Genomic DNA, 57671 nt, shown 5'->3' with positions numbered 1-57671 from the left:
TGGCGCATGACACCGTCCGCGGCCAGTACGTGGCGGGCGTGGTCGAGGGCACGGCCCGCACCGGCTATCTCGACGAGGTCGGCCAGCCGTCCAAGACCGAGACCTTCGTGGCCATGAAGGTGGCCATCGACAACTGGCGCTGGGCCGGCGTTCCGTTCTTCCTGCGCACCGGCAAGAACCTGCCCGACCGTCGCACCCAGATCGTCGTGCAGTTCAAGCCCGTGCCGCACAACATCTTCGGCCAGGTGACCCAGGGCGAGATGCAGGCCAACCGCCTGGTCATCGACCTGCAGCCGGAAGAAGACATCTCGCTGTCGGTGATGACCAAGCGTCCGGGCCTGTCGGAAGAGGGCATGCGCCTGCAGTCGCTGCCGCTGTCGCTGAACATGGCCGCGCCGGGCGCCCGTCGCCGGATCGCCTACGAGAAGCTGCTGCTGGACGCGTTCCGCGGCGACCGCACCCTGTTCGTCCGTCGCGACGAGGTCGAGGCCGCGTGGCGGTTCGTCGACGGCGTGGCCAAGGCCTGGGCCGACGCCGGCATCGAGCCGGCGACCTACGCCGCGGGCACCTGGGGGCCGGCAAGCGCCGCCTCGCTGATCGCGCCGCAAGGCCGCGGTTGGAAGTCGTAAGAGAGGGATGCGCAACATGCCCAAGCTCGAAGTCTTCTCGACCCGCGAAGCCCTCTACGACGCGGCCGCCTCGACCATCGCCGGCGCCCTGACCACGGCCGTGGCCGCCCACGGCAAGGCCGGGTTCGCCGCCACCGGCGGCACCACGCCCGCGCCGGTCTATGACCGCCTGTCGTCCCTGACCGTTCCCTGGGACAAGGTCACGGTCACCCTCAGCGACGATCGCTTCGTGCCGGTCGATCACCCGGGCAGCAACGAGGCCCTGGTGCGTCGCCACCTGCTGACGGGCGATGCGGCCAAGGCCGCCTTCGCGCCGCTCTATTTCGATGGCGTCGAGCACGAAGCCTCGGCCGCCAAGGCCGAAGCGGGCGTCGCCGACGCCCTGCCGTTCGGCGTGGTGCTGCTGGGCGTCGGCGCCGACGGCCATTTCGCCTCGCTTTTCCCGGGCAATCCGGCCCTGGCCGCGGGCCTGGATCCCGACACCGACCGCCTGGTCGTCGCCGTTCCCAAGGGCGAGCCGGCCCCCGACCTGCCGCGGATCAGCCTGACCTTCCAGGCGTTGATTCAGGCGTCGCTGATCGTGTTGCTGGTCACGGGCGAGGCCAAGCGTGAGCTCCTGGAAGGCCAGGTCGATCCCGACCTGCCGATCGCCAGGATCCTGAAGCAGGACCGCGCCCCGGTCCGCATCCTCTGGGCGGAGTAAGTTCTGATGGCCCTCAATCCCGTCATCGCGCAGATCACCCAGCGGATCATCGAGCGCAGCCGTCCGACCCGCGAGGCCTATCTGGCCCAGATGGAGGCCGCCGCCCTGGCCCAGCCGGGCCGCGCCAAGCTCTCGTGCGCCAACTGGGCCCACGCCTTCGCCGCCTCGCCGGCGGCCGACAAGGTGCGGGCGCTGGATCCGAACGCGCCCAACCTCGGCATCGTCTCGGCCTATAACGACATGCTGTCGGCCCACCAGCCGCTGGAAGAGTATCCGGCGCTGATCAAGGAAGCCGCCCGCGAGGCCGGCGCCACGGCCCAGTTCGCCGGCGGCGTGCCGGCCATGTGCGACGGCGTCACCCAAGGCCGTCCGGGCATGGAGCTGTCGCTGTTCTCGCGCGACGTCATCGCCATGGCCACCGCCGTCGCCCTGACCCACGACGCCTTCGACGCGGCCATGTACCTGGGCGTCTGCGACAAGATCGTTCCGGGCCTGGTCATCGGCGCCCTGACCTTCAGCCACCTGCCGGCGGTGTTCGTGCCGGCCGGCCCGATGACCTCGGGCCTGCCGAACTCCGAGAAGGCCCGCATCCGCGCGCTCTACGCCGAGGGCAAGGTCGGCCGCGACGAACTGCTGGCCGCCGAGAGCGCCAGCTATCACGGCCCGGGCACCTGCACCTTCTACGGCACGGCCAACACCAACCAGATGCTGATGGAGCTGATGGGCCTGCACCTGCCGGGCTCGGCCTTCGTGCATCCCAACACCCCGCTACGCAGCGCGCTGGTCAAGGAATCGGCCCGCCGCGTCGCCGCCGTCACCCACAAGGGCAACGAGTGGATCCCGGTCGGCCGGGTCATCGACGAGAAGGCCGTGGTCAACGGCGTCGTGGGCCTGATGGCCACCGGCGGCTCGACCAACCTGGCTTTGCACATCGTGGCCATGGCCAAGGCGGCCGGCATCATCCTGACGCTGGAAGACCTGGACGACATCTCCAAGGCCGTGCCGCTGCTGGCCAAGGTCTATCCGAACGGCTCGGCCGACGTGAACCACTTCCAGGCCGCCGGCGGCATGGCCTTCGTGGTGCGCGAACTGCTGAAGGCCGGCATGGCCCACGAGGACGTGCTGACCATCGCCGGCCCCGGCCTGTCGAACTACCACCAGGAGCCCTACCTGGAGGACGGCGAACTGAAGTGGCGCGAAGGCCCGGAAAACTCGCTCGACGAGGCCATCCTGCGCCCGGTCGAAAACCCCTTCAGCAAGGAAGGCGGCCTCAAGCTGCTGGCCGGCAACCTGGGCCGCGGCGTGATCAAGATCTCGGCCGTGAAGCCCGAGCACCACGTGATCACCGCGCCCGCCGCCGTGTTCCAGGAGCAGGAAGACTTCATCGCCGCCTTCAAGCGCGGCGAGCTCGACCGCGACGTGGTGGTGGTGGTTCGCTTCCAGGGCCCGTCGGCCAACGGCATGCCCGAACTGCACAACCTGTCGCCGTCGATCTCGGTGCTGCTCGACCGCGGCCACAAGGTGGCCCTGGTCACCGACGGCCGCATGTCGGGCGCCTCGGGCAAGACCCCGGCCGCCATCCACGTGACGCCCGAAGCCGCCAAGGGCGGGCCGCTGGCCTATGTCCAGGATGGCGACGTGATCACCATGAACGCCGACACCGGCGAACTCTTCATCCATGTGGACGAGGCGGAACTCCTCGCCCGCACGCCTGCACCAGTCCCGGCGTCCAAGCCGGGCTTCGGGCGCGAACTGTTCAGCTGGATGCGACACGGGGTCGGCGCCGCCGACGCCGGCGCGTCCGTGCTGTTTGCTTAAAGGGAACGGGAAACCCATGAACGGCGCCAACGCACACGGCCTGGGCCTCGTCGGAGACATCGGCGGCACCAATGCGCGCTTCGCCCTGGTCGACTTCGACGGTCCGGATCCCCGGCTGATCGAGCCCACCGCCTACAAGGGCGAGGACTACGACACGGCCGAGGACGCTATCGAGGACTATCTGGCCAAGGTGGGGGTCAAGCATCCCGACCAGGCCGTGGTCGCGGTGGCGGGCCCGATCGAGCACGGCGCCGTTCACTTCACCAACATCGACTGGCGCCTGTCGGAAGACAGCCTGCGCCGCGCGGGCGGTTTCCGTAACGCCCGCCTGATCAACGACTTCACGGCCCAGGCCCTGGCCGCGCCGCGTCTGTCGCCCAAGGACCTGCGCCAGATCGGCCCGCTGCCGACCTCGGGCGAGGGCGACCTGGCGATCATCGGCCCGGGCACCGGCTTCGGCGCCGCCGGCATGGTGCGCCGCCACGGCTGCGACACGCCGCTGACCACCGAAGGCGGCCACATCTCGTTCGCCCCGGTCGACGAGATCGAGATCGAGATTCTGCGCGGCCTGCAGGCCAAGTACGGCCGCGTGTCGGTCGAGCGCATCCTGGCCGGTCCCGGCATGGAGGACCTGCACGTCCTGCTGGCCAAGATCGAAGGCCGTCCGGTCGAGGAACTGGCCGCCAAGGCCATCACCGAGGGCGCCGTGGCCGGCCGTGAATGCTGCAAGACCACGGTCGAGCGCTTCTGCGCCATTCTCGGCTCGACGGCGGGCGACCTGGCCCTGGCGCTGGGCGCGCGCGGCGGCGTGTTCATCGCCGGCGGCATCGCGCCCCGGATCATCGACCTGCTGGAAGCCAGCGCCTTCCGCGAGCGTTTCGAGGCCAAGGGACGGCTGTCGGACTACGTGAAGGACATCCCGACCCACGTGATCCTGCACCCGCACACCGCGCTGATCGGCGCGGCCGTGGCGATGACCCCGGACGGCCAGGCCTCGATTTCGTAGGCGCTTTTCTTTCCGAGCATCCCCGCCTTCGCGGGGAATTTTCGGGAGAGGAGGAGCGAGGTTTTCGTTACGGAAGCCTCCAGCAGGTCCCCCGTTTTCAGCAGCCCCGTTCAAAAAGGGGTCGCCTTGACAAGGTTGTCATGGCTTGTTGTCTCGCTTGAAGGCTGAATCAACGCCGCGCGAGGCCATTTCTTGAACGCCAAGGTTACGATCCACGACGTCGCCCGCATGTCGGGCGTATCGATCAAGACCGTGTCGCGGGTGCTCAACCGCGAGCCCAACGTCAAGGCCGACACCCGTGATCGGGTGCAGGAGGCGGTGGCGGCGCTGAACTACCGGCCCAACATCTCGGCCCGCAGCCTGGCGGGCTCCAAGGCCTATCTGATCGGGGTGTTCTTCGACAACCCGAGCCCCGCCTACGTCACCGACGTGCAGCTGGGCGCCATCGGCCGCTGCCGCACGGAAGGCTATCACCTGATCGTCGAGCCGCTCGATTCCGAGGGCGACGTCGAGGAGCAGGTGGCGCCGATGCTGGCCACCCTGCGCATGGACGGCGTGATCCTGACCCCGCCGGTCTGCGACGATGTCCGGGTCCTGGCGGTGCTGGACGCCGAGGGCGTGCCCTATGTGCGCCTGTCGCCCGATCGCGATCTCGACCGCTCGGCCTATGTGCGCATGGACGACATGGCGGCCGCCTACGAGATGACCGCCCACCTGATCAAGCTGGGCCACAAGGACATCGCCTTCATCAAGGGTCACCCCGACCACGGCGCGGCCCACCTGCGCTACGACGGCTATGCGAAAGCCATGGCCGACCACGGCCTGGCGGTGCGCGAGGATCGCGTGGCCCAGGGCTGGTTCTCGTTCCGCTCCGGCTTCGAGGCGGCCGAGACCCTGCTGGCGGGCGAGGATCGTCCCACCGCCATCTTCGCCTCCAACGACGACATGGCCCTGGGCGTCATGGCCGTGGCCAACCGCCTGCGCCTGAACGTGCCCGAGACCCTGTCGGTGGCCGGCTTCGACGACACGCCCGGCGCCAAGGTCGTCTGGCCGCAGCTGACCACCGTGCGCCAGCCGATCCAGGCCATGGCGGCGGCGGCGGCCGACCTGCTGCTCAGCGGCGACCTGAAGGGCGAGGACGGCGCGGTTCCCTCGCGCCTGCTGGATTTCGAGCTGGTGGTGCGCGAGTCGACGGGACCGGCCAGCAACTGAGCAATCGGCCGCATAGGTTGCGCGTTTTGTGGATCCGTACGGCCAAGCTCAATCTTAAGTGAATGGCTCAGCTTGTCATGAGCTCGTCGAACTTGCGTGCTTGATCCTGGCGGGTGGCAAGCGATAGCGAGCGTTCGACTATGGCCGTTGAATCCAACTTCAAGGCGATCGAGGGGCTGCGAGGGTATCTGGCGCTGTGGGTGGCCATTGGCCACGCCTTCCAGATGGCCGGGTATTTCGACCTTCCCGGACCGTTCAAGATCGTCATGAAGGGCGCTGTCGCCGTCGAGATCTTCATGATCGTCAGCGGCTTCGTGATCACCCATCTGCTGACCACGAAGGAAGAGAGCTACGGCCGCTACGTCGTGCGGCGGTTCTTCCGCCTCTATCCGTGCTTCGTGCTGTGCTGCCTGATCGGCTACCTGATCATCCCGCTGATGAGCGATTTCGTCCAATCGCGCGACTGGAGCGGGCCGGCCTGGACGCCCTATGTCGACAGCATCGTCCAGCTGGAGGACCAGCAGCGCGACAACTTCTGGGCTCACCTTGGCCTGCACGCGGTCATGCTGCACGGCCTGGTTCCCGGCGAGGTGCTGCCGCGCGCGCCGATGACCTTCCTGCCGGCCGCCTGGAGCATCTCGCTCGAATGGCAGTTCTACCTCGTGGCCCCTCTGGTGCTGGCGATGATTCGTACGCCGGCGCGGGCCGCCGTGCTGATCGTCGTCTGCATGGGCCTGTTCGCGTCCTACCGGCTGGGCGTGTTCGGCTCGTTCGAGGTGGCGTCCCACCTGGCGGGCAACATCGGCCCGTTCGCGGTGGGCATCGCCTCGCGGCTGGCCTTGCCCCACCTTCGCAAGGTCAGCGCCAACGCCCTGACGCCCGCCATGTTCGCCGGCGCCGCGGCCCTGGTCCTCCTCTACAAGGAGGCGCTCACCCTGCTGCTTTGGCTTCCGTTCTACTGCTTCCTCGTCTGGGGGCAGGGCAGGGGGCTGTCGGGCAAGGCGTTCGACCTGCTGTTCTCCAGCAAGGCCGTGGTCTGGGCGGGCACGATCTCGTTCTCGGTCTATCTGCTGCATCGTCCCGTCCAGGTCCTGGCGGTGACGCTCGTCGAGCGGCTGGCCGGCGTCCTGTCGCAACCCGAGACCCTGGCGGTTCAGTTCGTGGCGACCGCGCTGACCCTGCCGCTGGGCTGGCTGACCTATCGCTTCGTCGAGAAGCCAGGCATGGCCCTGGGACGCCGGGTCGTGGCCCTTGCACCCTTCAAGGCGGCCCCGGCGACGGCCTGAGCCGCTTTCGTCGATAAATCATACAAATAAAGAAAGCGAATTTTGTTACGCGGTTGACAGCGTTGTCCATTGACAGCGCTGTCGCGTTACTCCTAGGTTGCATCTGCCGACCCCCGAGAAGGGCCGGAGAACAAGGGAGGATGCGCAAGGCATCCCGAAAAACTGGCGAACTTGCTCACGTCGACACCGTCGGCGGAGATCGGCTCTCTGCGGCCGTAACCTAGGGGAATGCTCATGATTTCGAAGACTTACGCGACCCGGAACGCGCTGATGGCGGCGGCGTCCTCGGTCGTTCTGCTGGGCGCGGGCCAGGCCATGGCCCAGACCGCCGCGACCGATGCGGCGGCTCCGGCCTCGGCCCAGGAACCATCCTCGGTTGAGGAGGTGATCGTCACCGGCTTCCGCGCCTCGCTGCAGAGCTCGCTGTCGGCCAAGAAGAACTCGAACCTGATCATCGAGTCGGTCACCGCCGAGGACATGGGCAAGTTCCCCGACCAGAACATCGCCGAGTCGCTGCAGCGCCTGCCCGGCGTGCAGATCGACCGCGAGAACGGCCAGGGCACCCGGGTTCGCATCCGCGGTCTCGACCAGAACGTCACGGTGCTGAACAACGACATCTTCGTCTCGGGCATGGAGCTGTTCCGCCTGGGCGAGGGCAAGATCAACCAGACCAACTCGCTAGAAGGCATTCCGTCCGAACTGATCGGCGGGGTCGACGTCTACAAGTCGCCCGACGCCTCGCTGCTGGAAGGCGGCCTGGGCGGCATCATCAACCTGAAGACCCGCAACGCCCGCAGCCTGCGCGACGACATCACGATCGCCGGCGACCTGCGCGGCAACAAGGCCGGCGAGACCGACTGGAACCCGACCGGCTCGCTGGTGCTGGGCTACAAGTTCAGCGACCGCTTCGCCGTGCTGGGCACCGTGTCCTACGACAAGACCGAGCTGCACACCGACGTCCTGGGCGGCGAGAACCGCGGCGGCTGGGCGTTCAACGACCGGCCGGTGGTCGGCGGCGGAACCCTCGACGTGTGGTCGCCCGAGTATCGCTACGCCACCTACCGCGACCAGGAGCGCAAGCGCCTCGGCGCCTCGCTGAACCTCGACTTCGCCCTGACCGACTCGCTGCAGCTGACCGGCGACTGGTTCCACTCGGACCTGAAGATCAAGACCAGCGAGGCCTCGATCAAGTTCCCGTTCGCCAACGAGAACGCCACCTACGCCGCCGGCGCCAGCGTCGACAGCAACGGCGTGCTGCAGAGCGGCACGGTCACGGCCAACTCGGCCGAGGGCACCTCGTACCTGCAAGACTCCCAGGCCAAGACCGACAACTTCCAGGTCGCCCTGAACTGGGACAACGGCGGGCGCGTGACCGGCAGCGTGCGCGCGGCCTATTCGACCGCCGACTACGAGAGCGCCAGCGCCAACAACGACGTGCGCTACACCCAGTACACCGTGCGTAACGGCACGGCCGCGGGCCTGACGCCCAACGCCACCGCCCCGGCCACCTTCACCTACAGCTACGCCAACGGCGACAATCCGAAGTTCACCCCGGCCAATGCGGCGCAGTTCACCACGCCCTCCAGCGTGTTCGCCAAGTCGCACTGGGTGTTTGGCGAAGACACCCAGATCGACAACACCTCGATCCGCGGCGACCTGAAGTGGCGGCCCGAGTTCGGCGAAACCGGCGACCTGGTGATCAGCGCCGGCGTCCGCTACGCCGAGCGCAAGATCGACTCCGAGTTCTGGCAGCTGCTGGCCGACTATTCGGGCAAGGGCGAGCTGAACGGCCGCACCTACGGCCAGGACTGGACCCCGTACGGCTACTTCCAGGACGGGGCCATCGGCTTCAAGTCGTGCGGCCTGCCGGCCGGTACGCCGGGTCGTCCGAACTGCGGCCAGACCGCCACCGACGACGGCCGCTTCGGCGCTTCGCCGGCCCTGATCACGCCCTACCAGACGGCGGCGTCGAACCCCGAGCGGTTCGAGACCCTGACGGTCGGCGGCATCACGGCGCTGTTCCAGAACCGCAGCCAGATGGAAAACCCGGTGGCCTGGCTGTCGAACCTCTATTCCTCGACGCCGTTCAAGAAGTTCGCCGACCCGATCCAATCGTTCCGCATCAAGGAGCGCACCACCACCGGCTACGGCATGGTCGACCTGGGCGGCTCGGGCGATCGCTATCACGTCAATGCCGGCGTCCGCGTCGTGCGCACCGAGCTGACCATCGACTCCAGCGGCACGCCGACCTCGCCCTGGTACTGGGGTACCGACAGCTGGAACGGCGTCATCGGCAATCCGGACGCCATCAAGACCACCCGCGAATATACCGACGTCCTGCCCAGCGCGAGCGCGGTGTTCGACGTCAACGACAGCGACAAGGTGCGCGTGTCGGCGGCCCGGGTCGTGTCGCGTCAGGACCTGTTCCAGCTGGGCCAGGGCTCGGCCTTCAACTTCACCCGCAGCTCGACCCCGGGTCCGAACCTCAACCGCTTCCTCTACACCAACGGCAGCGGCGGCAACCCGGACCTCGACCCGTATCGCGCCTCGCAGTTCGACATCGCCTACGAGCGCTACTTCGGGCGTAGCGGCATCATCTCGGGCGCGTTCTTCTACAAGAGCGTGGACTCGTTCATCCAGACCGACACCGTGCCGCGCACCGTGGCTGACGGCTCGGTCGAGGGGGCGACCCTGGGTGTCTACACCGCGCCGGTGAACGGCGACGGCGGCAGCATCAAGGGCGTCGAACTGGCGGCGCAGTACGCCTTCGACAACGGGTTCGGCTTCAACGCCAACTACACCTTCTCCGACTCCGAGACCTCCAAGTCGAACGACTACGACGACAACCTGCCGATCCCGGGCGTGGCCAAGCACGCCTTCAACCTGCAGGGCTTCTATGAAGGACACGGCTTCGAGGCCCGCGTCTCCTACGCCTGGCGCGACAAGAGCTACCAGGGCGACTTCTCGTTCGGCTCGGGCGCGGACCGCCACAGCCTGGGCACGTGGGAGCGGGCCTATGGCCAGCTCGACGCCCAGGTCGGCTACCAGGTGACCCCGGCGATCAAGGTCGTCCTGGAGGGCATCAACCTGACCGAGGAGCCCACCGGCCGCTACCTGCAGTGGGAGAACCTGCCGTTCCGCTACGCCACGGCTGATCGCCGGATCGTGCTGGGCGCGCGGTTCAAGCTGGGGATGTAAGTCCTCTCATGCCGGCGACGGAGATCTTGCGAGCCCGTCGCCGGCTCTTTTCCTGACACGCGCTCCGCCAGAGGGCGCGAACGGGGAGGAAACGCCATGGATCGCGCCATTGGTTCGATCGCCATCCTGGGCGGCGGCACCGCCGGCTGGATGGCCGCCGCCGTGCTGGCCCAGGTGCTGCGCGGGACGAAGACGACCATCACCCTGGTCGAGAGCGCCGAGATCCCCACCGTCGGGGTGGGCGAGGCGACCATTCCGCCGATCCTCGACTTCCTGCGGCTGCTCGAGATCGATCAGGGCCAGTTCATGGCCGCCACCGAGGGCAGCTTCAAGCTGGGCATCCGCTTCGACGACTGGCGGGTCGTGGGCGAGCGTTACTGGCACCCGTTCGGAACCTTCGGGCCGTCGGTCGACCGCCGGCCCTTCCATCACATCTGGCACAGGCTGCGGGCGGCGGGCGATGATCCCCGCGTCGAAGCCTATAGCCTGGCCACGGCGCTGGGCGACGCGGGCCGCATGGCCTTCGCCGACGGGCAGGGGCCCCTGGGCGGCATGCGCCACGCCCTGCACTTCGACGCCGGACTGGTGGCGAAATTCCTGCGGACCTATTCCGAGCAGCGCGGCGTGCGCCGGCTGGAGCGGCGCGTCGAGGGCGCGACCCTCAAGGACGATGGCTTCGTCGAGGCCCTGGTGCTGGACGGCGGAGAACGGCTGGCGGCCGATCTCTTCATCGACTGCTCGGGTTTCCGGGGCGTGCTGATCGAGGGCGCGCTGAAGACCGGCTACGAGGACTGGAGCGACTTCCTGCCCTGCGACCGGGCGGTGGCGGGTCTGACCGCGCGCGACGCCAACCCGCCGCCCTTCACCCAGGCCGCGGCGCGGCCGGCCGGCTGGCGCTGGCGGATCCCGCTGCGGCATCGCACCGGTAACGGCTACGTCTATTCCAGCGCCCATGTCGGCGACGACGAGGCCCTGGCTGACCTGGAGCGCGAAGCCGGCAAACTTCTGACCGAACCACGCATCCTGAAGTTCACCGGCGGTCGCCGCAGGGCGTTCTGGAACCGCAACGTCGTGGCGCTGGGCCTCGCCTCGGGCTTCATCGAGCCTCTGGAGTCGACCAGCATCCATTTCGTGAGCAGCGGCCTGATGAAGCTGCTCGACCACTTCCCGGACAAGGGGTTCGATGCGGCCAACATCGCCGACTACAACAAGGCCCTGATCGCCGAGTACGAGGCGGCGCGCGACTTCATCGTGCTGCATTACCAGCCCACGCGGCGCGACGAGCCGTTCTGGCGCGAGCGGGCGCACGCGGCCCTGCCGCCGGGCCTCGCCGACCGGCTGGCGCTCTATCGCGGCACGGGGCGCATCCCGCACCGGCCGACCGAGCTCTTCACCGAGCTTTCCTGGTTCTACGTGCTGGAGGGCATGGGCGTACGGCCGGCCGCCCATGATCCGCTGGTCGAACTCTGCGATCTTTCGCAGGTGCGCGAGGGCCTTTCCGGCTGGCGGCGGCGCGTCGCCGAGATCGTGCAGGCCGCGCCCTCGCACGACGCGGCGCTCGACATGATCGCCGGCCGGGCGCGTCCGGCGGCTTGAGCGGGCAGGCGGGCGAGGGAAACGAAACGATACAAAAAGAAGATAGACAGCGCTGTCAGGAAATGGTGTCTGATCCATGTGACCGCTATCGCCACGCGCCTCGAAGGGCGGCGGGCGTGACCGTCGCGAAACGAAACAAGGGAAGGAAACCGCTTGGCCGACCAGCGCGCGATCGCGCCGCGGCCTTCGTCATCCGTCGTCTCTCATCCCGCTCCAGCGTCGGCGCATTGCGTCGGCGGGATGCCGTCTTCCGGCTGTCGGTTCCCCCCTCCGGCCGCGTGGACGCGTTGCTGGAGGCCCCTCCTGCAAGGGGTTGCTCCCACTGCGGCGCGGCGGGCTCGCCGCGCCGATCTTTTCGGATTTTCTCGCTTTCAAGGGCCCCGTCATGAAGCTTCGCCGTCCGCTCCTCCGCGCCTCGTCGCTGGCCTTGACCCTGGGCCTGGCCCTGCCGGCGCTGGCGGGCGAGCCGAGCCTGATCGCGACGACCCCGCAGACCACGGCCCATCCCGAGCTGTGGCCCGCGGCCAAGAGCCCGGCCAGCATCACCGACGCCAAGACCGAGGCCTTCATCACCCAGCTGATGAGCAAGATGAGCGTCGAGGAGAAGGTTGGTCAGACGATCCAGGGCGACATCGCCTCGATGACCCCGGCGGACCTGGCGACCTATCCGCTGGGCTCGATCCTGGCCGGCGGCAACTCGGCGCCTGACGGCAACGACCGCGCCACGCCCAAGGCCTGGACCGACCTGGTCGACGCCTATCGCAAGGAGGCCTTGGCCAAGCGTCCGGGGCGCACGCCGATCCCGCTGATGTTCGGCATCGACGCCGTGCACGGTCACAACAACATCGTCGGCGCGACCATCTTTCCCCACAATGTCGGCCTGGGCGCGATGCGCGACCCGGCGCTGATCGAGCGCATCGGCCAGGCCACCGGCGAAGAGGTGGCGGTGGTCGGCGGCGACTGGACCTTCGGCCCGACGGTGGCCGTGCCGCGCGACGACCGCTGGGGCCGCGCCTATGAAGGCTATGGCGAGGATCCGGAGATCGTCGCCAGCTATTCGGGGCCAATGACGCTGGGCCTGCAGGGCAAGCTTTCGCCCGGCAAGCCGATCGCGCCGGGCCGCATCGCCGGCAGCGCCAAGCACTTCCTGGCCGACGGCGGCACCCAGGACGGCCGTGACCAGGGCAATGCGGTGATCTCCGAGCAGGAGCTGGTCGCGATCCACGCCCAGGGCTATCCGCCCAGCATCGACGCCGGCATCCTGACGGTGATGGCCTCGTTCTCCAGCTGGAACGGCCAGAAGATCACCGGCAACAAGACCCTGATAACCGACGTCCTTAAGGGGCGGATGGGCTTCGAGGGATTCGTGGTCAGCGACTGGAACGCCCACGGCCAGCTTCAGGGCTGCTCGAACGTGTCGTGCCCGCAGGCGATGAACGCGGGCCTCGACATGTACATGGCCCCCGACAGCTGGAAGGGCCTCTATGAGAACACCGTCAAGCAGGTGAAGTCGGGCGAAATCCCGATGGCGCGCCTGGACGACGCGGTGCGCCGCATCCTGCGGGTCAAGGTCAAGTCGGGCCTGTTCGACCGGGTGGCGCCGCAGGTGCAGGGCAAGTTCGACCGCCTGGGCTCGGCCGATCACCGCGCCGTCGCCCGCGAGGCCGTGGCGAAATCTCTGGTGCTGCTGAAGAACGACGGCGTGCTGCCGATCAAGGCCGGCGCCAAGGTGCTGGTCGCCGGCGACGCCGACGACATCGGCAAGGCCTCGGGCGGCTGGACCCTGACCTGGCAGGGCACGGGCAACAAGAACAGCGACTTCCCCAACGGCCAGTCGATCTGGGGCGGCCTGAAGGAGGCGGTCGAGGCCGCCGGCGGCAAGGCGACCCTGGCCAAGGACGGCAAGTTCACGGGCCAGAAGCCGGACGTGGCCATCGTTGTGTTCGGCGAGGATCCTTATGCCGAGTTCCAGGGCGACGTGGCCAACCTGGCCTACCAGCCGAACGGCAAGACCGACCTGGAGCTCCTCAAGAAACTGAAGGCGCAGGGGATCCCGGTCGTGGCGGTGTTCCTGTCGGGCCGCCCGCTGTGGGTGAACCCCGAGATCAACGCTTCGGACGCCTTCGTCGCGGCCTGGCTGCCGGGCTCGGAAGGCGGCGGCGTGGCCGACGTGCTGGTGGCCGGCAAGGACGGCAAGTCCAGGCGCGACTTCACCGGCAAGCTGTCGTTCAGCTGGCCCAAGCGCGCCGACCAGGGTCCGCTGAACCGCGGCCAGCCCGGCTATGACCCGCAGTTCGCCTATGGCTACGGCCTGTCCTACGCCAAGCCGGCAGAGGTGGCGCAGTTGTCGGAGAGCGCCGGCGACCTCGGAACCGCCGCCAGCGTCGACCGCTATTTCGTCGCCGGCCGGGTGCCCGCCCCGTGGATGCTGAGCTTCTCGGGCGCGGGCGCGGTCAAGACGATCGACGCCGGAGCCCAGGAAAACGGCCGCCAGGCCACCTGGACGGGCGAGGGCGAAGGCCTGCTGGCGGTGCAGGGGCCGCCCGTCGACCTCTCGCGCCAGACCACCGGCGACATGGCCGTGCTCGTGCGGTGGCGAGTCGACAAGGCTCCGGTTGCGCCGGTTTATCTGACTGTCGGTTGTGGCGAATCCTGCGGTGGGAGGCTAGACGTAACGTCAACGTTGTCAGGTTCGAAAATCGGCGAATGGCGATCCGCCAAGATCAAACTTTCCTGTTTCCAGGCGGCGGGCGCCCAAATGGCGCACGTTTCGTCTCCCTTCGGCCTGAGCACCTCGGGGCCGCTGGCGATTTCGCTCACCGAAATCCAGCTGGCGTCCAACGAGGGCGACGCTTTCTGTCCCAAATAATCCCCCAAACTGACAAAGGAGCGGCCGCATGATCCGCGCGCGTCGTTCCCGCATCGTCGCCACCATCGGCCCGGCCTCGAGCTCGCCGGAAATGATCGTCAAGCTGGCCACGGCCGGCGCCGACGTCTTCCGCCTGAACTTCAGCCACGGCGCCCACGAAACCCACGCCGCCGTCTACGCCGCCATTCGCGCGGCCGAGGCGGTGGTCGGGCGTCCGCTGGGCATCCTGGCCGACCTGCAAGGGCCCAAGCTGCGCGTCGGCAAGTTCGCCGACGGTCCGGTTCAGCTGAAGCCCGGCCAGGCCTTCCGGTTCGATTCCGATCCGACCCCGGGCGACGAAACGCGGGTTCATCTCCCCCATCCCGAAATCCTGACCGCGATGAAGCCGGGCGCGACCCTGCTGCTCGACGACGGCAAGCTGCGGATGACCGTGACCGAAGCCGGCCCCGGCTACGCCAACACGACGGTCGTCAACGGCGGCAAGCTGTCCGAGCGCAAGGGCGTGGCCGTGCCGGACGTCATCATCCCGATGTCGCCCCTGACGCCGAAGGACCGCGAGGACCTGGCGTTCGCGCTGCGCCTGGGCGTCGACTGGATCGCCCTGTCGTTCGTGCAGGCGCCGGAAGACATGGCCGAACTGCGTCGCATCGTCGAAGGCCGCGCCGCGGTGCTGGCCAAGATCGAAAAGCCCCAGGCCCTGCAGACCTTGGGTCCGATCCTGGACCTCTGCGACGGCGTAATGGTGGCCCGCGGCGACCTCGGCGTCGAAATGGCGCCCGAAGAGGTGCCGGTGGCGCAGAAGGAAATCCTGCGCGCCGCTCGCGAGCGCGGCATTCCGGTGATCGTCGCCACCCAGATGCTGGAGTCGATGACCAGCTCGCCGACCCCGACGCGCGCCGAGGCCTCCGACGTGGCCAACGCCGTGTACGAGGGCGCCGACGCGGTGATGCTGTCGGCCGAAAGCGCCGCCGGCGACTATCCGGAAGAGGCCGTCTCGATGATGAACCGCATCATCGAGCGCGTCGAACGCGACCCGCGTTGGCCCGAACTGATGCAGGCCGAGCAGCCGCATGTCGACGAAGACGCCGACGTGCTGGTGGTCGCCGCCGCCGGCGCGGCCAAGTCGGGTTCGACCAAGTGCCTGGTAGCCTTCACCACCACGGGCGCCACGGCCCGCCGCCTAGCCCGCGAACGGCCCCTGCAGCCGGTGCTGGCCCTGTCGCCGAAGATCGAGGCCGTGCGTCGCATGGCCCTGGTCTGGGGCGTCGAGCCGCGCGTCAGCGCCCAGCCCGACAGCCTGGAGGTCGTCACCACCGACGCCGCCGCCCGGGCCCTGGAACTGGACCTGGCCAAGCCCGGCGAGCGCATCCTGATCGTCGCCGGCACGCCCTTCGGCGCCCCCGGCGCGGCCAACCTGCTGCGCCTGGCGCACGCGCCGTTCCCGGTGCGCAAGCGGTAGAAACCTCCAACCTCTCCCATGGGGAGAGGGAGGGGCCCGCGTGCGCAGGACGTGGGAGGGTGAGGGGGGAAGCCGCTGGCCGGCTTCCCCCCTTTTCTTTTGCCTGGAATGAAGAGGGGAGGGATGGGACCGCCAACGGTGTAACCCCTCACCCTCCCATGCTGCGCATAGGCCCCTCCCTCTCCCTCTGGGAGAGGTGGTCCATGGTCGCGGCCGCAGCTAACTGCCGAACGGTTCCGGCAGCAGCCGTTCATAACCCTTCCTCACCGCGCCGTAGCATTCGCAGGCGATGGCCTCGAGGCCCGCTCGGTCGAGGATGTCGACCACGCCGCGGCGATAGCGGATCAGGCCCTTGGCTTGCAGTGCGCCGGCCACGGCGGTGACCGTGGTGCGCTGGACGCCCAGCATGTCGGCCAGGAACTCCTGGGTCAGGCTTATGGTGTCGACGTCTATGCGGTCGCGGAACCCCAGCAGCCAGCGGCAGAAGCGGGCTTCGACCGCGTGCAGGGCGTTGCAGGCCACCGACTGGATGGCGTGGCCGAACAGCGCGTCATTGTGGCGCTCGATCAGGTCGCGCAGGATCGCGCTGCGCTCGACCCCTTCACGCAGGGCCGAGGCGCTGATGCGCGAAACCCCGCCCGGCGCCTGGACGATGGCGCGCGACAGCGACTGGCGCGGCGAGATAGCGGCCATCAGGCCAAGGCCGCCTTCGCGCCCGATGGTGGCCGACTCGATGGCCGCGCCGTTCTCCATCAGCGTCATCAGCGAGATGACGCAGTCGTGCGGGAAGTAGACCGTGTCGATCGGGTCGCCGGGATCGTACAGCAGCTTCCCCTTCTCCAGGTCCTGATGGGACAGCTGGGCGGCGATGTAGCCGAAATCCTCGGGGGGCAGAGAAGCGAGCAGACGGTTCTTCAAGGGATGTAGAGGCCCTGTCATGGCGAATCGAACGCCGGCTTGCGGCAAGGGTTGCAAGCTATAGGCAGGACTGGGGTGCGGCGCTGTCAGGTAGCCGACGCAATGCAGGCGTCGTCGGGAGTAAATCGAGGTGGGGCTATATTGTGGCCGTATGGGGCGCAATAGCTCCGACTATCTCGTCTATGTCGGGTTCCCGACAAAGAGTGTTGGGCGAGGCTGAAACTACAGAGAAATCAACGAGCCGTCGCCGCCTGCCGCAAAGGAAAGGGCCGCACCGTCGATGGCGCGGCCCTGATCGCCCGATCAGTCCGTGAACGGACTCAGGCGATGCCGATGTGGGCGCGATCGCCGAGGTCGGGCCTGCGGTCGGTGAGATTGGCCTTGGCGATTTCCCAGGCGAAGCGGATCGCGCCTGCCTTGGAGATCCACAGTTCGGCGTCGCGGGCGTCGAGGCGCAGCAGCGTCAGGTGCGGGTCGTCCTGGCCGTCGGGATACCAGGCGGCCACGATCGGCGACCACCAGCGTTGGATGCGGGCGGTGTCGTGGTCGCGGCTGAGGCGGCCGCCGATGCAGGCCTGGAAGTCGCCGTCCTTGGCCTGGACGACGAACATCGCATCGGCGCCGTCGGCCGCGACGGCCTGGGCCAGATCGGTGTCGTCGCGGGTGAAGAACCAGATCTGGCCGCTTTCCGGTTCGGCGAAGGCGGTCATCGGCTGATAGTGCTGGTGGCTGTGGACGAGGCCCAGCATGCCGAAGCGGGCGCTCTCGACCTCTTTCCAGAGGCGCTTTTCCACATCGGCCTTGTCGTGGGGATCGGTGCTCATGGCGTTCTCCTGCCTTCGGGGATGAGGGCAGGAGAACCTGTCGCGGGGAGGGCGGTTCCTAGGGTGGAGCTCCGCCTCGTGCTCCTAGAAACCCATCAGCCGCGCGTAGCGGTCGCGGTGGAACGACGCCCCGCCAAGCAGGGCCTCGGCCACGCGGGCGCGCTTCATGTAGAGGCCGGAGTCGTGTTCGTCGGTCATGCCGATGCCGCCGTGCATCTGGACCATCTCGTTGGAGGCCAGGTGCAGCACTTCGCTGGCCTTGGCCTTGGCGAGGGACGACAGGGCGCGGGCGTCGGCGCCGGCGTCCAGGGCCTCCAGCGCGGCCTCGACGCAGGAGCGGGTGGTCTCCAGGTCGGTGAACCACTTGGCGGCGCGGTGCTGCAGCGCCTGGAACGTGCCGATCACCTGGCCGAACTGGGTGCGGGTCTTCAGGTAGTCGAGCGTGATCTCGAAGGCGGCGCTGGCCGTGCCCAGCATCTCGGCCGCCAGGCCCGCATAGGCGCGATCGAGCACGGGCTCCAGGACCGCCCAACCCTTATCGACCTCGCCCAGGACCGCCTCGGATCCGACCTCGACGCCGTCGAAGGCGATCTGGGCCGCGCCCCGGCTGTCGGCCAGCGACAGGTGGGTGCGAACGACGCCAGGCGCGTCGCCGGGCACGAGGAACAGGGTGACGCCGTCGCTCTGACCGCTCTGGCCCGACGTACGGGCGGCGACGATCAGCAGGTCGGCGGCCTCGCCGTCGAGGACGAAGGTCTTGGTTCCGTTCAGGGTCCAGCCGTCGCCGCTTTGGGTGGCCGTCAGGGCGATCCGCGTCGGATTGTGGTGGGCGCTCTCGTCGATCGCCAGGGTGGCGACCGCCTCGCCGGTGGCGATCTTCGGCAGCCAGGCGGCCTTCTGGGCGTCGGAGCCGCCCAGTTCCAGGGCCGAGGCGGCGATCAGGGCCGTGGACAGGAGCGGGGAGGCCGCCAGGGTCTTGCCGGTCTCCTCCAGGATCAGGCCAAGGCCCAGATAGCCGAAGCCCGAGCCGTCATAGGCCTCCGGCACGACGACGCCCGCCCAGCCCATCTGGCCCATCTCGCTCCAGGCGGCCGGATCGAAGGTCTGCCCGGAGCGCTCGTTGCGCAGTTTGCGCAGGGCCGAGACCGGGGCGCTTTCCTGCGACCAGGTCTTGGCGGCGTCGCGCAGCATCGTCTGTTCTTCGGTCAGGACGGCCATGTCAGGCGCTCTCCATGTCTTGATGGCGGACGGCCCAGTCGAGGGCCTGTTCGAGACGGTCGTTGCCCCAGAAGAGCTCGCCGTCGGCGGTGACGAAGGAAGGGGCGCCGAACAGCCCGCGCTCGCGGGCCTGGCGCACGTGGTCTTTCAGCTGGTCCTTGACCGCCGCCGAGGCGGCCTTGGCCAGGACGTGCTCGGGCCCCGCGCCGACGCCGGCGATCAGCGTGGCCAGAACCTCGGCGCTGGAAATGTCGAGGTCGTCGACGAAATTGGCCTGGTAGACGGCGCGGCTGAAGGCCGGCGTCCAGCCGTCCTCCAGCCCGCAGATCGCCACGCGCGCGGCCAGCAGGCTGTTGCGCGGGAACTGGCTGGGATGGTGCAGCGGCAGGCCCTCGCGGTCGCAGACCCGCTGCAGGTCGCGCCACATGTAGTCGCCCTTGACCGGGAAGGCGTTGAACGGGCTGTCGGTCAGGCCCTGCTGCTCGTTGAACAGCGGCCCGACCAGGAACGGGCGCCAAAGCACCGCCACCCCGGCCTGGGCGGCCAGGTGCTCCACCCGCATGGCGGCGGGGTAGGAGTAGGTGGAGGCGAACTCGTACCAGAACTCGATCATGACTGGATCCCGATCACGGTTGCGTGGCGCATTTCTACACTTCTCCCATGGGGAGAAGGAGGGGCCCGCGCCGCAGGCGTGGGAGGATGAGGGGGGAGGACGGCATGAGGCGTAACCCCTCACCCTCCCATCGCTTCGCGACGGGCCCCTCCCTCTCCCTCTGGGAGAGGTGGACCATTATTGGTGATCGAGCAGGCCAAGCACGCGCTTGGCCACGACGTTCAGATTGACCTCGCTGGTGCCGCCTTCGATCGAATTGCCCTTGGCGCGGAGCATGGCGCGCAGGGCGGCGATCTCGTCTGGGGCGAAGCCTTCGCCTTCCCAGCCAAGACCTTGGAGACCGAGCGCCTCGACCAGAAGCTCGGTGCGCTCCTGGTTCATCTTGGCGGCGGCGTACTTGATGATCGAGACGGCGGCGCTCGGCCCCGAGCCGGTCTTGGATTCCGCCTCGGCGCGGCGGACGGTCAGCAGGAAGGCGTGGGCGTCCATCTTGTGGGCGGCGATGCGGGCGCGCAGGTCGCCGTCGGCGATGCGGCCTTCGCTGTCGACGCCGACATGGGCCTTGGCGGTTTCGGCCACGTCGAGCCCGGCGTTGCCGCCAAAGCCCGAGGCCGAGATGTTCTGGCGCTCGTACTGCAGGAGGCGCTTGGCGATCTCCCAGCCGCCGTTGACCTTGCCGACCAGCTGTTCCTTGGGAACCTTCACATTGTCGAAGAAGGTCTCGCAGAACGGCGAGGAGCCGCTGATCAGTTTGATCGGCCGGGCCTCGACGCCGGGCGAGGTCATGTCGAACAGCACGAACGAGATGCCCTCGTGCTTCTTTGAGGTGTCGGTGCGCACCAGGCAGAAGATCCAGTCGGCCTGGTCGGCATAGCTGGTCCACACCTTCTGGCCGTTGATCAGCCAGTGGTCGCCCTTGTCTTCGCACTTGGTCTGCAAGCTGGCGAGGTCGGAGCCCGCGCCCGGCTCGCTGTAGCCCTGGCACCAGCGGGTCTCGCCGCGAACGATGCCGGGCAGGAAGCGCTGCTTCTGCTCCTCGGTTGCGTATTCCAGAAGGACCGGGCCCAGCATCCAGACGCCGAAGCTCATCAGGGCGGGGCGGGCCTTGATGCGGCGCAGTTCCTGCTCGAGCACCTTGTTCTGGGCCTTGGAGAGGCCGCCGCCGCCGTATTGGGCAGGCCACATCGGGGCGGTCCAGCCCTTGTCGGCCATGCGGTCGAGCCAGAGCTTGGCGTCGGGGTTCTTCCATTCCGCCTTGCGGCCGCCCCAGGGGGCTTCCTTCTCGTCCGTCATCGGCGTGCGCATCGACGGCGGGCAGTTGGCATCCAGCCAGGCGCGCGTCTCGGCGCGGAAGGTGTCGAGTTCGGTGGCGCCGAAGTCGGCCATGGCGGGCTCTCCCTGGATCGTGCCGGGCGCTTGGCGGCCCGCTTCGGCGCCCAGACTACGCCACGGAACGCGGGGAGCAAGTCGATTCAAACAATCGTTCGCATCGCCGTGCGCGACGAGAACGTCCCGGACGCGTTATAGAAGCGCCGATGACGTTTCCCGGTCCGGGATTCGCCGTTCAGGGGTCTTGATGTCCGCGCCAGAACTGAGACCCGCCGCGCTGGCGGTCGCACCGACTCTCGCGGCCATCCTGGCCGCCTCGGCCGGCGTGCTGTTGCTGGCGTCCGGCGCGACCCCGTCGGAGCCGACGCGCTTCGCCATCCTGCTGGCCTTCGCCCCGTCGGCGCTGATCGAGATCAGCCACTTCGTCTCGTCGATCATTGGCCTGGTTCTGGTGCTGCTGGCCTTCGGCCTGCGCGCGCGTCTCGACGCGGCCTGGTGGGCCAGCCTCGTCATGCTGGCCGCCGGCGCGGTGCTGGCCATCTTCAAGGGTCTGAACTGGGAAGAGACGGCGACCCTGACCGCGTTCTTCGTGGCCATCCTGCCGTTCCACGAGGCCTTCCCGCGTAAGGCGGCCCTGTCGCGCATGGAGATCACGCCCGGCTGGCTGCTGTCGGCGGCGGCCGCCATCGGCGGGGCGGCGTTCCTGGGCTGGTGGATGTTCAACCACGTCGAGTACGCCGACCGCTCGTGGATGCGGATCATGGGCGACCGCGAGGCCGCGCGCGCCATCCGCTCGTCGATCGCCGCGGCGGTGGTCCTGATGGGCATCGGCGTGTGGCGGCTGATCGCCACCCCGGCCACGCCGCCGGTCGTCGACGACACCGACCCCGATTTCGACCGCGTGCGCGCCATCCTGGCCAAGGCCGAAGCCGCCGAACCGGCCTCGAACCTGGCCCTGCTGGGCGACAAGCGTTTCCTGTTCTCGGCCTCGGGCGAGAGCTTCCTGATGTTCGGCGTGCGTCGCCGCTCGTGGATCGCGCTGGGGCCGCCGATCGGTCGTCACGACGAGCGCATGGAGCTGTTCTGGCGCTTCCGCGAACTGGCCGACGCCCATGCCGCGCGGGCCGGCTTCTACGCCCTGGGCCCGGAAGACCTGCCCGACACCGTCGACCTGGGTCTGGCGATCCAGAAGACCGGCGAAAGCGCCATCGTGCCGCTGGAGAGCTTCTCCCTGGCCGGTCGCCGCCGCGAGGTCCTGCGTCGCAACTGGCGCAAGGCGGGCGAGGGCGGGGCGGCCTTCGAGGTTTTGCCGGCCGGCGCGGCCATGACCGTGATGGCCGAGCTGCGGGTGATCTCCGACGCCTGGCTGGCCCACCACGCCGGCGGGGAGAAGAGCTTCTCGATGGGCGGGTTCGACCCGCGCTACGTCGCCGAGTTCCCCGTCGCCCTGGTGCGTTCGGAAGGCCGCATCGTCGCGTTCGCCACCCTGTGGACCACGGCTCACAAGGCGTCGTTCTCGATGGACCTGATGCGCTACTCCGACGAGGCGCCCAAGAACATCATGGACTACCTGTTCGTCGAGCTCCTGCAGTGGGGCAAGGCGGAGGGCTACACGGCGTTCGAGTTCGGCATGGCCCCGCTGGCGGGCCTGGACGACCGTCCGCTGGCCCCGATCATGTCGCGCGTCGGCCGCCTGCTCTACGAGCGGGGCGAGGGCATCTACAATTTCCAGGGCGTGCGGCGCTACAAGGACAAGTACGACCCCGTCTGGCAGCCGCGCTACATTGCCGCGCCTCGCCGCTGGGCCATCCCTTTCCTGCTCGCCGACATCGGTCTCCTGTCGTCAGGCGGCATGTCCGGCCTGACGAAACGGCCGCGGCCTAATAGCGCGGGTCGCCCGTCTTAAGGCCCAGCAGATTGAGCGCGTGAGCGGCCAGAAGCAGGGTCGCCACCGCGCTCGCCATCATCAGCGGACGCCACGGCGCCATGCGCGGACCCTTTGCGGGGTTGGAAGGGCGCGCGCCCAGCCAGCCGAACAGCACGGTGAGGGCGATAGTCGTCGCGCCCGCGATCAGGGTCGGGATCATGTCCATGGGGCGCAGATGGCCTGCGACAATCGGCCTGGCAATAGGTTAATCCGCATTAACACATGGGAACCAAATCATCTGTACATACCTTGGTAACTGTGTCTGTTAACCTGTCCACAGGAACGCTAAATCTAGCGTTTCTCGTCGCGTTTACACGCTAGGAATCGGTGACTAGCGTGGGTCCCCAGGTGCGGGGAGAGCGATTCGCATGACTGCTGCAGCGCCATGGAGCGTAAAGGGAATCGACCCGAAGGCACGGGAGGTCGCAAAGGACCTGGCCCGTCGCTCGGGCATGACCCTTGGCGAGTGGTTGAACCGGATGATCATCGAGGGTGATTCCGCCGGTTTCGACGCGCCTCCCGCCGATCCTGTTAACGATACTGGCCGTTCGAACGGCCGCTCTGTTTACCTTGAGGCCGATCGCGCCGAGGCGCCGCCGCGCATCGAGGCGCCCGAGCATCCCGCCGACGAGGTGGGCCGCATGGCGTCGGCGCTCGACCGCCTGACCCAGCGCATTGAGGCCGCCGAGGCCCGCTCGGCCCAGGCCATCACCGGCATCGACCAGTCCGTGCGCGGCGCGCTGCAGCGCCTGTCGCATTCCGAACGCGAGCAGATCGCCGTCGCCGCCCGCTTCGAAGGCCTGGCCGACGAGATCAAGACCGAGCAGACCCGCAACGCCGAGCGCCTGCGCCGCATCGAGAACGAAGCCGCCGGCCCCCGCTCGGCCGAGGCCCTGCGCGCGCTGGAGAACGCCGTCGGCCGCGTGGCCAACCATCTTTACGAAGGCGAGGGCCGCACCCGCGAGACCCTGGCCGCTCTGGAAGCCAAGGTCGCCGCCCGCGACGCCGCGCCCGCCGCCGGTCTGGTCGACGAGGTTGTCGCCCGCCTGCAGGAGCGTCTGGAAGCCGCCGAGGCCCGCACCGCCGAGGCGCTGCAGCAGCTGGGCGGCTCGTTCCAGGCCCTGGACACCCGCCTGTCGGCCGTCGAGGGCGAGGGCGGCAGCGCCCAGAAGCGTCTCGAGGAACTGGCCGGCAGCCTGTCGGCCAAGATGGAGGCCGCCCGCGTCGAGATGGCCTCCAAGCTGCGCGAGACGGCCGACGGCCGCTTCGACCGCATGGAGCGCAAGCTGGGCGAGATGACCGCCCACATCCAGGCCGCCGAGCAGCGTTCGGCCCAGGCGATCGAGCGCATGGGCCGCGAGGTCGTGGGCCTGGCCGACGCCTTCAACCGCCGTATCCAGACCTCCGAAGCCCGCCAGGCCAACGCCATCGAGCAGGTCGGCGGCGAGGTGGCGCGCATCGCCTCCAGCGTCGAGCACAAGCTGAACCGCGCCGACAGCGTCCAGGCCCAGGCCCTGGAAAAGCTGGGCGTCGAGATCGCCCGCATCACCGAGAAGCTGGCCGAGCGCATCAGCGCCTCGGAGCGCCGCAACGCCCTGGCCATCGACGATGTCGGCGACCAGGTGGTTAGGGTTACCGATCGGCTGAACCAGCGCGCCGAGCGCAGCTCGCAGGAACTGATCGACCGTATCCGCCAGTCCGAAGAGCGCACCGCCCGCCTGCTGGACGAGGCGCGCGAGAAGATCGACACCCGCCTGGCCGACGCTCAGCGTCGCCTGGCCGAGACGCCCGTTGCCGCGCCGGCTCCGGCCCGCCAGGCCGCGCCCGCGCCGTCGCCCTTCGACACCGATCGCTTCTCGTTCGGCGGCGAGGCCGTCTCCGAGGACGTGTTCGAGCAGCCGGCCTTCCCGCAGTCCGGCTTCCAGGCGCCCGTCGCGCCGGCCGCCGTCGCGGCGCCCGCCCAGGCCCCGACCGTCGACACCGGCTGGTCCGCCTCGGGCGGCTTCGACGCCGGCTTCCCGGTCGAGGAGCCCCAGGCGCCCGGTTTCGCCGACGAGGATTTCGAGGCCGCCGACGGCTTCGCCGCGACCCCGCAGGTCGAGGCGCCGTCGTTCGAGGCCGACGCCTTCGATCCCGAGCCCGAACTGCCGATGGCGCCGCCGCGCGCTCTGTCGACCCGCGAGGTCATCGAGCAGGCCCGCGCCGCCGCCCGCGCCGCGGCCGCCGGCGCCGAAACCAAGGCCAAGGCGAAGACCAAGGCCGACAAGGCCGCCGCCAAGTCGCTGTTCGCCGGCTTCGGCAAGGCGCTGCAGAAGAAGGACAAGCGCTCGTCCTCGACCCTGGTCACCGCGCTGCTGGTTTCGGCCGGCGCGGCGGCCCTGGGTGTCGGTACGGCCGGCCTGACCCTGCTGCCCAAGGACGGCGAGGGTCCGCTCAACGACCGCGTGGCCCGGGCCATCGCCGGCCGCGCCGCCGACGTCGAGATCAAGACCGGCGAGGCCGACACCACCCCGGCCCAGCCGCGCGTGGCCATGGCCGTGGTGACGCCGGCCGCTCAGCCGGGCGCCGCCCAGTCGGGCGCGACGGCCGCCGAAGCCGAGGCCCCCGCCGTCGACGACGGCTCGGCCTTGCTGGCCGAAGCGGTCAGCCGCCTGGAAGCCAAAGACCGCGGCGGCATCGCGCTGCTGCGCAAGGCGGCCAACCTTGGCCAGCCCAAGGCCCAGTTCCTGCTGGCCAAGATGGCGGAGATGGGCGAGGGCGGCGTCAAGAAGGACATGGCCGAGGCCCGTCGCTGGTACGAGCGCGCGGCCCAAGGCGGCGACCCCAGCGCCATGCACAACATCGCCCTGTTCGCCTATCGCGGCGACGGCGGCGACAAGAACCTGACCACGGCGGCCAACTGGTTCCGCAAGGCCGCCGAGACCGGCCTCGTCGACAGCCAGTTCAACCTGGCCCAGCTGTACGAGAACGGCCGCGGCGTCGCCCAGAACCCGGCCGAGGCCTATCGCTGGTACCTGATCGCGGCCCGCGCCGGCGACGTCGACGCCCGCGGCCGCGCCACGGCGCTGCGCGGCCAGCTGACGCCGGAAAGCCAGCGCATCGCCGAACGCTCGGCGGAAGCCTTCCGCTCGCGTCTGGCCGCCGCGCCGCGCACCACCCAGGTGGCGACCGCCGCCGCGCCGTCGACCGGCATGGCCACGGCCCAGCGCGCCCTTTCCAGCCTGGGCTACTATCAGGGTCCCAAGGACGGCGTTTCCTCGCCGGCCCTGCGCATGGCCATCCAGGCCTATCAGCGCGACCAGAACCTGCCGGCCTCCGGCGCGCTGGACGGCGAGACCCTCAGCCGCCTGTCGGCCTTCGCGCGCTGACCGCGCGCCGGCCTCTGTCGATCGAAAAACGCCCCCGGAGCCCGCTCCGGGGGCGTTTTGCTGTCTACTTCCGGCGTGGACCTGGGCGCCGACCTCGGTAATAGTCACCGTTTCGACGCAAACCGGGCCGGGTGAAACAATCCAAGGGCCGGTTTGGACTAGGGTTTGCGCGGTCGGCCGGGACGCTGGCGATCGCGAACGGGGCGGGGGAAGGTCTTCGGACCTGCCGGAGGAGTGACGAGCTGATGACGGACCACGTGACCGAACGCGTGCCTGTTCCGCGCGCCGTATGGGTGTTCGGCCTGTGCACCCTGGCGCCCTTCGTCATAGCGTCCGGCCTGTTCTGCTATGGACCGCAGGGACAGCGCGGACCTGCGCTGGTGGCGTTGCTGGCCTATTCGACTGCCATGCTCTCCTATCTGGGCGGCGTGCGTTGCGGGCTGGAGATCGACCATCTGCGACCGCGTTGGGCGACGCTGGGCCTTTCGCTGCTGCCGCCGCTGGCCGGGGTGGCGCTGATGCTCGGCGCCGAGCGCTTCGGCCCCGCCTGGCAGCTTTCCGGCTTCCTGTTCGTGTTCCTGCTGCAATGGCTGTGGGACGTCACCAGCCACGAAGGCCCCGCCTGGCGTCCGCGCCTGCGCACCCTGCTGACCACCGGCGCGGCGCTGTCGCTGGCCTTCGCGCTGGAACAGGCGCTGGCCCTCTAGGCCAAGCCCTCCCGAAGCAGCACCACCGACAAGGCGCCGGGGCCGAGCAGGGCCAGCCCGAGCAGCGCCGCGGCGATGCGTGCTCGCCTCCAGCCCAGGCCGCAGAACACCAGCCCGACGGCGCTGATCGCCAGCGAGAAGACGAACCACGAAACGTGGAACTCCGCCCGTCCAGCGCCCACCGACAGCTGCATGAGCAGCGCGTAGGGCGCGGCCGAGGCCAAGAGGCAGATCAACGCCCCGAACAGATAGGCCATGAAGGGCCTCCCCACCGCCGCCGTGGCGACAGTATCGGCCGCGCGCCCGAGGCGTGAAGCGCTTTCTGGGCGGCGCGTGAAGCCCGCGCCGGGCCTACCGCGCGGCCACGGCCTTTCTCGCCAGCGGATCGCTCAGGCAGGCCGAGGCCACGGCGTGGTTCAGCTTGGCCTTCTTCTTTTCCAGCCGGTGGGTCAGGGCCGTGCCGGCCGCGGCGCCGGCGAACGGGACCACCACGTTGCCGCCCACGCCCACCACGGCGCGCAAGATGCGGTGCTCGTTGTACTGTTCGGCTTCCGCGCGGGCCTTGCGGCACTTGGCGCTGTCATAGCGCGGATGGCTGGCGTCGAGCCTGGCGACGGTGTCGCGCGGGGCGGGATTGCTGGCGCAGGCCGACAGGACCAGAAAAGCGGCGACGCTCGGGATCAGCGGGCGCATGGGGCGGGGTCTCCCGGGGTGGACGTTTCCGGGCAAACGCCGCCGGGCGCCCGGGCGATCCCAGGGCCTAGCTTGCGTCAGTCGGGCCGCAGCGACCTTGGCCCCACCGCGTGCACGCGTCTGCCGCCCAGCGCCCCGGCCAGGGGCGGGGCGGCGAACAGGTCGGCGAAGGCCTGGTCCAGGATGTTCAGGCCCCCGGTATAGGCGCCGAAGGCCGGCAGGATCAGGCGCTGGCCGTCGGTGACGAAGCAGCGCTTGCGCACGCTGCCGCGACCGCTGGAGACCCGGGCGGCCGGGTGCAGGTGGCCGGCCACCTCGCCGGGCTGGACGCCGGGCTCGGGCTCGTGGCGCAGGATCAGGCCGCCGATGGCCATCTCGTCGATGATCCGGCCGGGCAGGGCGCGGGGGCCGTCGACGTCGTGGTTGCCCACCGCCCAGATCAGGTCGCGGCCGACGGCCAGCGCGCGCAGGCGGTCGGCGTCGTCGGCCGCCAGGCGGTCCTCGGCCGCGCCGTCGTGGAAGCTGTCGCCTAGGAAGATCAGCGTCGCCGGCTCCAGCGCCGCCACCTCGGCCTCCAGGCGGGTCAGGGTCTCGCGGGTGTCGTAGGGCGGCAGCATCTGGCCAAAGCGCGCGGCGTAGGACGAGCCCTTCTCGAAGTGCAGGTCAGCGACCACCAGCGCGCGCTCGGACGCCAGCCACAGGGCGCCGGAGCCGCGCAGCAGCACCGTCCGCCCGGCCAGCAGGACGGCGAGCCCTCCACAGTCACTGAGCTGGAACTTCGTCAAGCCATGTACCCCATCAGGAGAGCGCCTCCGCGATCAGGTCTTCTTCCGCCTCGGCCAGGATCATCTCGCCGGCCGCGTCGCCAGGCGCGCGTTCGCGGCCGATCTCCAGCATGATCGGCACGGCGAAGGGCGAAACCTTGTCGAGCGCCGCATGGCGGATACGGCCCTTGATGCGGGCCAGCAGGTCGCCCAGGCGCGCCACGTCCAGCTGGCCGGTCGCCGCGTCGGCGCGGGCGCAGCGCAGCAGCAGGTGATCGGGCTGGTGCTTGCGCAGCACGTCATAGATCAGGTCGGTCGAGAAGGTGACCTGCCGCCCCGACTTCTCCTCGCCGGGATAGCGCCGCTCGATCAGGCCGCCGACCAGGGCGCAGGCCTTGAAGGCGCGCTTCATCAGGAAGCTCTCGTTCAGCCAGTCCTCGAGGTCGTCGCCCAGCATGTCCTGGTCGAAGAGGTCAGGCAGGTCGAGTTCGTCCATCGGCCGCAGCGACCAGATGTTCAGCGCATAGTCGTTGCAGACGAAGCCCAGCGGGCCGACGCCCAGCCGGTCCAGCCGTCGGGTCAGCAGCATGGCCAGGGTGGTGTGGGCCAGCCGTCCCTCGAACGGGTACATGACCATGTGGAACCGCTTCCCGCGGGGGAAGGTCTCCAGCAGCATCTCGTCCTCGTCGGGGATCAGCGAGCGGGCCTTCTGGTAGGCCATCCACTCCTGCACGTCGGGGGGCAGGGCGGTCCACTCGGCCTCGTCGTGCATCATCTTGCGCACGCGGCTGGCCAGATAGGTCGACAGCGGGAACTTCGAGCCGCCCCAGCTGGGCATCTTGGGGTCCTTGGCCGGGGCTGGGCTGACATAGGCGTCGGCGCCCACCAGGCTGTTGAACTGCCAGACTTGCCCTGCGAACACGAAGGTGTCACCCGGCGTCAGCTGCTCGAAATAGCCTTCCTCGGCCTCGCCGATCTTGCGCCCGCCCATAGGGCGACGGCCGCCGCCGATGCGGACGTTGACCACGGCCGGCGAGACGATGGCCCCGACGTTCATGCGGTGGCGCTGGACGACCTGGGCGTTGCGGGCCTTCCAGAAGCCGTCCTTGTCCTCGACGATCCGGCGGAAGCGGTCGTAGGTCTTCAGCGCATAGCCGCCGGTGGAGACGAAATCGACGACGGTCTCGAAGTCCTCCCACGACAGGTCGGCATAGGGGCCGGCGCTGCGAACCTCGTCATAGAGGTCGACCAGCCTGAAGGGCTCGGAGCAGGCGCAGCCCATGACGTGCTGGGCCAGGACGTCGAGGGCGCCGACACGGGCCGGCTCGCCGTCGAGGTGGTTTTCCAGGATGGCGTCGGCGGCGGCGCGGCACTCCAGCATCTCGAAGCGGCTGGCGGGCACGAACAGGGCGCGGCTGGGCTCGTCCAGCCGGTGATTGGCGCGGCCGATCCGCTGGACCATCCTGGAGGCCCCCTTGGGCGCGGCCAGCTGGATGACGAGATCGACGTCGCCCCAGTCGATGCCCATGTCCAGGGTCGAGGTGCAGACGACGGCGCGCAGGTCGCCGCGGGCCATGGCGGCCTCGACCTTGCGCCGCTGCTCGGCCGACAGGCTGCCGTGGTGCAGGGCGATCGGCAGGCCGTCGTCGTTGAGCTTCCACAGCTCCTGGAAGGCGAACTCGGCCTGAAAGCGCGTGTTGACGAAGACGAGGGCGGTCCGCGACTGGCGTATGATCTCGTAGACCTCGGCCATGGCGTGCTGGGCGGTGTGCCCCGCCCACGGCACGCGGCCGCCGGAGACCAGAACCTCCACGACCGGCTGCGCGCCGCCCGAGCCGAGGACGAGGTCGACCGAACCGGGAACCTCCCCCCGTGGGGGAGGCKATCGCGTAGCGATCGGAGGGGGGAGTTTTTCTGGCGTCTCGGAAGCTGAAACCGCCCCCCCACCGGCGCGAAGCGCCGCCTCCCCCACGGGGGGAGGTTCCTTTTCAGCTACGCCGCGTCCCAGCCACCGCCTCACCAGATCCGGATCATCCACCGTCGCCGAAAGCCCCACCCGGCGCAGCCGCGGCGCGAAGGTCTGCAGGCGCGCGATGTCCAGCGCCAGGAGGTCGCCGCGCTTGGAGGGCCACATGGCGTGGGCCTCGTCGACGATCACGCACGACAGGTCGGCGAAGTATTCCCGCGCGCCCTCCCAGGCGCAGAACAGCGCCAGCTGCTCGGGCGTGGTCAAAAGGATGTCGGGCGGCCGGATGCGCTGGCGGGCCTTGCGGCTCTCGCCGGTGTCGCCGGTGCGGCTCTCGGCGACGATGGAGAGGCCCATCTCGCGGATCGGGGTCATCAGGTTGCGCTCGACATCGACGGCGAGCGCCTTGAGCGGCGAGATGTAGAGGGTGTGGATTCCGGCCGGGGTGTTGCGCGGCGCCCGTTCGGCGAGCTCGATCAGGCTGGGCAGGAAGCCCGCCAGGGTCTTGCCGCCGCCGGTGGGGGCGATCAGCAGGGCGTCGCGGCCGGCCTTGGCCTTCTCGATCATCGCCAGCTGGTGGGCGCGCGGCGACCAGCCGCGGGCGGCGAACCACTCGGAAAAACGCGGGGGAAGCAGGTCGGCCGGAACCATCGCGGTGGCTATAGCATGTTCCTGTTCTGTTTCTGGCGGGGAATCGACATTAGCCACCGAACGGCGTGCGAAGTTTGCGTATCTCGGCGGAGGTTTCTACGGTCGCGCTCGAAGTTTCCCGGAGTTCGCCCATGTCCCGCCGCGCCGCCCTTCTGCTGACCGCCGCCCTGGCCCTGCCGGCTTTCGCCCACGCGCAGGACAGCGCTCCGATCGATCCGGCCAAGCTGTCGGAAATCACCCGCGTGCTGGCGTCGGACGAGTTCCTCGGCCGCGCCCCCGGCGGTCCGGCCGAACAGAAGACCGCCGACTACATCGCCGCCCAGTTCAAGGCGCTGGGCCTGGAGCCGGCCGGCGACGCCGGGTCCTACACCCAGAAGGTGCCGCTGGTGCACACCCGCATCGACGGTCCGGTGGCGATGAGCTTTTCCACCGCCGGCGGCGCGATGGCCTTGGCCCAGGGCGAGCAGGCCCAGGTCATGACCCTGCTGCCGGTCGACAAGGTGGCGATCAAGGACGCCCCGCTGGTCTTCGTCGGCTATGGCGTCAGCGCGCCCGAACGCGGCTGGGACGACTTCAAGGGTGCGGACCTGAAGGGCAAGGTCGCCGTCTTCCTGATCAGCGACCCCGACCTGGAAGCCGAGGCCGGCGAGCCCGCCTACGGCAAGTTCGGCGGCAAGGCGGCCACCTACTACGCCCGCTGGACCTACAAGTACGAGGAGGCCGTGCGCCGTGGCGCGGTCGGCGCCCTGATCGTGCACGAGACCCTGGGCGCGGGCTACGGCTGGAGCACGGTGAAGGCCTCGAACGGCGAGGGCTACGACATCGTCCGCACCGACCCGGCCAAGGAGAAGCTGCAGCTGCAGGGCTGGATCCAGCGGGACGTGGCCGTCGACCTCTTCAAGCGCTCGGGCCTGGACTTCGAGGCCCTGAAGCGCTCGGCGCGCGAGCCGTCGTTCAAGCCGGTGGCGCTGAAGGGCGCGGCCTTCTCGGCCGCCTACAAGGTGGCTCATGAGCCGATGGTCAGCCACAACGTGGTCGCCAAGCTGCCGGGGACGACCCACGCCGACGAGAGCATCATGTACGCCGCCCACTGGGACGCCTACGGCGTGGGCGCGCCGGACGCGCAAGGCAAGACGATCCGTCCGGGCGCGGCCGACGACGCCATCGGCGTGGCCGGGGTGATCGAGGTCGCACGGGCCTTCAAGCAAGGACCCGCGCCGCAGCGCTCGATCGTCTTCGCCGCCTGGACGGGCGAGGAGCGGGGCTTGCTGGGGTCGGAGTACTACGCCGTGAAGGCCGGCGACGCCGCGCTCGGCAAGATGGCCGCCAACTACACCCTCGACGTGCTGCAGACCGCCGGGCCGGCCAAGGACATCGTGCTGGTCGGCGCCGGCCAGAACGAGCTGGAACAGGGCCTGGCCAAGGCCGCGGCCGCGCAGGGGCGCACCGTGACGCCGGACGCCAAGCCCGAACGGGCGCTGTTCTACCGCGCCGACCACTTCTCGCTGGCCAAGCGCGGGGTGCCGGTGCTGCTGGTGATGGGCCTGGGCGGCGGCGCCGACCTGCTGAACGGCGGCCGCGCGGCCGGCGACGCCTGGGTCGCCGACTACACCGCCCGCTGCTACCACCAGCCCTGCGACGCCTGGAGCGCCGACTGGGACCTGCGCGGCGCGGCCCAGGACGTGGCCCTGGTCTATGAAGCCGGCAAGGCGATCGCCAACTCGCGCGTCTGGCCCGACTGGAACGCGGGCTCGGAGTTCAAGCCGGTGCGCGCGGCCAGCGCGGGTCAGCGGAAGTAGGGGCTTTTCACTCCATCCTGGTTTGTCATCCCGGCCGGAGGATTGCGTGAGCGATCCGTAGAGCCGGGATCTCCCACGTCGGCCGTATCGGAACCGTGGGAGGTCCCGGCGCTCCGCTGCGCTACGGCCGGGATGACAAGCTGAAGGGAAGGGGGAAGCAGTTCCCCGTTCGTTTCCCCGCGCCGAAGTGTTAATCACTCCCCGTGAGCGCGCTTCCCCCGAATCTCGACCYTGCCCCGGCTCTGGTGGTGCTGCCCGGTCCGCGCGCCGGGCTGGCCGACGGCTCGGGCGAGGGCCGGGTGATCCGGCCGCCGGACGCGCGCGACCTCTTCGAGCACGGGCCGGTGCTGGTGGCCCACGCGGCCATGACCGCCAAGCGCCTGAACCTGCACGCGCCGATGCGCTATCCCGGCATCTTCGACGTGCTGGAGCTCTATGCCTTCACGCGGCCGGCGACCTTCTGCGCGCCGTCGTCGGTGGGCTTGGCCATGGCGCTGGGCCTGCCGGAACCCAAGGGCGCCGCCGCCCAGGCCCAGACCCTGCGCGAGGCCGCCGACTTCCTGCTGCGTGAACTGGCCCTGACCCCGCGTCCATCGCGCGAGGAGGCCCTGGCCGTGGCCGAGACCCTGGCCCGGGCCGGCTGGTCGTGGGGGCCGGCGGTGGTCGGCGCCCTGCGCTCGGTTCCGGTCGGCAACCAGTTTCGGAGCTCGGGTCTCGACGTCTGGAGCCGTCTGGTCGAATGGGAGGACCAGGCGCCGCTGGGCGAGCCGCTGTCGCGTCCCATCGACCCCGAGGTCGCCTCTGAGCGCCTGAAGTCGCTGCTGACCCGCGCGGGCCTCGACGAGGTGCGCGAGGCCCAGGACACCTACGCCCGCGAGGCCTCGTTCGCCTTTCAGCCCAGGGAGCGCGAGGGCGAGCCGCGCATGATGCTGGCCGAGGCCGGCACGGGCGTGGGCAAGACCCTGGGCTATCTGGCCCCCGCCAGCGTCTGGGCCGAGGCCAACGGGCCCTCGGTGTGGATTAGCACCTATACGCGGGCTTTGCAGCGTCAGATCGAGCGCGAGAGCGCGGCCATCTATCCCGACCCGCAGGTGCGCGCCCGCAAGGCGGTGGTGCGCAAGGGCCGCGAGAACTACCTGTGCCTGCTGAACCTGCAGGAGCAGGTCAACAGCGCCCAGCTGGGCAACGGCGACCTGGTGGGCCTGGCCCTGGCCGCGCGCTGGGCGCGGGTCAGCCGCGACGGCGACATGACCGGCGGCGACTATCCGGCCTGGCTGCCGACCCTGTTCGCCGTGCAGCCCTCGGCCCAGGCCAGCGCGGCCAACCTGGTCGACCGCCGGGGCGAGTGCATCCACGCCGGCTGCCAGCACTACCGCGTCTGCTTCATCGAAAAGGCCGTGCGGGCCTCCAAGCGCGCCGACATCGTCATCGCCAACCACGCCCTGGTCATGACCCAGGCGGCCTTCGACGGCGCCCGGGCGGCGCGGGGCCTGAAGGGCGACAACGAGACCACGGCGGTCAAGCGGGTGGTGTTCGACGAGGGCCACCACCTGTTCGACGCCGCCGACAGCGCCTTCTCGGCCGCCCTGTCGGGCGCGGAGGCCGCCGAACTGCGCCGCTGGATCCGTGGTCCGGAAGGCCGCGGGCGGCGGGGCAGGGGGCTGGAGGCGCGCCTGCTCGACATCCTGGGCGACAAGGAAAGCGCGCGAGCGGCGCTGAGCGCCGTGATCCAGGCCGCCACGGCCCTTCCGGGCGAGGGCTGGTCGGGCCGCATCGCGCCGCCGGACGGGCAGGTCAATCCGATCGGGCCGATCGAGAGCTATCTGGTCGCGGTCATCGAGCAGTTGCGGGCGCGCACCAGCGATCGCGGCGGGCCGGAACTGGGCCTGCAATGCGCCGCGCGCCCCGCCGTTGACCTGGTGCGCGAGCGCGCCGGCGAGGCCGCCCGCGCCCTGGCCGGGATCGAAGCCCCGCTGCTGGCCCTGGCGCGCCAGCTGGAGGACGTGCTCGACGAGGACGCCGAACACCTGGGCCCGTCCGAACGCGCCCGCATCGAGGGCGCGCTGCGAGGCCTGGACCGCCGGGCCCGGATGACCCTGCCGGCCTGGCGCTCGATCCTGAAGGCCATCGACGAGGACGCCCCGGATTCGCTCGAGGGCGAAGATCCCGACTTCGTCGACTGGTTCGAGGCCACCTTCCTGTACGGTCGCGTCGTCGATGCGGCCTGCCGTCGCCACTGGGTGGATCCGACCGAGCCGCTGCGGGCTGCGGTGCTTAGCCCCGCCCACGGCGTGCTGGTGACCAGCGCCACCCTGGTCGACCCGGCGCTGGAGGACCCCTTCGCCCTGGCCGAGATGCGTACGGGCGCGGCCCGCCTGCCGCAGCCGCCCAAGGTGCTGCGCCTGGTCTCGCCCTTCGACTACGAGAAGAACGCCCGCGCCTTCGTCGTCACCGACGTCAACAAGGAGGACGCGCGGCAGGTCTCGGCGGCCATGCGCGAGCTGTTCCTGGCCGCCAACGGCGGGGCCCTGGGCCTGTTCACCGCCATCCGCCGGCTGAAGGCCGTGCACGAGCGCATCGCCGCCCCCCTGGCCGACAAGGGCCTGCCGCTCTACGCCCAGCACGTCGATCCGCTGGAGGCCGGCGCTCTGGTCGACATCTTCCGAGCCGAAGAGGACGCCTGCCTGCTGGGCACCGACGCGATCCGGGACGGCGTCGACGTGCCGGGGCGCTCGCTGCGTCTGCTGGTCTTCGATCGCGTGCCCTGGCCGCGTCCGGACATCCTGCACAAGTCCCGTCGCACCAAGTTCGGCGGCAAGGGCTACGACGACTCGATCGCCCGCGCCCGGATCAGCCAGGCTTTCGGGCGCCTGATCCGCCGGGCCGACGACCGGGGCGTCTTCGTGATGCTGGATGCGGCCGCGCCCACGAGGCTCTTTTCAAGTCTGCCCGAAGGGGTGACCATCGAGCGACTCACGCTCGTGGAAGTCATTGAAGCGACGGCCGCATTTCTGTCCGAAGCGCGCGATTAAACGAGCCGTGATGATCCTCCGTGGGGGGAGGGTATCAGGAGGATGGTTTTGCGGTTTCGTATCGGGGCGACGGCCCTGTTGTTCGCCGGTCTGGTGGCCGGCTCTGCGTCGGCGCAGGAGTTCGTGCGCGGCGATTGCCTGAATGTGGTCCAGCCGACGCGCGGCCTGCGGTTCGAGAACGACGATCACGCCCGCTGGTACAAGCGGTTCTGGACCGGCAACTGCCAGGACCTGTCGCTGTGCTTCCCCGGCTCGCCCAACTGGAACGACATCGTCACCAAGCTGCTGGTCAAGGGCGGCCCGTCCGAGAAGCCTGCGCTGCTGCCCAAGGCCTGCAAGCTGGGCCAGCTGATCGGCATGGAATGGGCGCGCGATCGTCGCATCAAGCGGATCTCGACTCAGGACCTCAAGCGCTTCTCCAATATCCTCGACGACGCCGGCGACCCGCTGAAGGGCGTCGAGGCGGTCGAGGTCAAGGCGCGCGCCCTGCTGTCCAAGCCGCAGGGCTGACCTTCGGGCCAAGCCGCCCCCGAACCGTCGTATTGACGACGTGGGGTCGTCGAATTTGTGCAATCGAACGCGTATAGAGGAGCGGTCGGGGAGAAGAGCAGCAAAGGGAGCGATCCTTATGGCCGCAGCGCGCCTGACCACCACCGATATCGCCATCGACGACAAGGCCGCGCCCAGCGAGGTCCGCTCGTCCCGCGCGCTCGTGCAGGCGGTGCGCTGGCGCAGCGGCCTGTCCCAGGCCGAATTCTCGCGGGCCTTCGCCATTCCGCTGCCCGTGCTGAGCGAACTGGAGCATGGCGAGGCGCGCCCGGACGCCGCCATGCTGGCCTATCTGCGCGTCATCGACCACGCCCCCGACGTGGTGCGCGAGGCCCTGACGCGCGCGGGGCTCTAGCGGGCCAGGCAGGGATGGCCCAGAAGGGGGAGCGCTTCTCCCACCTGCGGATTCCGAGATGTCCGATCCTGAAGACTACAGCCGCGGCTTCGGCGGCGAGGCCCTGGCGGCCCGCCTGAGGCGCGTCTCCGACCGGATCGATCGCGACGGCGCCAGGGTCTATGCCGCCCGGGGGATCCGGTTCGAGCAGCGCTGGTACGGCGCCCTGCGCCAGCTGGTGGAGCATGATCGCCCGATGGGCGTGGGCGAGATTGCCGCGATCCTGCGCATCACCCACGTCTCGGTCAGCGAGGCCAGCCGCTCGATGGAGAAGGCGGGCCTGATCGTTTCCCGGGCTTCGCCGGAGGACGGACGGCGCAGGCTGCTGGAACTGACCGAGCAGGGACGGGCGATGGCCGCGCGGCTGGCTCCGCTGTGGGACGCGTTCAACACCGCCGCGCGAGAGCTCGACGCCGAGGCCGGCCATTTGGTCCGCCTGCTCGACCAGCTCGACGACGCCCTGGACCGCCGGTCGATGTTCGAACGGATCATGTCGGGAATTTCATTGGACGAAGGCGAGGTCGGTATAGATATGTAGGTGCCTACATATATTCCTTCGAGGGGATCATGAGCACCACGCGTCGCATCTTCCTGGGAACGGCGGCCTCGATGCTGGCGGTCTGCGCGTCCGGGTCGGCCACGGCCGCCGGCCAGGCCTTCGCCATCAACGGCAACCTGATGCTGCCCATCGATCCGGAAAAGCCGCTCGACCAGGCGATGCGCGACGTGGTCAGGGCCTCGGGCCTGACGGCGGCCAAGCAGACGATCGGCGGGCCTGGCACGGAGACGCGGGCCGAGACCGCGCAGTCCATAGCCGACCTCGACAAGGCCGTGGCGCTCAATCCCGACCTCTATCTCAAGGTCGCTTCGGTCGCCGACTTCGCGCGGGCCAACGCCACCAAGCGCCTCGGGATCATCTATTCGTTCGAGGCGTCGGAGATGCTGGAGGGCGACCTTGCCGCCATCGACCAATTCCGCGCCGCGGGCGTGCTGGTCATGGGGCTGAGCTACAACCGCACCACGCCTTTCGCCTCGGGCACGATGTCGTCGCCGTCGACGGGCCTGACCGAGCTGGGACGCCGCGCCGTCGAGCGGATGAACGCCGTGGGCGTGACGATCGACGTCAGCCACAGCGACGAGCCGTCCAGCCTGGGCGCCGTCGCCGCCTCGAGCAAGCCCGTCCTGATCACCCATGGGGGCGCCAGCGCCGTTCACGTCCATCCGCGCAACAAGTCCGACCGGCTGATGCGGGCCATGGCCGACCGGGGCGGGGTGATGGGGATCTACGAGCTGTCCTACCTGACCGACCCGACGGCCCAGCCCTCGCTGGACGTCTATTTCGCCCACCTGACCCACGCCCTGAAGGTGTGCGGCGAGGATCATGTCGGCATCGGCAGCGACGCCCTGCTGTGGCCGTTCGACACCTCGCCCGAGAGCATGGCGCAGTGGAACAAGAGCCTGGAAGAGCGCAAGGCCGCCGGCGTGGCTGCGCCGGGCGAGGGGCCGCCGCCGTTCGTGATGGGGCTGAACCGCGCCGACCGCTTTACCGTCATCGCCGAAGAGCTGCGGCGGCGGGGCTACGGCGCGCGGGTGGTCGACAAGGTGCTGGGCGGCAACTTCCAGCGGGTCTTCGCCGAGACCTGGACCGCCTAGCTAGTCCTTCTTGCGCTTCTGCGAGAACAGCCAGGCTCGCCAGGCGTCGTCGTGCATCATGTCGGGCGGCACCACGTGGGCCATGCCCGAATAGGAGACGAAGCRCACGTGGCCGCCGGCGTTGGCCAGGGCGCCGGCCCAGGCCAGGTCGGGGGCGTAGGGGTTCTCGCGGTCCTTGTCGCCGTGGACGATCATCACCGGGGTGGGGGCGACCTTGGCCGCCAGAGCGCGTTCGGGCGGCACGCCTGAGAAGGCCGCCACGGCCGCGAACTTGCCCGGCGCCAGCGCCGCGGCGTTCATCGCCGCCGAGCCGCCCATCGAGAAGCCGACGAGATAGATGCGGTCGGTGTCGATGGGCAGGCGGGCCGACAGGTCGTCGATCAGCGCCAGGACGGCCGGCAGGCTGGCGCCCGGACGCGAGGCCAGCAGCCGGTCGGCGCCCTTGGCGTAGTTGGCGGTGCGGGTCGGCGCCTGGGGCGCCAGCACGAAGGCCGGGAAGGTCTTGGCGACGCCGGGACGCGCCCAGCCGCGCACGAAGGGGCCCATCTGGGCCTTGTTGTCGTGGCCCACCGCGCCCGAGCCGTGCAGGATCACCACCAGGGGCAGCTTTTCCTTCGTGGCCGGCGACAGCAGGCGGTAGGGCAGGCGCACCCCGTCCGGGCCGGTGAAGCTGTCGGCGGCGAAGGCTTCGAGCGGCGGCAGGTCGGCCGGTGTCGGGCTCAGCGGCGTGGTCGCGTAGTTGCGCGTCTCGACCGCCAGCTTGGGCGCGGGCGCGCGATCCGGCGCGGGCGTCGAAGCGCAGGCGCCGAGCAAAAGGCAGGCGAGCAACGTAAGCGGCTTTTGCATGGCGTTTGCATAGCCTGCTTCGCGCCGCTTGTCTGGGGGGCGAGCAACCCCGGCCTTGGGCTGGGGGTTTATCTCCCGACGCCCTCGCGGGCGAAGCACGGGAGAAACCGGTCATGATCGGTCACAGGCATCATCAGGAAGACGGCCGCCATTTCACGCACGGCACCTCGTCGACGACCGCCGATTGCGCGGCCGAGGGCAAGCTGCGTCCGGAGGACCGTCACATCGAGGCGCCGCACGCCAGGCGCGCCGACCGGCCCCTGGCCGACAACGAAAAGCACGACCAGCTGGCCGAGAAGGTCGAGTGCTCGGAAAGCCGCCAGGAAGCCCTGCTGGACGAGGGCCTGGAAGAAAGCTTCCCGGGCAGCGACCCGGTCAGCGTCAAGCGGATCACCTGACGGCGATCAGGCCTCGCGCGGGAAGCGCGCGGCGGCGCGGGAGGCGAAGCTGCCGCGGGCGGCTTCACTTTCCGTCGCGCCGGCGCCGGGCATGACGACGCTGCTCTTGCGGCGACGGCGGCGCTGGCGCTGGGCGGAGATATCGGAAAAGCGCATGGCGCCGCGCTCGCGGGCGTCGCGACGCACCGCCTCGATGTGGCTGGCCAGATAGACGACCGCGATCCCGGCGACGTCGGCGGCCAGGTCGGTGAAGCTGGCGCTGCGATGGGCGAACAGCTGGGCGATCTCGGCGCTGGCGCCCAGCAGGATCGCGGCGATCGCCAGATCGTTGCGGCGCATCTTCGGGAAGGCCAGGAAGGCGACCGCCGTCAGCCCGCCGAAGGCCAGGGCGTGGGCGGCCTTGTCGCTGAGCCCGAAGGCCTGCTCCAGCCCCTGGAACGGACCGAGCATCAGGGTTACGGCGCTGGCCGCTCCCAGGAAGAGCACGGCCTTGGCGGCGGTAACGACATGGTTGGGCGTCAGCATGGGCTCGGCTCGCGGTGGAGCCCTGAGTCCTAAGCCCGCATGCCTCGCAAACCGTGAAGGAACACGGTCAACGGAAGATGACTATTTCTTCGGCCGGGCGGGCGCGGGTTTGGCGGCCACGTCCTTGGCCGTCTTCCAGGCGTGGTAGGCCTCCAGGTAAGGTTGCCGGCGCAGGATCCTGGAGGCGGGGTCGACGATCACCGGAACGGCGGCGCCCACCCGCACGCGGCCGGTCCCGTCGGCCATCGAGAGCGTCACCACCTTGCTGCCCACCTTCACCTCGACCGGCATCGGGAAGCGCCCGGCCGGGGTCTTCCAGGCCAGCACCAGGTCATCGCCCTCGCGGGTCTCGACCAGGTCGGGCAGGGCGGCGTGGCGCAGATAGGCGTCGAAGAACCAGCGATAGTCGGCGCCGGTCGCGTCGTTGACGGCCTTGATGAAGTCTTCGGTCACCGCATAGCGCGGGGCGAAGTTGCCGGGCCTGGGATCGGGGCGGCCATAGACGAGCACGCGGGTGGCGGTGAAGAAGGCCTCGTCGCCGATCAGGCTGCGCAGCGTGTGCAGCATGTTGGCGCCCTTGTAGTAGATGTCCGTGCCGGGGCCGACCTTGGCGTCGTAGACGGCCTCCTCCTCCATCGGCTTGCCCGAGACAATGGGGAACTTGTTGAAGCTCTTCACCCGCATCTCGTTGAGCCGGACCATGTACTCCATGTCGCCGTGCAGCCACTGCGAATAGAGCGGCTGCATGTAGGTGCCGAAGGCCTCGTGCAGCCACATGTCGTCCCAGTCGACATTGGTCATCTGGTTGCCGAACCACTCGTGGGCCAGTTCGTGCTCCAGCAGCCAGTCGAAGCCGTAGATCTCCTGCGCGTAGCCGGCGCCGTAGGCGTTCAGCGTCTGGTGCTCCATGCCCAGGTGCGGGGTCTCGACCGCGCCCATCTTCTCGGACCGGAACGGGTAGGGACCGATCATCCCCTCGTAGAAGTCGAGCATCGGCTTGAACTGGGCGAACAGGCCGCGCGCCTTGGCCTCGTTGCCCTCGATGGCCCAGAACTCGATCGGGAAGCTGTCGCCGAAGCGGCTCTCGTAGGTGTCCTTCAGCTGCACATAGGGGCCGATGTTGAGGGCGACGGCGTAGGTGTTGGGGCTGTTCATCCGCCAGTGGAAGGTGCGCTTGCCGGCCGCCTCGCGAACGTCGACCAGCACCCCGCCGGACGGGGCCGACAGGGGGGCGGGCACGGTGACGTGCAGGTCGACCAGATCAGGCTCGCCGGTCGGGTGGTCGATGCACGGCCAGAAGAGGTCGCAGCCCTCGCCCTGGACGGCGGTGGCGATCCACGGGCGGCCGTCGGGCGTGCTGGCCCAGACGAAGCCGCCGTCCCACGGGGCGCGCTTGGCCTCGACGGGCACGCCGGCATAGCGGATCCGCACGGCGGTGGTGTGGCCGGCGGCGATAGGCGCGGGCGGGGTGATCGACAGGCGGCCGTCGGGATTGCGCCAGGCCGTCGGCGGCAGCTCACGACCGTCCAGCGACACCGCCGACACGGCGAGCTCGCGGTCGAGGTCCAGCACGATGGCCGGCAGTTCTTGGTCGGCGCGCAGGGCCAGCACGGCCTCGCCGGCGATGGCCTTGCGCTTGGGGAACACCTCGATCGACAGGTCGACGTGCTCGATGCGCACGCCGGCCTGATCGGGCTTCAGCGCCCCGCCGGTGGCCAGGGTCTGGGCCGTGGGGGCGGCGCGGGGCGGCTTGGACGGCTTGCGGGCGGGGGCGGCTGCGATCAGCAGCGGCAGGGCGGCGGCCAGGGCCAGGGCTCGAACGGACGATGCAGGCACGGCGACTCCCCGCGATGGACAGGTCCATCGGTAGGGGAGGCGGGCGCTGAGGCCAAGCCGTAGAAACCCTCCCTCGGTGAGAGAGGGGGGCGTTCCTAGATCTTCTCGCTGATCTTGATCGCCACCTTGCAGCCGGTCTGGATGACCGCGCTCAGCAGGGGGTAGGCCGTGGCCTCGTGGGCGCCTTCCTCGATGGCCAGGTCGTGGTGCATCAGTTCGTCCTCGCGGAACTGGACGAGCTCGGCGGTCAGGGTCGGGTCGCGGTCCTTCAGTTCCTCGATCTGGCCGGCATAGTGCTTCTCGATCACCGACTCGACGGCCTCGGTGCAGGCGTGGGCGGCCTTGTCGCCGATCAGGGCGGTGCCGGCGCCGAGGGTGAAGGCCGCCAGCCGCCACAGGGGCGACATCAGGGTCGGGCGGACCTTGTGCTCGTTCAGCAGCTCGTTGAAGCGCGACAGGTGGACCTGCTCGTGGCCCTCCATCTCCTTCAGCTGCTCGGCGACGCGCTGGTGGCCGCGGGCGTGCTTCATGACGGCCTGCTGGCCGCGATAGATGTGTACGGCGGCCAGTTCGCCGGCCTGGTCGACGCGCAGGATCTCGGCCAGGCGGGCGGCCTGGGCGCCGCGGCCGGGGCGGGGCGGAACGGCTTTCTGGGCGGCGCTCATTGCGAGGCCTCCTTACGGCGAAGGGCCGCGAAGGCCGAGACGACGGCCAGGCCCAGCGAGACCAGGGCGTTCCAGCCGGCCATGGACAGGCCCAGGAACACCCAGGCGGCCTTGTCGCACATCGGCGGCTGGATCTTGGCGCCCTTCAGCATGGCCACCAGGTCGCCCGACGTGGCGACGCCGCCGCCGGTGCAGGTGGTGGGACCGGGCCACCACTTCCATTCCACGCCCGCGTGGAAGGCCGCGAGCCCCGCGCCGTAGAGGAAGATCGCGCCCAGCAGCCACAGGGCCGGCGTCCGCAGGCGCGTCCAGAGCGGGGTGCGTTGAAGGACGGTGGCGACCAGGCCGACGGTTCCGGCGACCCAGTAGACCTCGCGCTGCTTCAGGCACAGGTGGCAGGGCGCCAGGCCCCCGAAGCTTTCGAAAGCGTGGGCCGCGCCCAGCATGATCGCGCTGGCGGCGAAGGCCAGGACCGGCCAGTGCTTGGCGATCCAGTCCAGGGACGGGCGCTTGGGAACGAGGGGACCGGTGGTCACGGCCGGGGTGTCGGTGGTCATACGGCGCACGCGCCTCCGCTGCTTCCTCCCAGGAAATGGCTCGCGGCGAGGCCGATGACAAGGAGCAGGATCAAACCGCCGGCCACCAGGGCCAGGCGGCGCTCGATCACCGGCAGCAGGGCCGGGCCGAATTTCTTGACCACGAAGGCGACGAGGAAGAAGCGCGCCCCGCGGGTGAGGACCGAGGCGAAGATGAACATCGGGAAGCTGAAGGCCGCCAGGCCCGAGGCGATGGTCACCAGCTTGTAGGGAATGGGGGTCAGGCCCTTGGCCAGGATCACCCACACCCCGTACTTATCGTACCAGCACTTGAACTCGGCCAGGCCGCCGGCATGGCCGGTTGCAGCCATCATCCACTGGCCGACCGGGGTCAGGAAGTAGCCGATGGCGTAGCCCAGGATCCCGCCCAGCACCGAGGCCAGGGTGCAGATGGCGGCGTAGCGCCAGGCGCGGTCCGGACGGGCCAGCACCATCGGGGCCAGCATCACGTCGGGCGGGACAGGGAAGAACGAGCTCTCCGCGAAGGAGACGGCGAACAGGCTCTTGGGCGCGTGACGCGAGGCGGCCAGGCCCATGACCCAGTCGTAGAGGCGGCGCAGCATGCGAACTCCCGTTTGCGGATGCGCCGTTGCTAGCAGGGGTCGGCGCGCTTGTCCCGGGCGATGCGACGACGATTTCCCGTTCTTTTTGCGACGCCGCGAAGGCGGGCGTTCCGCCGGGGGGTAGATAAGAAAACGCCCCGTCCTCCAGGCGCCGGGCCGACATGGCGCGGAGGAGGACGGGGCCACGCGGTCGCCGCAACATTACGACCGCGTGTCTCGGTTAGGACCTTGCGGGTCCTAGAACTTGACCGCCAGCGAGACGCTGTAGTTGCGTCCCGGAGCGGTGTAGCCGTCGACGACCACGGGCGCGGTCGCCGTCCCGGTCGTGGTCGCGCCGCGCACGTCGCTCCACCACCAGTACTTTTCGTCGGTCAGGTTGAAGACGCCGCCGCGCAGGGTGACCGCCTCGGTGACGTTCCAGTAGGCCGTGGCGTCGGCCGTGGTGAAGGCCGGCGGCGCGAAGCACGTGCCCGTGCAGGTGACGCCCAGGCTGTCGAACGACTTCTTCTGCACGTGCATGACGCTGAACTGGCCGCCGAAGCGACCGGCCGGGTCGCGGTAGGACAGGCCGGCCGTGAACTTGGCCGGGTCGACCGACTGCAGCGGCGTGCTCTTGCCGGCGTTGGTCGAGTAGCCGCGCGCATAGGCGGCCGTACCGATCAGGCGCCAGGCTTCGCCGATGAAGATCTCGCCGCGAGCCTCGGCCCCGCTGATCTCGGCCTCGGCCAGGTTGACGTACTGGTAGACCGCCGGGTTGGCGGCGGTGAACGCGCCGCCGACCTGGATCTGCTCGATGAAGTCGTCGTACTTGCCGGTGAAGCCGGTGACGCCCAGGTTCCACGTCGGCCGGCGCAGGCGGAAGCCGAGCTCGAAGCTGCGGCTGGTCTCGGGCTTCAGGTCCGGATTGGCGATGGACTTGTAGAAGCGCACCGGGTTGGAAAAGCCGTTGTTGACCTGCGAAGGCGAGGGGGCCTTGAAGCCGGTGGCGGCGTTGCCGAACACGCTGATCAGGTCGGTGACCTGCCAGACGGCCGACAGCTTGGGCGAGAAGCGCGAGTCGCTCTGGCTGACCGGCGTGTTGGCCGTGAACAGCGCGTCGCTCTTGGGCTCCAGCTTGTAGTAGTCGTAGCGCAGGGCCGGATAGAAGGTGACCGGACCGGCCGAGAACTCGTCCTGCACATAGGCGCCCAGCAGCGTGTAGTCGGTGACCGGGAACGGATGGTTGGGGAAGGTCTCCCCGGCGCCGGGCACGGTGCCGTCGCGCAGGCCGGTCTGGCGGGTGATCGAGACGTCGCCGCCCCAGACGATCCGGTGATCGGCCCCGGCCAGGCTGGCCTTGCTGTTCAGCTCTATCGCGCCGCCGAACACCTCGTTGTCGAACTTGGCGTCGCGGGTGCGGTCGGCGTTGGTGCGGAAGTCCTCGGCCGAGAACTGACGCGTGGTGCTGTCCTGGTAGTAGACGGTGGTGCGGGCGGTTTCGATCAGGCCCTGGCCGCCGGTGAAGACGTGGGCCAGGCTGACGCGGTCGCGGCGCATCTTGTCGAAGGCGGTGAGGCCGATCGTGGCGCCCGCGGTCTGGGCCGCCGTCGGGTTGGTCGGCAGGATGGTGATCGCCGACAGCACGTTCCAGTCGATGTCGCGATCCAGGTGGTCGACCGTCAGGGTGAACTTGTTGCGGTCGTCGAGGTTGAAGGCCAGCTTGCCGAGAATGGCGTTGGACTGGTTGTCCTCGGGGTTGGCCACCGTGCGGGCGACGCTGGACGAGCCGTTGGCGCCTTGGGTCTCGGTTTCGTGGCCGTCACGGCGGGTGTAGGCCAGCAGGCCTTCCCAGCGGCCGCTGGCGCCGGCCACCAGGGCGCTTTCGGTCCAGCTCTCGTCGGCCGACGCATAGCCCACGCGGCCGCGGGCGGCGAAGCTCTTGCCCTTCAGGATGTCGGACGGATCCTTGGTGAAGAAGCTGACCGAGCCGGCGACGCCGTCGCTGCCGTACAGCGCCGAGGCCGGGCCGCGGACGATCTCGACCGACTTCAGCACGTCGACGTCGACATAGTCGCCGCGACCGACCGACTGGGCGCCGAAGGCGTAGCCGTCGGGGATGCGCACGCCGTCGACCATGATCAGCACGCGGTTGCTCTCGAGGCCGCGGATGGCGAAGCCGGCGTTGCCGTCGCGACCCGTGGACGAACCGGCGGCGGTGAAGCGCGACGGGGCGCTGCGCACCGCGACGCCGGGCTCGAAGCGCACCAGGTCCTTGGCGTCGTTGATGAGGGCGTCTTCGATTTCCTGGCTCGTCGTCACCGAGACGGTGGCCGGCACGGCCAGCACCGACTTCTCGCTACGGGTGGCGGTGACGGTGACCTTGTCCAGCTCGGCCGTGTCGGCGGCCGAGGACGCGTCGGCCGCGAAGGCCGCCGTGGCGGAGAGCAGGGCGCCGGCCGAGACGGCGGCGAAGCATATGAGTTTGTTGCGCGACAAAAGAAGGAACCCCCAGTTTTCGGCCTCAGATGCGAATTGTTCGCATTCGTTGGGTGGGGAGCTACGACCGTCTGGCGATTGGGTCAAGTTATTTGCGATTGATTCTTAGATTCATCCGCAATAGGAGCCTTCCCAACGCACCGATCGTCCTTGAGGGGGATTCCGATGAAGACCATGCTCGCTTCGGCGGCGCTGCTGGCGGGCCTTGGCCTGTCCGGCCTGGCGCACGCCCACTCGCCCTACATGCTGCCCAGCACCTTCGACGTCTCCAGCCGCAAGGTCGTCACGGTGCAGGGCTCGTTCGCCGAAGAGTTCTTCACCCCCGAAGTGGTGATGAAGTCCGACGCCTATGCGGTGGTCGGTCCCGACGGCGTGCGCAAGCCGCTGACCCCGACCTACCTGCGCGAGCTGGCCCTGGTGGAAGCGCCGATCGAGGCTGCCGGCACCTATCGCATCACCACCGGCCAGCGCGCCGGGCGCGTCGGCAAGGCCACGCTGGTCAACGGCGAGTGGGAGTTCCTGGAGCCGGGCAAGGCGCCGGCCGGCGCCCAGATGGTCGACATGCAGAGCATCACCACCGCCGACGTCTACGTGACCAAGGGCGCGCCCAGCGCCGCCGCGCTGGCCCCGGTCGGCAAGGGTCTGGAGTTCCAGGCCGTCACCAACCCCAGCGACATCACCACCGGCCAGCCGGCCAAGTTCGTGGTGCTGTACGACGGCAAGCCGGTGTCCGGCCAGGAGGTCACCGTGACCGCCGGCGGCGACCGCTACGCCGACGCCAAGAGCGCCCCGGTCACCGTCAAGAGCGACGCCCAGGGCCGCTTCGAGATCAAGCCCGAGCGTTCGGGCGTCTACCAGGTGCAGGCCCGCTATCGCGTCGCGCCGGCCGCGGCCGGCCAGCCCGGCCAGAGCCACACCTACTCGCTGACCTTCGAATCCCTGCGCTGAGAACCCAGATGATCCGCAACACCCTGATCCTGGCCGCTGTCCTGGCCGCCGTCTCCGCTCCGGCCCTGGCCGCCTCGCACGCCCGCGACACCTTCATCAAGGAGCAGGACGTCAACGGCGACGGCGTCGTCACCAAGGAAGAGTTCGTCATCACCCGCGAGCAGCTCTTCAAGGCCATTGACGCCGACAAGAACGGCGTGCTGTCCAAGGAAGAGTACGTCGGCGAGTTCAAGGGCCGTCTCGAAAAGCGCCTCGCCGCCTCGACCGAGACCGCCGAGAAGAAGGAAGAAGAGCGCGTTCGCCAGATGCGCCAGGCCGACGTGCGCTTCGGCGTCCTCGACAGCGACAAGAGCGGCGGCATCACCCCGGCCGAGTTCGCCTATTCGGGCTGGCGGATGTTCGTGACCCACGACACCAACAAGGACGGCACGGTCTCGGCCGCCGATCCGGTGGCCGCCGACACGAACTGATCCAGGTCAGTCCGTTCCCCTTGGGGGGCGCGCCCCCGGTTCCTTGATCCCCTTCTGGAGCCGGGGGCGCTAGTTCTCCGCGTAGACGCGCACCCAGTCGACCAGCAGGCTCTCGGGCAGGGCCGCGTCGTCGACTCCGCGCCGACCCGTGGTCTCCGCCCACCGTCCGCCGACCGCCAGGTTGAGGATCAGGTGGAAGCGCTCGTCGAAGGGCCGCCCGCCCGGACGGGTGAAGTAGGGCTTGCCGTCGAGCAGCCAGGTCAGCCGTTTCGGCGTCCATTCCAGCGCGAAGACATGGAAGGCCGTCAGGTCGCCCAGGGCCGTGTCCGCCGAGTCGCTGCGGTTGGCCTGCAGCGTCGGGCCGTGATGCGCGGCCCCCCGCACCCGGTCGCGGCACGACCGGCAGCGCACCCCCAGGTTCACCGCCTCGGCGATGTCGATCTCGCCCGACAGCGGGTAGGGGCCGTAGTTGTCGTGCTCGGGCAGCATCCAGATCGCCGGCCAGAGACCCTGGCCCAGCGGCAGCTTGGCGCGCACCTCGATGCGGCCGTAGCGGAACGAGGCCAGGCCCTTGGTGCTGACCCCGCCCGAGGCGTAGTCGCGGCTCACGCGCGGGCCGCCGTTGCGGCGCGCCGGGCCCGACGCGCGCTCCTTGCGAGCGTTGAGCCGCAGCACCCCGCCCGAGACCGAGACGTTGTCCGGCGCGTAGCACTGGCGCTCCTCGTTGCCGCCGCCCCAGCAGTCGGCGGCGGCCGTCCACCTGGCCGGATCCAGGCGATCGCCGTCGAATTCGTCCGACCAGATCAGCCGCGGCGCGGCGGCGGCCGGGCCGGCCAGGGCGGCCAGCAGCAGGGCGATCGCCAGGCGTCTCACTTGATCGCCGTCGTCGAGCGGCCGCCGGGCGGCAGCTGCAGCGTCACGCGACCCTGGGCGGTTTTGGGCAGCAGCACCTCGACCTCGGTCGCGCCCTTGGGCGCGTCGGCGGCCAGGACCCATCCGTCGCCGCGCGGCTGTACGTCCAGGTCCAGGGCGTCGCGCGCCGTCCACCAGTCGCCGAACTGGCGCACCCCGCCCATCCACGCCCGGCCCTTCCAGCGGTCGGCCAGGGCCTCCTCGAACCGCAGCTTGTCGCCGACCAGGTTGGGGTGGATCAGCACCGTGACCACGCCGCGCTCGCGGGCCACCTTGGCCACCAGCGCGTCGGCGGCGTCGAGGCGCTGCAGCAGCGGCGGGGCTTCCTCGTCCTCGACGCCGACCGGGAACTCGAACACCGGCTGCAGCGCGCCGTCGGCCCGCCCGTCGGTCAGCTGGAAGGGCAGGTGGGTCAGCACGGTGTTGGCGGTGATCGACGAGGAATAGCGATAGCCGCTGGCCTCCAGGGCCTGGGGCAGGGTGAACGGATAGGCCAGCCGTCCGGGCCGGAACGAGACCACGTCCGCGCCCGCCAGCCGGTCCAGCAGGAACTTCGACACCCGAAGCTCGCCCAGGATCGTGGCCCCCTTCACGGTGTCGACGGTCTGGACGAAGGGACGATAGCGCGGATAGCGCTCGCGGCCGTCGCCCAGCGGCATCGTGTGCTCGAAGGCGCCCGAATGGGCGACGGTGTGGCTGCCGACTTCCTGGCCGCGCGCCAGCAGGCCCTTGACGTCGGCCACGGCCGCGTCGTCGAAGAACACCTTGTCGTTGTAGTCCTTCATGTACTTGGTCTGGACGAAGAACGTGCCTTGGACGCCCCGCGCCTTCAGGGCGTCGGCATAGGCCAGGGCGTTGTGGACCGACGGTCCGTAGTCGACATCGTGGGTGAAGAGGATCGATGCCTGGCGGCCGGCCGGGGCGGTCGAGACCAGCCAGGGCATCGGCTCGCCGGCCACGTAGAGGTCGCGGACCCAGCGAAACAGCACGTCGAGCGAGGGCTCGTAGCCGTTGACGTAGTGGCGGGCCAGAGCCTCGGCGCGGCCGTTCATCGAGCGCTGCGCCAGCGAGCCCAGGTCGACGCCCAGCACGCAGGCCTGGCCGCCCACCTTCCTGCACGCTGCGGCGATCGAACCGTCGTCGAAGCGGGCCGCCGCCTGCGCCGTCCCCGGCGCGTAGCCGACGCTGGCGACCTTGGCCTCGCCGGTGGAGGAGACGACGATCTCGTCGCTCTCGGGCTCGCCGGTAGCGCTGGTCCAGCGCATGCGCAGTCGCGAGGAGGCCTCGGTTCCCTCGCCGACGCCGAACAGCTCGCCAAGCCCGCCGCCGGCCAGGTTGAAGGCGACCACCGTGCCGCCGTCGCGCACATGCTGGGCCAGGGCGCGCAGCTGCTCGGCGCTCAGCACCCGACCCGAGACGATCGGATAGACCAGAACCACCTTGTGCCGCAGGGCCTTGGCGGGATCCTGCGTGACGGTGATCGGCACGCCGTGGGCGCGGAAGCCGCGCACCAGGCCCAGCCATCCCGACTGCGGATCGGTGACCAGAATCGCCAGGCGGTGCGGGCCGCCCCTGTCGAACTGTGCGATGCGGGTGCGGGGCGGTTCGACGATCTTCGAGGCCTTGGCCGGACCGCGCACGCCGGGAAAGACGTGCATCACCGACGGATCAGGCCGCTCGCGCCACCACCACCAGCCGCCGGCCAGCAGCACGGCGAGCGCGACGAGCAGCAGCGGCAGGCGACGGCGCATCATGGGGCCTCCAGTCCAGCGTCCGGCATCCAAGCCTGAAAACGCCCGCCGCGCGAGCCCATGATTTCGCGCGCTGACAGGTTGCGGGCGAGCCGCGACGCTTTCCCTTCGGCGCGCGGGCTTCTATATGCGGACGCCTCCTGTTTCTCGTTCGTCCCCGGAAAGACGCCCCGTCCCATGGCTCGCATCCTGATCACCTCGGCCCTGCCGTACATCAACGGCATCAAGCACCTGGGGAACCTTGCGGGGTCGATGCTGCCGGCCGACGTCTATGCGCGCTTCCAGCGGGCCCGGGGCCACGACACCCTCTACATCTGCGCCACCGACGAGCACGGCACGCCCGCTGAACTGGCCGCCGCCGCCGCCGGCCAGGACGTCCAGACCTATTGCGAGGAGCAGCACGTGCTGCAGCACGACGTGGGCCGCGCGTTTGGCCTGTCGTGGGACCATTTCGGCCGTTCGTCCTCGCCGCAGAACCATCGCCTGACCCAGCACTTCGCCGAGGTGCTGGAAGCGCAAGGCCTGATCGAGGAACGGGTCGACCAGATGGTCTACTCGATCGACGACCGCCGCTTCCTGCCCGATCGCTACATCGAGGGCACCTGCCCGCACTGCGGCTTCGAAAAGGCTCGCGGCGACCAGTGCGACAACTGCGGCAACCTCCTGGACCCGACCGACCTGAAGGACCCGTACTCGGTGATCTCGGGCTCGCGGAACCTGGAAGTGCGCGACACCAAGCACCTCTATCTTCTCCAGACCAAGATGGCCGACCGCATCCGCGCCTGGGTCGACGCCCACCCCGACTGGCCGACCCTGGCCAAGTCGATCGCCTACAAGCACCTGGACGAGGGCCTGATCGATCGCGGCATCACCCGCGATCTGGCCTGGGGCGTGCCGGTGACCAAGGACGGCCTGCCGCGTCCGGGCATGGAGGAGAAGGTCTTCTACGTCTGGTTCGACGCGCCGATCGAGTACATCGCCGCCACCCAGGAATGGGCCGAGGCCGGCGAGGGCCGTGACTGGCGCTCGTGGTGGCGCACCGACGCCGGCGCCGACGACGTCCGCTACGTCCAGTTCATGGGCAAGGACAACGTGGCGTTCCACACCGTCAGCTTCCCCGCGACCATTCTCGGCTCGGAAGAGCCGTGGAAGAGCGTCGACATGCTCAAAGCCTTCAACTGGCTGAACTGGTACGGCGGCAAGTTCTCGACCAGCAGCAAGCGCGGCGTGTTCATGGACGCGGCGCTCGACATCCTGCCGCCGGATCTCTGGCGCTGGTACCTGACCTCGAACTCGCCGGAAGGCAGCGATACCGCCTTCACCTGGGAGCAGTTCGCCAGCGCCGTGAACCGCGACCTGGCCGACGTGCTGGGCAACTTCGTCAACCGCATCCTGAAGTTCACCGAGAGCAAGTTCGACGGCGTCGTGCCCGAGGGCGGCGAAATCGGTCCGCTTGAGGAGAAGCTCTACGCCGACGTCGCCGAGCGCCTGGCCGACCTCGCCGAGCAGATGGACGCCATCGAGATCCGCAAGAGCGCCCAGGCGCTGCGGGCCTTGTGGGTTGTCGGCAACGAGTACCTGCAGGAAGCCGCCCCCTGGACGGCGATCAAGACCGACCGCGACCGCGCCGCGGTGATCGTGCGCACGGCCCTGAATCTCGCCGCGCTCTACGCCCGCATCTCGGCCCCGTTCATCCCGTTCGCCGCCGAGAAGATCGGCGAGGCCTTCGGCCAGGCCTGGCCGCCCGCGTGGCCGTCGTCGGACGTCGCGGCCGAGCTGTCGACCGTGCCGGCCGGCCAGACGGTTCGTGCGCCGGAAGTTCTGTTCAAGAAGATCGACGACGACATGATCGCCGAGTGGGCCGCACGGTTTGGGGGCGCGGAGTAAATAGACCCTCCCCTGAAGGGGGAGGTGGTCCGAAGGGCCGGAGGGGGAAGTCCCTGCTGAAACTGGTGAAGTCGCAGGCGTGGGAGGTCACATCCCCCTCCGTCGGCTTCGCCGACACCTCCCCTTCAGGGGGAGGGTCTGAAACCGCTTCCCCTTCACCGCACACCGCTCTACGAGCGGGCCATGCCGCTCGTCGCCCGTCTCAGCCTGTTCTACGTGGCCATCTACCTGGTCATCGGGGTGAGCCTGCCGTACGTGGCCACCTTCCTGCGGGCGAGGGGGCTTTCGGGGGCCGAGATCGGGGCCGTGCTGGCCGCGCCGCTGCTGCTCAAGCCCTTCACCGGTTCGATCCTGGCCGTCTGGGCCGACGGCTTCAGCCTGCGACGCTCGCCGATGATCCTGCTGGCGATCGCCGCCGCCGGGGCCTATCTCGCCATGCTGGTCGCGCCGGGGTTCTGGAGCCTGCTGGTCTGCTGGTTGGTGGGCGCGACGCTGTTCTCGACCATCTCGCCGCTGATCGACGTGGTGACCCTGCGCCGGGCGCGGCTGGAAGGCTTCAACTACGGCCTGCCGCGCGGATCGGGCTCCAGCGCCTTCATCGCCGCCAACCTGGCCATGGGCGTGGTGCTGACCCTGGTCGGCGCCGAGATCATCGTCGTCTGGATCACCGTGGCGGCCCTGCTGACCGCCTTCGCGGCCTTCGTCCTGGTTCCGCCCGAGCGCGTGCACGACGAGGGCGAGGCCCCCGCCAAGCGTGATCGCTGGAAGGGCCTGGGCAGCCTGCTGACCGACCGGGTGTTCGTGCTGGCGGTGGTCACCGCCGGCCTGATCCAGGGCGCGCACGGCTTCTACTACAGCTTCTCGACCATCCTCTGGCGCAAGCAGGAGATCCCCGAGCCGATGATCGGCGTCCTGTGGGGCGTCGGCGTCGCGGCCGAGGTCGGGTTCATGTGGTTCCTGGAACCCTGGCGGCGTCGGGTGGGGCCGGGGCGTCTGTTGGCCATGGGCGCCGGCGCGGCGGTGATCCGCTGGACGGCCTACGCCTTCGCCCCGCCGCTGTGGGCGCTGTTCCCGCTGCAGGCGCTGCACGCCTTCACCTTCGCGGCCAGCTTCCTGGCCTCGCTGCAGCTGATCGAGCGCCTGACGCCGCCCAAGAGCGCCTCGGCCGCCCAGGCCCTGAACTCGGCGGTGTCGCAGGGCTTCACCCTGGGCCTGGCGACCTTGGCTTCGGGCCCGCTGTTCGACGCCCTGGGCGTGAAGGGCTACTGGGCGATGGCGGCCCTGGGCGCGGCCGGGCTGTGCGGCGCGCTGGTGCTGGGCCGCAGCGCGCGGGTGAAGGCGGGGGCGTAGGGGCGCCTCTACCCCTTGGTTGTCTTCCCGGCCGCAGCGAAGCGGAGCGCCGGGATCTCCCACGGCGGCCTTGTCCTGAAACGTGGGAGATCCCGGCTCTACGGCGCTGCGCGCCTTCGGCCGGGATGACAACCGAAGGAAAGGGGCGACGCCCCCTCCCTAGATCTCGTACGAGACCTCTTCGCCTTCCAGCCAGGCCACGATCTGCTCGGCCGCGGCCACCGGGTCGACCTTGGTCGTGTCGATGACCAGTTCGGCCGCCTCGGGCGCCTCGTAGGGGCTGTCGATGCCGGTGAAGTTCTTCAGCTGGCCCGAGCGCGCCTTCTTGTAGAGGCCCTTGACGTCGCGGCTCTCGGCCACGGCCAGGGGAGTGTCGACGAACACCTCGACGAACTCGCCGTCGTTGAGGATCTCGCGCGCCATCTGGCGCTCGGCCCGGAACGGCGAGATGAAGGCGGTCAGCACGATCAGGCCGGCGTCGACCATCAGCTTGGCCACCTCGGCCACCCGGCGGATGTTCTCGACGCGGTCCTCCTCGGTGAAGCCGAGGTCCTTGTTGAGGCCGTGGCGGACGTTGTCGCCGTCCAGCAGGTAGGTGTGGCGGCCCAGCGCGTGCAGGCGCTTTTCCACCAGGTTGGCGATGGTCGACTTGCCCGCGCCCGACAGGCCCGTCAGCCACACCACGCGGCCGCGCTGGCTCTTCAGCGCCGCGCGCGAGGCCTTGGAGACGTCGGTGTGCTGCCAGTGGATGTTGTCGGCCCGGCGCAGGGCGAAGTTCAGCATGCCCGCGCCGACGGTGCGGTTGCTGATCCGGTCGATCAGGATGAAGCCGCCCAGGTCGCGGTTGTCGGCATAGGCCTCGAACGGGATGGCCTGGTCGAGCGAGATGTTGACGTGGGCGATCTCATTGAGCTCCAGCCGCTTGGCGGCCGTGTGCTCCAGCGTGTTGACGTTCACCCGGTGCTTGATCTCGGTGATGCTGGCCCCGACCAGGCGCGCGCCGATCTTCAGCAGGTAGGAGCGGCCGGGCGGCAGGGGCTCGTCGTCCATCCACACCAGCGTCGCCTCGAACTGGCCGGCGACCGCCGACGGCGCGTCGGCCGTGACCAGCACGTCGCCTCTGGAGACGTCGACTTCATCCGTCAGCGTGATGGTCACCGACTGGCCGGCGACGGCGCGGTCCAGGTCGCCGGGCAGGGTGACGATGCGCGACACCCGGCTTTCGCGGCCGGACGGCAGCACCTTGACCCGGTCGCCCGGCTTGACCACGCCCGAGGCCACCTGGCCCGAGAAGCCGCGGAAGTCGAGATTGGGGCGGTTGACCCACTGCACCGGCATGCGGAAGGGCTGGGCCTGCAGGCTGTCCTCGACCTCGATGCTTTCCAGCCAGTCCATCAGGATCGGGCCGTCGAACCACGGCGTATGCTCGCTGCGCGCGGCCATGTTGTCGCCGCCCAGGCCCGAGATCGGGATCGGGGTGAAGACCGAAAGGCCGATCTTCTCGGCGAAGGCGCGGTAGTCGGCGACGATGGCGTCGAACACCGCCTTGTCCCAGTCGACCAGGTCCATCTTGTTGACCGCCAGCACCACGTTGCGGATGCCGAGCAAGGACACGAGGTAGGAGTGGCGGCGGGTCTGGGTCAGCACGCCCTTGCGCGCGTCGATCAGGATCACGGCCGCGTCGGCTGTCGAGGCGCCGGTGACCATGTTGCGCGTGTACTGCTCGTGGCCGGGGGTGTCGGCGACGATGAACTTGCGCTTGTCGGTCGAGAAGAACCGGTAGGCGACGTCGATGGTGATGCCCTGCTCGCGCTCGGCGGCCAGGCCGTCGACCAGCAGGGCGAAGTCGATCGCCCCGCCTTGGGTGCCGACGCGCTTGGAGTCGGCCTCGAGGGCGGCCATCTGGTCCTCGAAGATCATCTTGCTGTCGTAGAGCAGCCGGCCGATCAGGGTGGACTTGCCGTCGTCGACGCTGCCGCAGGTGATGAAGCGCAGCAGCGACTTGTTCTGGTGGGCCTCGAGATAGGCCTCGATGTCTTCGGCGATGAGGGCGGACTGGTGAGCCATCAGAAGTAGCCCTCCTGCTTCTTCTTCTCCATCGAGGCGGACTGGTCGTGGTCGATGACCCGCCCCTGGCGCTCGCTGGTGGTGGTCAGGAGCATCTCCTGGATGATCTGCGGCAAGGTCGAGGCGGTGCTCTCGACGGCGCCGGTCAGCGGGTAGCAGCCCAGGGTGCGGAAGCGCACGCTCTTGATCTGCGGCTCTTCGCCCTCACGCAGACGGAAGCGCTCGTCGTCGACCATGATCAGCGCGCCGTCGCGCTCGACCACCGGCCGCGGGGCCGAGAAGTAGAGCGGCACGATCGGGATGTTCTCCAGGTGGATGTATTGCCAGACGTCCAGCTCGGTCCAGTTGGAGATCGGGAAGACGCGCAAGGATTCACCCGGGTGCTTGCGGGTGTTGTAGAGCTTCCACAGCTCGGGGCGCTGGTTCTTCGGGTCCCAGCGTTGCTCGGCCGAGCGGAAGCTGAACACGCGCTCCTTGGCGCGGCTCTTCTCCTCGTCGCGGCGAGCGCCGCCGAAGGCCGCGTCGAAGCCGTACTTGGCCAGGGCCTGCTTGAGGCCTTCGGTCTTCCAGAGGTCGGTGTGCAGGGCGCTGCCGTGGTCGAACGGATTGATGCCGCGCGCCTCGGCCTCGGGGTTCTTGTGGACCAGAAGGTCAAAGCCCAGCTGCTCGGCGATCTTGTCGCGCAGCTCGTACATCGCCTTGAACTTCCAGGTCGTGTCGACGTGCAGCAGCGGGAAGGGCGGCTTGGACGGATAGAACGCCTTGGCGGCCAGGTGCAGCATCACCGCGCTGTCCTTGCCGATCGAGTACAGCATGACCGGGTTTTCGCACTCGGCCGCGACCTCGCGCATGATGTGGATGCTCTCGGCTTCCAGGCGCTGCAGGTGGGTGAGGCGGGCGGGGGTGATCAGCGGCATCTGCGGCTCGTAAGCGACGGCGGGCGCCTGGGGTGCAAGCTGGGTAAGGGCCAAGACGGTCGTCCGCAAACAGAAAGACTTCGCCTCTCGCCGGACGGCGGGAAGCGAAGTACCGGGGGAGCCTGCGACCTAGGTCCCTGGGCCTTTGGGAGCAAGGCTCAGAAATCTAGGGGCGCTGTCAGCTTGTGTGGGTGCCGTTGCGCCAACATGACCAAAAGTTCATTCGAGCATGACCATGGATTGCGGCATAACGGCGCTATCGGATCGACGGGTAAGCCGATGTCCTTCTTGTCAGAACTCCTCGCGGCTGTCGTGCTGTGGCTCTCGGCCACGGCCCTTTGCCAATTCGGCGTGGTGATCGAGGAAAAGATCGTCAAGCCGAAGGTCGAACGCACCGTGGCGCGTTCGCCGCGCCAGGCCGTGCGCCTGGAAACCGCCCCCAAGATCGTCTGCCCCGAACAGGCCGCGCGCCTCGCCCGCGCCTGATCCGTCCGCCCCGGGATCGTCGGGGCGAGCCCCCGCAGAATCGCGCAACACTCGGTCCGCTTTGGGGAAAACCGCGTCAACCGGCTATGCGCGGGCGCCTTTCGCGGCTAGGTTTACTCGCCTGCGCGATGAAGGGGCTTGCGCGCTGCGTCGCTGTGAGAGGCCCCCTCGTCGTTCGCCTTGGGACAGTGGCTGCGTATGAAGCCTAAGAAGCGCCGACCGCTCGACTTTTCCACCCTGCCGGTGGAGACGCCCCGCGACGATGCGGCGCCTGCTTCTGGCCTGCCCGAGTCGGAACCCTTCGCAGCCGCCGAGCCCGATCCGGACGCGCCGATCAGCGAGCCGGACAACGATCTCGACATCGCCGACCTGCCGGAAGCCGGCTTCCTGGCCGCGTCGTCGCGCGGCGCGCGTCCGCCGTCCTATCAGCCGCCCGAGCCCCAGCCCGAACCGGCGCCCGAGCCGCTGGCCTCTTCGATCGCGCCCGAACCCGAACCGGCGTCACTGGCCGAGCCGGCCCCCGAACCGTACGAACCGCCGCTGCGCGAGGATCGCTCCAGCGCGCGCCGGTCGTTCTTCCGCACCTCCGCGCCTCCGGAACCGGTCGCGCCGCCGGAGCCTGAAGCCGAACCGATCGCCGAGGCGCCGCCGCCCGCGCCCGAACCAGAACCCATGCCCGAATTTGCTCCGCCGCCCGAGCCGCGCAGCCGTCGCACGCGCAGCGCCGAGCGTGCGCCGGCCGACGACCTGCCGCCGCTGCCGACCTTCCTGACCGCCCCCGCCGCGGCCCAGCCGCCG

At 69.6% G+C, this 57671-nt stretch carries 46 protein-coding genes and 1 pseudogene (1 of these 47 running past the window's edge); 26 read left to right on the top strand and 21 right to left on the bottom strand.

Annotated elements, in window-relative coordinates; translation table 11 throughout:
- From zwf to pyk, 10 genes are all read left to right on the top strand, one after another.
- Nucleotides 1-629 carry the 3' end of a glucose-6-phosphate dehydrogenase gene (gene zwf, locus AC1DCG_RS07915; RefSeq protein ID WP_477028981.1) on the top strand. Its footprint begins 838 nt before the window's first position, so the window shows 629 of its 1467 coding nt (coding positions 839-1467); its start codon lies beyond the left edge, outside the window; it ends in the stop codon at nucleotides 627-629.
- Nucleotides 630-645: 16 nt separating this feature from the next.
- Complete coding sequence (gene pgl, locus AC1DCG_RS07910) at nucleotides 646-1332, top strand: 6-phosphogluconolactonase (RefSeq protein WP_477028980.1); 687 nt, start codon at nucleotides 646-648, stop codon at nucleotides 1330-1332.
- Nucleotides 1333-1338: 6 nt separating this feature from the next.
- A complete protein-coding gene (gene edd / locus AC1DCG_RS07905; RefSeq protein ID WP_477036656.1) occupies nucleotides 1339-3150 on the top strand; it encodes a phosphogluconate dehydratase in 1812 nt (603 codons plus the stop codon).
- Between the two features lie 16 nt (nucleotides 3151-3166).
- Nucleotides 3167-4156: a glucokinase gene (glk, locus tag AC1DCG_RS07900; RefSeq protein ID WP_165260422.1), complete on the top strand. Its 990-nt coding sequence runs from the start codon at nucleotides 3167-3169 to the stop codon at nucleotides 4154-4156.
- A gap of 192 nt (nucleotides 4157-4348) precedes the next feature.
- The gene (locus AC1DCG_RS07895) at nucleotides 4349-5368 is read left to right on the top strand and encodes a LacI family DNA-binding transcriptional regulator (RefSeq protein WP_477028978.1); all 1020 of its coding nucleotides are present in this window, start codon (nucleotides 4349-4351) and stop codon (nucleotides 5366-5368) included.
- Between the two features lie 140 nt (nucleotides 5369-5508).
- The gene (locus AC1DCG_RS07890; RefSeq protein ID WP_477036655.1) at nucleotides 5509-6654 is read left to right on the top strand and encodes an acyltransferase family protein; all 1146 of its coding nucleotides are present in this window, start codon (nucleotides 5509-5511) and stop codon (nucleotides 6652-6654) included.
- Between the two features lie 234 nt (nucleotides 6655-6888).
- Nucleotides 6889-9852: a TonB-dependent receptor gene (locus AC1DCG_RS07885; protein ID WP_477028976.1), complete on the top strand. Its 2964-nt coding sequence runs from the start codon at nucleotides 6889-6891 to the stop codon at nucleotides 9850-9852.
- 96 nt (nucleotides 9853-9948) lie between these two features.
- Nucleotides 9949-11448, top strand: a complete 1500-nt coding sequence (locus AC1DCG_RS07880; RefSeq protein WP_477028975.1) for a tryptophan halogenase family protein — start codon at nucleotides 9949-9951, stop codon at nucleotides 11446-11448.
- 385 nt (nucleotides 11449-11833) lie between these two features.
- Nucleotides 11834-14317 (top strand): glycoside hydrolase family 3 protein, encoded by a 2484-nt coding sequence (locus AC1DCG_RS07875; RefSeq protein WP_477028974.1) that lies wholly within the window; start codon nucleotides 11834-11836, stop codon nucleotides 14315-14317.
- Nucleotides 14318-14345: 28 nt separating this feature from the next.
- Nucleotides 14346-15776, top strand: coding sequence for a pyruvate kinase (gene pyk / locus AC1DCG_RS07870; protein WP_165260410.1), 1431 nt, complete (start codon nucleotides 14346-14348; stop codon nucleotides 15774-15776).
- 219 nt (nucleotides 15777-15995) lie between these two features.
- Here pyk and AC1DCG_RS07865 read toward each other — a convergent pair whose 3' ends face one another.
- The 5 genes from AC1DCG_RS07865 to AC1DCG_RS07845 form a co-directional block, all read right to left on the bottom strand.
- Nucleotides 15996-16694: a Crp/Fnr family transcriptional regulator gene (locus AC1DCG_RS07865; protein WP_477028973.1), complete on the bottom strand. Its 699-nt coding sequence runs from the start codon at nucleotides 16692-16694 to the stop codon at nucleotides 15996-15998.
- A gap of 320 nt (nucleotides 16695-17014) precedes the next feature.
- Complete coding sequence (locus AC1DCG_RS07860) at nucleotides 17015-17518, bottom strand: pyridoxamine 5'-phosphate oxidase family protein (protein WP_477028972.1); 504 nt, start codon at nucleotides 17516-17518, stop codon at nucleotides 17015-17017.
- A gap of 84 nt (nucleotides 17519-17602) precedes the next feature.
- Nucleotides 17603-18736: an acyl-CoA dehydrogenase family protein gene (locus AC1DCG_RS07855; RefSeq protein ID WP_477028971.1), complete on the bottom strand. Its 1134-nt coding sequence runs from the start codon at nucleotides 18734-18736 to the stop codon at nucleotides 17603-17605.
- A gap of 1 nt (nucleotide 18737) precedes the next feature.
- The gene (locus AC1DCG_RS07850; RefSeq protein WP_165260402.1) at nucleotides 18738-19349 is read right to left on the bottom strand and encodes a 2-hydroxychromene-2-carboxylate isomerase; all 612 of its coding nucleotides are present in this window, start codon (nucleotides 19347-19349) and stop codon (nucleotides 18738-18740) included.
- 177 nt (nucleotides 19350-19526) lie between these two features.
- On the bottom strand, nucleotides 19527-20735 hold the full coding sequence (locus AC1DCG_RS07845; RefSeq protein ID WP_477028970.1) for an acyl-CoA dehydrogenase family protein: 1209 nt from the start codon (nucleotides 20733-20735) through the stop codon (nucleotides 19527-19529).
- A gap of 190 nt (nucleotides 20736-20925) precedes the next feature.
- Between AC1DCG_RS07845 and AC1DCG_RS07840 the strand changes: the two genes are divergently transcribed.
- Complete coding sequence (locus AC1DCG_RS07840; protein ID WP_165260398.1) at nucleotides 20926-22584, top strand: phosphatidylglycerol lysyltransferase domain-containing protein; 1659 nt, start codon at nucleotides 20926-20928, stop codon at nucleotides 22582-22584.
- Here AC1DCG_RS07840 and AC1DCG_RS07835 read toward each other — a convergent pair.
- A complete protein-coding gene (locus AC1DCG_RS07835; protein ID WP_477028969.1) occupies nucleotides 22559-22771 on the bottom strand; it encodes a hypothetical protein in 213 nt (70 codons plus the stop codon). The genes AC1DCG_RS07840 and AC1DCG_RS07835 overlap by 26 nt on opposite strands.
- A 313-nt stretch (nucleotides 22772-23084) precedes the next feature.
- Between AC1DCG_RS07835 and AC1DCG_RS07830 the strand changes: the two genes are divergently transcribed.
- Both AC1DCG_RS07830 and AC1DCG_RS07825 read left to right on the top strand, forming a co-directional pair.
- A complete protein-coding gene (locus tag AC1DCG_RS07830) occupies nucleotides 23085-25973 on the top strand; it encodes an SEL1-like repeat protein (protein WP_477029000.1) in 2889 nt (962 codons plus the stop codon).
- Between the two features lie 245 nt (nucleotides 25974-26218).
- Nucleotides 26219-26680 carry a DUF3429 domain-containing protein gene (locus AC1DCG_RS07825; RefSeq protein ID WP_165260392.1) on the top strand — a complete coding sequence of 154 codons (462 nt, stop codon included), beginning with the start codon at nucleotides 26219-26221 and terminating at the stop codon, nucleotides 26678-26680.
- Here the strand turns inward: AC1DCG_RS07825 and AC1DCG_RS07820 are convergent.
- The 4 genes from AC1DCG_RS07820 to AC1DCG_RS07805 form a co-directional block, all read right to left on the bottom strand.
- Nucleotides 26677-26937, bottom strand: a complete 261-nt coding sequence (locus tag AC1DCG_RS07820) for a hypothetical protein (RefSeq protein WP_477028968.1) — start codon at nucleotides 26935-26937, stop codon at nucleotides 26677-26679. The genes AC1DCG_RS07825 and AC1DCG_RS07820 overlap by 4 nt on opposite strands.
- Nucleotides 26938-27031: 94 nt before the next feature.
- Entirely contained in the window at nucleotides 27032-27373 is a 342-nt protein-coding gene (locus AC1DCG_RS07815; protein WP_477028967.1) for a hypothetical protein, read from the bottom strand.
- A 77-nt stretch (nucleotides 27374-27450) separates the two neighbouring features.
- Entirely contained in the window at nucleotides 27451-28158 is a 708-nt protein-coding gene (pdeM, locus tag AC1DCG_RS07810; RefSeq protein ID WP_477028966.1) for a ligase-associated DNA damage response endonuclease PdeM, read from the bottom strand.
- A 13-nt stretch (nucleotides 28159-28171) separates the two neighbouring features.
- Nucleotides 28172-30754, bottom strand: a complete 2583-nt coding sequence (locus AC1DCG_RS07805) for a ligase-associated DNA damage response DEXH box helicase (protein ID WP_477041441.1) — start codon at nucleotides 30752-30754, stop codon at nucleotides 28172-28174.
- Between the two features lie 131 nt (nucleotides 30755-30885).
- Here AC1DCG_RS07805 and AC1DCG_RS07800 point away from each other — a divergent pair, with 131 nt between their 5' ends.
- From AC1DCG_RS07800 to AC1DCG_RS07775, 6 genes are all read left to right on the top strand, one after another.
- The gene (locus AC1DCG_RS07800; protein WP_477028964.1) at nucleotides 30886-32553 is read left to right on the top strand and encodes a M20/M25/M40 family metallo-hydrolase; all 1668 of its coding nucleotides are present in this window, start codon (nucleotides 30886-30888) and stop codon (nucleotides 32551-32553) included.
- 203 nt (nucleotides 32554-32756) lie between these two features.
- Nucleotides 32757-35585 carry an ATP-dependent DNA helicase gene (locus tag AC1DCG_RS07795; RefSeq protein WP_477041440.1) on the top strand — a complete coding sequence of 943 codons (2829 nt, stop codon included), beginning with the start codon at nucleotides 32757-32759 and terminating at the stop codon, nucleotides 35583-35585.
- A 48-nt stretch (nucleotides 35586-35633) separates the two neighbouring features.
- Entirely contained in the window at nucleotides 35634-36095 is a 462-nt protein-coding gene (locus tag AC1DCG_RS07790; RefSeq protein WP_477028962.1) for a hypothetical protein, read from the top strand.
- Nucleotides 36096-36213: 118 nt separating this feature from the next.
- Entirely contained in the window at nucleotides 36214-36489 is a 276-nt protein-coding gene (locus tag AC1DCG_RS07785; protein WP_165260378.1) for a helix-turn-helix domain-containing protein, read from the top strand.
- A 58-nt stretch (nucleotides 36490-36547) separates the two neighbouring features.
- Nucleotides 36548-37066, top strand: coding sequence for a MarR family winged helix-turn-helix transcriptional regulator (locus tag AC1DCG_RS07780; protein ID WP_477028961.1), 519 nt, complete (start codon nucleotides 36548-36550; stop codon nucleotides 37064-37066).
- Nucleotides 37067-37095: 29 nt separating this feature from the next.
- Nucleotides 37096-38181: a dipeptidase gene (locus AC1DCG_RS07775; RefSeq protein ID WP_477028960.1), complete on the top strand. Its 1086-nt coding sequence runs from the start codon at nucleotides 37096-37098 to the stop codon at nucleotides 38179-38181.
- Here AC1DCG_RS07775 and AC1DCG_RS07770 read toward each other — a convergent pair whose 3' ends face one another.
- Nucleotides 38182-39027, bottom strand: a complete 846-nt coding sequence (locus AC1DCG_RS07770; RefSeq protein ID WP_477041439.1) for a carboxylesterase family protein — start codon at nucleotides 39025-39027, stop codon at nucleotides 38182-38184.
- 113 nt (nucleotides 39028-39140) lie between these two features.
- Between AC1DCG_RS07770 and AC1DCG_RS07765 the strand changes: the two genes are divergently transcribed.
- Entirely contained in the window at nucleotides 39141-39425 is a 285-nt protein-coding gene (locus tag AC1DCG_RS07765) for a hypothetical protein (protein ID WP_165260370.1), read from the top strand.
- 6 nt (nucleotides 39426-39431) lie between these two features.
- Here AC1DCG_RS07765 and AC1DCG_RS07760 read toward each other — a convergent pair whose 3' ends face one another.
- The 6 genes from AC1DCG_RS07760 to AC1DCG_RS07735 all read right to left on the bottom strand — a co-directional run bounded on the left by AC1DCG_RS07760 (nucleotide 39432) and on the right by AC1DCG_RS07735 (nucleotide 46085).
- Complete coding sequence (locus AC1DCG_RS07760) at nucleotides 39432-39950, bottom strand: VanZ family protein (RefSeq protein WP_477028958.1); 519 nt, start codon at nucleotides 39948-39950, stop codon at nucleotides 39432-39434.
- An 81-nt stretch (nucleotides 39951-40031) separates the two neighbouring features.
- The gene (locus AC1DCG_RS07755) at nucleotides 40032-41786 is read right to left on the bottom strand and encodes a M1 family metallopeptidase (protein ID WP_477028957.1); all 1755 of its coding nucleotides are present in this window, start codon (nucleotides 41784-41786) and stop codon (nucleotides 40032-40034) included.
- Nucleotides 41787-41881: 95 nt separating this feature from the next.
- Nucleotides 41882-42451 carry a demethoxyubiquinone hydroxylase family protein gene (locus AC1DCG_RS07750; RefSeq protein ID WP_477036653.1) on the bottom strand — a complete coding sequence of 190 codons (570 nt, stop codon included), beginning with the start codon at nucleotides 42449-42451 and terminating at the stop codon, nucleotides 41882-41884.
- A complete protein-coding gene (locus AC1DCG_RS07745) occupies nucleotides 42448-43008 on the bottom strand; it encodes a disulfide bond formation protein B (protein WP_477036652.1) in 561 nt (186 codons plus the stop codon). The genes AC1DCG_RS07750 and AC1DCG_RS07745 overlap by 4 nt, the downstream gene beginning before the upstream one ends.
- Nucleotides 43005-43610 (bottom strand): YqaA family protein, encoded by a 606-nt coding sequence (locus AC1DCG_RS07740; protein ID WP_477028954.1) that lies wholly within the window; start codon nucleotides 43608-43610, stop codon nucleotides 43005-43007. Before AC1DCG_RS07740 ends, AC1DCG_RS07745 begins: the two co-directional genes overlap by 4 nt.
- A 237-nt stretch (nucleotides 43611-43847) precedes the next feature.
- Nucleotides 43848-46085, bottom strand: a complete 2238-nt coding sequence (locus AC1DCG_RS07735; protein ID WP_477028953.1) for a TonB-dependent hemoglobin/transferrin/lactoferrin family receptor — start codon at nucleotides 46083-46085, stop codon at nucleotides 43848-43850.
- A gap of 165 nt (nucleotides 46086-46250) precedes the next feature.
- On the opposite strand from AC1DCG_RS07735, the gene AC1DCG_RS07730 reads away from it, so the two are divergent.
- Complete coding sequence (locus tag AC1DCG_RS07730) at nucleotides 46251-47033, top strand: DUF4198 domain-containing protein (RefSeq protein WP_477028952.1); 783 nt, start codon at nucleotides 46251-46253, stop codon at nucleotides 47031-47033.
- 8 nt (nucleotides 47034-47041) lie between these two features.
- On the top strand, nucleotides 47042-47503 hold the full coding sequence (locus AC1DCG_RS07725) for an EF-hand domain-containing protein (protein WP_477028951.1): 462 nt from the start codon (nucleotides 47042-47044) through the stop codon (nucleotides 47501-47503).
- 69 nt (nucleotides 47504-47572) lie between these two features.
- On the opposite strand, the gene AC1DCG_RS07720 is transcribed toward AC1DCG_RS07725, so the two are convergent.
- Nucleotides 47573-48376: a glycoside hydrolase family 16 protein gene (locus tag AC1DCG_RS07720; protein WP_477028950.1), complete on the bottom strand. Its 804-nt coding sequence runs from the start codon at nucleotides 48374-48376 to the stop codon at nucleotides 47573-47575.
- Nucleotides 48373-50169, bottom strand: a complete 1797-nt coding sequence (locus tag AC1DCG_RS07715; protein WP_477028949.1) for a polysaccharide deacetylase family protein — start codon at nucleotides 50167-50169, stop codon at nucleotides 48373-48375. Before AC1DCG_RS07715 ends, AC1DCG_RS07720 begins: the two co-directional genes overlap by 4 nt.
- A gap of 174 nt (nucleotides 50170-50343) precedes the next feature.
- Here AC1DCG_RS07715 and metG point away from each other — a divergent pair, with 174 nt between their 5' ends.
- On the top strand, nucleotides 50344-52053 hold the full coding sequence (gene metG, locus AC1DCG_RS07710) for a methionine--tRNA ligase (RefSeq protein ID WP_477028948.1): 1710 nt from the start codon (nucleotides 50344-50346) through the stop codon (nucleotides 52051-52053).
- A gap of 183 nt (nucleotides 52054-52236) precedes the next feature.
- Nucleotides 52237-53403, top strand: a complete 1167-nt coding sequence (locus tag AC1DCG_RS07705) for an MFS transporter (protein ID WP_477028947.1) — start codon at nucleotides 52237-52239, stop codon at nucleotides 53401-53403.
- A 159-nt stretch (nucleotides 53404-53562) separates the two neighbouring features.
- On the opposite strand, the gene cysN is transcribed toward AC1DCG_RS07705, so the two are convergent.
- Together cysN and cysD are read right to left on the bottom strand one after the other, a co-directional pair.
- On the bottom strand, nucleotides 53563-55470 hold the full coding sequence (gene cysN, locus AC1DCG_RS07700) for a sulfate adenylyltransferase subunit CysN (RefSeq protein ID WP_477028946.1): 1908 nt from the start codon (nucleotides 55468-55470) through the stop codon (nucleotides 53563-53565).
- A complete protein-coding gene (cysD, locus tag AC1DCG_RS07695; RefSeq protein ID WP_477036650.1) occupies nucleotides 55470-56441 on the bottom strand; it encodes a sulfate adenylyltransferase subunit CysD in 972 nt (323 codons plus the stop codon). The genes cysN and cysD overlap by 1 nt, the downstream gene beginning before the upstream one ends.
- A 234-nt stretch (nucleotides 56442-56675) precedes the next feature.
- Here cysD and AC1DCG_RS07690 point away from each other — a divergent pair, with 234 nt between their 5' ends.
- Nucleotides 56676-56873 (top strand): hypothetical protein, encoded by a 198-nt coding sequence (locus tag AC1DCG_RS07690; protein ID WP_165260342.1) that lies wholly within the window; start codon nucleotides 56676-56678, stop codon nucleotides 56871-56873.
- A gap of 198 nt (nucleotides 56874-57071) precedes the next feature.
- A pseudogene (locus tag AC1DCG_RS07685) lies at nucleotides 57072-57671 on the top strand (hypothetical protein); the annotation flags it as partial.

This window comes from Caulobacter sp. 10L414, from assembly GCF_056395525.1.
The sequence above is the reverse complement of the archived record's forward strand: the minus strand, read 5'-3'. Positions and strand labels throughout refer to the sequence as shown.

Coding starts and splice junctions, on each gene's coding strand:
- AC1DCG_RS07820 (WP_477028968.1), bottom strand. CDS start 26,937: ATGGCCTATCTGTTCGGGGCGTTGATCTGCCTCTTGGCCTCGGCCGCG.
- AC1DCG_RS07830 (WP_477029000.1), top strand. CDS start 23,085: ATGATCATCGAGGGTGATTCCGCCGGTTTCGACGCGCCTCCCGCCGAT.
- AC1DCG_RS07760 (WP_477028958.1), bottom strand. CDS start 39,950: ATGCTGACGCCCAACCATGTCGTTACCGCCGCCAAGGCCGTGCTCTTC.
- AC1DCG_RS07705 (WP_477028947.1), top strand. CDS start 52,237: ATGCCGCTCGTCGCCCGTCTCAGCCTGTTCTACGTGGCCATCTACCTG.
- AC1DCG_RS07785 (WP_165260378.1), top strand. CDS start 36,214: ATGGCCGCAGCGCGCCTGACCACCACCGATATCGCCATCGACGACAAG.
- pyk (WP_165260410.1), top strand. CDS start 14,346: ATGATCCGCGCGCGTCGTTCCCGCATCGTCGCCACCATCGGCCCGGCC.
- pgl (WP_477028980.1), top strand. CDS start 646: ATGCCCAAGCTCGAAGTCTTCTCGACCCGCGAAGCCCTCTACGACGCG.
- AC1DCG_RS07855 (WP_477028971.1), bottom strand. CDS start 18,736: ATGGCCGTCCTGACCGAAGAACAGACGATGCTGCGCGACGCCGCCAAG.
- glk (WP_165260422.1), top strand. CDS start 3,167: ATGAACGGCGCCAACGCACACGGCCTGGGCCTCGTCGGAGACATCGGC.
- AC1DCG_RS07780 (WP_477028961.1), top strand. CDS start 36,548: ATGTCCGATCCTGAAGACTACAGCCGCGGCTTCGGCGGCGAGGCCCTG.
- AC1DCG_RS07825 (WP_165260392.1), top strand. CDS start 26,219: ATGACGGACCACGTGACCGAACGCGTGCCTGTTCCGCGCGCCGTATGG.
- AC1DCG_RS07745 (WP_477036652.1), bottom strand. CDS start 43,008: ATGACCACCGACACCCCGGCCGTGACCACCGGTCCCCTCGTTCCCAAG.
- AC1DCG_RS07890 (WP_477036655.1), top strand. CDS start 5,509: ATGGCCGTTGAATCCAACTTCAAGGCGATCGAGGGGCTGCGAGGGTAT.
- AC1DCG_RS07730 (WP_477028952.1), top strand. CDS start 46,251: ATGAAGACCATGCTCGCTTCGGCGGCGCTGCTGGCGGGCCTTGGCCTG.
- AC1DCG_RS07725 (WP_477028951.1), top strand. CDS start 47,042: ATGATCCGCAACACCCTGATCCTGGCCGCTGTCCTGGCCGCCGTCTCC.
- AC1DCG_RS07885 (WP_477028976.1), top strand. CDS start 6,889: ATGATTTCGAAGACTTACGCGACCCGGAACGCGCTGATGGCGGCGGCG.
- AC1DCG_RS07815 (WP_477028967.1), bottom strand. CDS start 27,373: ATGCGCCCGCTGATCCCGAGCGTCGCCGCTTTTCTGGTCCTGTCGGCC.
- AC1DCG_RS07840 (WP_165260398.1), top strand. CDS start 20,926: ATGTCCGCGCCAGAACTGAGACCCGCCGCGCTGGCGGTCGCACCGACT.
- AC1DCG_RS07750 (WP_477036653.1), bottom strand. CDS start 42,451: ATGAGCGCCGCCCAGAAAGCCGTTCCGCCCCGCCCCGGCCGCGGCGCC.
- AC1DCG_RS07875 (WP_477028974.1), top strand. CDS start 11,834: ATGAAGCTTCGCCGTCCGCTCCTCCGCGCCTCGTCGCTGGCCTTGACC.
- AC1DCG_RS07775 (WP_477028960.1), top strand. CDS start 37,096: ATGAGCACCACGCGTCGCATCTTCCTGGGAACGGCGGCCTCGATGCTG.
- AC1DCG_RS07850 (WP_165260402.1), bottom strand. CDS start 19,349: ATGATCGAGTTCTGGTACGAGTTCGCCTCCACCTACTCCTACCCCGCC.
- AC1DCG_RS07860 (WP_477028972.1), bottom strand. CDS start 17,518: ATGAGCACCGATCCCCACGACAAGGCCGATGTGGAAAAGCGCCTCTGG.
- AC1DCG_RS07765 (WP_165260370.1), top strand. CDS start 39,141: ATGATCGGTCACAGGCATCATCAGGAAGACGGCCGCCATTTCACGCAC.
- cysN (WP_477028946.1), bottom strand. CDS start 55,470: ATGGCTCACCAGTCCGCCCTCATCGCCGAAGACATCGAGGCCTATCTC.
- AC1DCG_RS07835 (WP_477028969.1), bottom strand. CDS start 22,771: ATGGACATGATCCCGACCCTGATCGCGGGCGCGACGACTATCGCCCTC.
- AC1DCG_RS07845 (WP_477028970.1), bottom strand. CDS start 20,735: ATGGCCGACTTCGGCGCCACCGAACTCGACACCTTCCGCGCCGAGACG.
- edd (WP_477036656.1), top strand. CDS start 1,339: ATGGCCCTCAATCCCGTCATCGCGCAGATCACCCAGCGGATCATCGAG.
- AC1DCG_RS07740 (WP_477028954.1), bottom strand. CDS start 43,610: ATGCTGCGCCGCCTCTACGACTGGGTCATGGGCCTGGCCGCCTCGCGT.
- AC1DCG_RS07880 (WP_477028975.1), top strand. CDS start 9,949: ATGGATCGCGCCATTGGTTCGATCGCCATCCTGGGCGGCGGCACCGCC.
- AC1DCG_RS07715 (WP_477028949.1), bottom strand. CDS start 50,169: ATGATGCGCCGTCGCCTGCCGCTGCTGCTCGTCGCGCTCGCCGTGCTG.
- AC1DCG_RS07800 (WP_477028964.1), top strand. CDS start 30,886: ATGTCCCGCCGCGCCGCCCTTCTGCTGACCGCCGCCCTGGCCCTGCCG.
- metG (WP_477028948.1), top strand. CDS start 50,344: ATGGCTCGCATCCTGATCACCTCGGCCCTGCCGTACATCAACGGCATC.